This is a genomic window from Pseudarthrobacter sp. 05T312, assembly GCF_056396685.1.
In genome coordinates this window covers 1-55,568 of the sequence record NZ_JBFTLY010000008.1, presented here as the reverse complement: position 1 = coordinate 55,568, position 55,568 = coordinate 1, and the positions used below count along the sequence as shown (strand labels likewise).

General features: G+C 66.2%; 54 protein-coding genes and 1 pseudogene (1 of these 55 running past the window's edge). 30 read left to right on the top strand and 25 right to left on the bottom strand.

The window, feature by feature from the left end:
- On the bottom strand, window positions 1-256 hold the 5' portion of the coding sequence (locus tag AC1DIP_RS12460; protein ID WP_477733916.1) for a very short patch repair endonuclease. Its footprint begins 212 nt before the window's first position; only the first 256 of its 468 coding nucleotides appear in the window; it begins with the start codon at window positions 254-256; its stop codon lies off the left edge, out of view.
- A gap of 19 nt (window positions 257-275) precedes the next feature.
- Entirely contained in the window at window positions 276-710 is a 435-nt protein-coding gene (locus tag AC1DIP_RS12455; protein ID WP_141157963.1) for a pyridoxamine 5'-phosphate oxidase family protein, read from the bottom strand.
- A 186-nt stretch (window positions 711-896) separates the two neighbouring features.
- Between AC1DIP_RS12455 and AC1DIP_RS12450 the strand changes: the two genes are divergently transcribed.
- From AC1DIP_RS12450 to AC1DIP_RS12435, 4 genes are all read left to right on the top strand, one after another.
- Entirely contained in the window at window positions 897-2,624 is a 1,728-nt protein-coding gene (locus AC1DIP_RS12450; RefSeq protein ID WP_477733915.1) for a purine-cytosine permease family protein, read from the top strand.
- Between the two features lie 343 nt (window positions 2,625-2,967).
- Window positions 2,968-3,492 carry a DUF6318 family protein gene (locus AC1DIP_RS12445; protein ID WP_477733914.1) on the top strand — a complete coding sequence of 175 codons (525 nt, stop codon included), beginning with the start codon at window positions 2,968-2,970 and terminating at the stop codon, window positions 3,490-3,492.
- 5 nt (window positions 3,493-3,497) lie between these two features.
- A complete protein-coding gene (locus tag AC1DIP_RS12440; protein ID WP_477733913.1) occupies window positions 3,498-4,406 on the top strand; it encodes a PKD domain-containing protein in 909 nt (302 codons plus the stop codon).
- 117 nt (window positions 4,407-4,523) lie between these two features.
- Window positions 4,524-5,594, top strand: a complete 1,071-nt coding sequence (locus tag AC1DIP_RS12435; protein WP_477733912.1) for an alkene reductase — start codon at window positions 4,524-4,526, stop codon at window positions 5,592-5,594.
- 231 nt (window positions 5,595-5,825) lie between these two features.
- Here the strand turns inward: AC1DIP_RS12435 and AC1DIP_RS12430 are convergent, their stop codons facing one another.
- A complete protein-coding gene (locus tag AC1DIP_RS12430) occupies window positions 5,826-6,143 on the bottom strand; it encodes a hypothetical protein (RefSeq protein WP_476211844.1) in 318 nt (105 codons plus the stop codon).
- Between the two features lie 139 nt (window positions 6,144-6,282).
- Between AC1DIP_RS12430 and AC1DIP_RS12425 the strand changes: the two genes are divergently transcribed.
- Window positions 6,283-8,727: a Tex family protein gene (locus tag AC1DIP_RS12425; RefSeq protein ID WP_477733983.1), complete on the top strand. Its 2,445-nt coding sequence runs from the start codon at window positions 6,283-6,285 to the stop codon at window positions 8,725-8,727.
- Window positions 8,728-8,757: 30 nt separating this feature from the next.
- Here the strand turns inward: AC1DIP_RS12425 and AC1DIP_RS12420 are convergent, their stop codons facing one another.
- The 7 genes and pseudogenes from AC1DIP_RS12420 to AC1DIP_RS12390 form a co-directional block, all read right to left on the bottom strand.
- Entirely contained in the window at window positions 8,758-9,564 is an 807-nt protein-coding gene (locus tag AC1DIP_RS12420) for a YqjF family protein (protein WP_477733911.1), read from the bottom strand.
- A gap of 61 nt (window positions 9,565-9,625) precedes the next feature.
- Window positions 9,626-10,406 (bottom strand): annotated as a pseudogene (locus AC1DIP_RS12415) (isocitrate lyase/PEP mutase family protein).
- A gap of 9 nt (window positions 10,407-10,415) precedes the next feature.
- On the bottom strand, window positions 10,416-11,429 hold the full coding sequence (locus tag AC1DIP_RS12410) for an HNH endonuclease signature motif containing protein (RefSeq protein ID WP_477733910.1): 1,014 nt from the start codon (window positions 11,427-11,429) through the stop codon (window positions 10,416-10,418).
- Window positions 11,430-11,802: 373 nt separating this feature from the next.
- Entirely contained in the window at window positions 11,803-12,174 is a 372-nt protein-coding gene (locus AC1DIP_RS12405; RefSeq protein WP_477733909.1) for a hypothetical protein, read from the bottom strand.
- Between the two features lie 75 nt (window positions 12,175-12,249).
- A complete protein-coding gene (locus AC1DIP_RS12400) occupies window positions 12,250-12,645 on the bottom strand; it encodes a DUF1622 domain-containing protein (protein WP_476209546.1) in 396 nt (131 codons plus the stop codon).
- 69 nt (window positions 12,646-12,714) lie between these two features.
- Window positions 12,715-13,575 carry an NAD-dependent epimerase/dehydratase family protein gene (locus tag AC1DIP_RS12395; RefSeq protein ID WP_476209547.1) on the bottom strand — a complete coding sequence of 287 codons (861 nt, stop codon included), beginning with the start codon at window positions 13,573-13,575 and terminating at the stop codon, window positions 12,715-12,717.
- Window positions 13,576-13,578: 3 nt separating this feature from the next.
- Window positions 13,579-14,499, bottom strand: coding sequence for an MSMEG_6728 family protein (locus tag AC1DIP_RS12390; RefSeq protein ID WP_476209548.1), 921 nt, complete (start codon window positions 14,497-14,499; stop codon window positions 13,579-13,581).
- Between the two features lie 156 nt (window positions 14,500-14,655).
- Between AC1DIP_RS12390 and AC1DIP_RS12385 the strand changes: the two genes are divergently transcribed.
- Window positions 14,656-15,243 (top strand): hypothetical protein, encoded by a 588-nt coding sequence (locus AC1DIP_RS12385; protein WP_476209550.1) that lies wholly within the window; start codon window positions 14,656-14,658, stop codon window positions 15,241-15,243.
- Window positions 15,244-15,424: 181 nt separating this feature from the next.
- Here the strand turns inward: AC1DIP_RS12385 and AC1DIP_RS12380 are convergent, their stop codons facing one another.
- Window positions 15,425-16,066 (bottom strand): transglycosylase family protein, encoded by a 642-nt coding sequence (locus tag AC1DIP_RS12380; protein WP_477733908.1) that lies wholly within the window; start codon window positions 16,064-16,066, stop codon window positions 15,425-15,427.
- Between the two features lie 310 nt (window positions 16,067-16,376).
- Here AC1DIP_RS12380 and AC1DIP_RS12375 point away from each other — a divergent pair, with 310 nt between their 5' ends.
- The 3 genes from AC1DIP_RS12375 to AC1DIP_RS12365 all read left to right on the top strand — a co-directional run bounded on the left by AC1DIP_RS12375 (window position 16,377) and on the right by AC1DIP_RS12365 (window position 19,047).
- Window positions 16,377-17,438: an adenosine deaminase gene (locus AC1DIP_RS12375; RefSeq protein WP_476209554.1), complete on the top strand. Its 1,062-nt coding sequence runs from the start codon at window positions 16,377-16,379 to the stop codon at window positions 17,436-17,438.
- Window positions 17,439-17,699: 261 nt separating this feature from the next.
- On the top strand, window positions 17,700-18,617 hold the full coding sequence (locus AC1DIP_RS12370) for a pullulanase X25 domain-containing protein (protein ID WP_476209556.1): 918 nt from the start codon (window positions 17,700-17,702) through the stop codon (window positions 18,615-18,617).
- 103 nt (window positions 18,618-18,720) lie between these two features.
- The gene (locus AC1DIP_RS12365) at window positions 18,721-19,047 is read left to right on the top strand and encodes an acylphosphatase (protein WP_477733907.1); all 327 of its coding nucleotides are present in this window, start codon (window positions 18,721-18,723) and stop codon (window positions 19,045-19,047) included.
- A 20-nt stretch (window positions 19,048-19,067) separates the two neighbouring features.
- Here AC1DIP_RS12365 and AC1DIP_RS12360 read toward each other — a convergent pair whose 3' ends face one another.
- Both AC1DIP_RS12360 and AC1DIP_RS12355 read right to left on the bottom strand, forming a co-directional pair.
- Entirely contained in the window at window positions 19,068-22,718 is a 3,651-nt protein-coding gene (locus AC1DIP_RS12360) for a TM0106 family RecB-like putative nuclease (RefSeq protein WP_477733906.1), read from the bottom strand.
- Window positions 22,719-22,858: 140 nt separating this feature from the next.
- The gene (locus tag AC1DIP_RS12355) at window positions 22,859-23,584 is read right to left on the bottom strand and encodes a GntR family transcriptional regulator (RefSeq protein WP_477733905.1); all 726 of its coding nucleotides are present in this window, start codon (window positions 23,582-23,584) and stop codon (window positions 22,859-22,861) included.
- Window positions 23,585-23,743: 159 nt separating this feature from the next.
- Between AC1DIP_RS12355 and AC1DIP_RS12350 the strand changes: the two genes are divergently transcribed.
- From AC1DIP_RS12350 to eda, 6 genes are read left to right on the top strand one after another with little or no spacing between them, the layout of a single operon-like run.
- A complete protein-coding gene (locus AC1DIP_RS12350; RefSeq protein WP_477733904.1) occupies window positions 23,744-25,138 on the top strand; it encodes an MFS transporter in 1,395 nt (464 codons plus the stop codon).
- Complete coding sequence (locus AC1DIP_RS12345; RefSeq protein ID WP_477733903.1) at window positions 25,135-26,163, top strand: L-idonate 5-dehydrogenase; 1,029 nt, start codon at window positions 25,135-25,137, stop codon at window positions 26,161-26,163. The genes AC1DIP_RS12350 and AC1DIP_RS12345 overlap by 4 nt, the downstream gene beginning before the upstream one ends.
- A gap of 49 nt (window positions 26,164-26,212) precedes the next feature.
- Window positions 26,213-27,424, top strand: coding sequence for a D-mannonate dehydratase ManD (gene manD / locus AC1DIP_RS12340; RefSeq protein ID WP_477733902.1), 1,212 nt, complete (start codon window positions 26,213-26,215; stop codon window positions 27,422-27,424).
- A 32-nt stretch (window positions 27,425-27,456) separates the two neighbouring features.
- Complete coding sequence (locus AC1DIP_RS12335) at window positions 27,457-28,386, top strand: PfkB family carbohydrate kinase (protein WP_477733982.1); 930 nt, start codon at window positions 27,457-27,459, stop codon at window positions 28,384-28,386.
- Window positions 28,374-29,837: a mannitol dehydrogenase family protein gene (locus AC1DIP_RS12330; protein WP_477733981.1), complete on the top strand. Its 1,464-nt coding sequence runs from the start codon at window positions 28,374-28,376 to the stop codon at window positions 29,835-29,837. The genes AC1DIP_RS12335 and AC1DIP_RS12330 overlap by 13 nt, the downstream gene beginning before the upstream one ends.
- Window positions 29,830-30,456: a bifunctional 4-hydroxy-2-oxoglutarate aldolase/2-dehydro-3-deoxy-phosphogluconate aldolase gene (gene eda / locus AC1DIP_RS12325; protein ID WP_476209568.1), complete on the top strand. Its 627-nt coding sequence runs from the start codon at window positions 29,830-29,832 to the stop codon at window positions 30,454-30,456. Before AC1DIP_RS12330 ends, eda begins: the two co-directional genes overlap by 8 nt.
- 2 nt (window positions 30,457-30,458) lie before the next feature.
- Here the strand turns inward: eda and AC1DIP_RS12320 are convergent, their stop codons facing one another.
- The 3 genes from AC1DIP_RS12320 to AC1DIP_RS12310 form a co-directional block, all read right to left on the bottom strand.
- Entirely contained in the window at window positions 30,459-31,661 is a 1,203-nt protein-coding gene (locus tag AC1DIP_RS12320) for a TerC family protein (protein ID WP_477733901.1), read from the bottom strand.
- Window positions 31,662-31,698: 37 nt separating this feature from the next.
- Entirely contained in the window at window positions 31,699-33,366 is a 1,668-nt protein-coding gene (locus AC1DIP_RS12315; RefSeq protein ID WP_477733900.1) for a RecQ family ATP-dependent DNA helicase, read from the bottom strand.
- 188 nt (window positions 33,367-33,554) lie between these two features.
- The gene (locus tag AC1DIP_RS12310; protein ID WP_477733899.1) at window positions 33,555-34,529 is read right to left on the bottom strand and encodes an aldo/keto reductase; all 975 of its coding nucleotides are present in this window, start codon (window positions 34,527-34,529) and stop codon (window positions 33,555-33,557) included.
- A 303-nt stretch (window positions 34,530-34,832) separates the two neighbouring features.
- On the opposite strand from AC1DIP_RS12310, the gene fdhA reads away from it, so the two are divergent.
- Both fdhA and AC1DIP_RS12300 read left to right on the top strand, forming a co-directional pair.
- Window positions 34,833-36,044 (top strand): formaldehyde dehydrogenase, glutathione-independent, encoded by a 1,212-nt coding sequence (fdhA, locus tag AC1DIP_RS12305; RefSeq protein ID WP_477733898.1) that lies wholly within the window; start codon window positions 34,833-34,835, stop codon window positions 36,042-36,044.
- A 111-nt stretch (window positions 36,045-36,155) separates the two neighbouring features.
- Window positions 36,156-36,509 carry a GNAT family N-acetyltransferase gene (locus AC1DIP_RS12300; RefSeq protein ID WP_477733897.1) on the top strand — a complete coding sequence of 118 codons (354 nt, stop codon included), beginning with the start codon at window positions 36,156-36,158 and terminating at the stop codon, window positions 36,507-36,509.
- 63 nt (window positions 36,510-36,572) lie between these two features.
- Here AC1DIP_RS12300 and AC1DIP_RS12295 read toward each other — a convergent pair whose 3' ends face one another.
- Window positions 36,573-37,031, bottom strand: coding sequence for a hypothetical protein (locus AC1DIP_RS12295; protein ID WP_477733896.1), 459 nt, complete (start codon window positions 37,029-37,031; stop codon window positions 36,573-36,575).
- A gap of 397 nt (window positions 37,032-37,428) precedes the next feature.
- Here AC1DIP_RS12295 and AC1DIP_RS12290 point away from each other — a divergent pair, with 397 nt between their 5' ends.
- Both AC1DIP_RS12290 and AC1DIP_RS12285 read left to right on the top strand, forming a co-directional pair.
- Entirely contained in the window at window positions 37,429-38,382 is a 954-nt protein-coding gene (locus tag AC1DIP_RS12290; RefSeq protein WP_477733895.1) for a serine hydrolase, read from the top strand.
- A 68-nt stretch (window positions 38,383-38,450) separates the two neighbouring features.
- Complete coding sequence (locus AC1DIP_RS12285; protein ID WP_477733894.1) at window positions 38,451-39,812, top strand: MFS transporter; 1,362 nt, start codon at window positions 38,451-38,453, stop codon at window positions 39,810-39,812.
- Between the two features lie 24 nt (window positions 39,813-39,836).
- On the opposite strand, the gene AC1DIP_RS12280 is transcribed toward AC1DIP_RS12285, so the two are convergent.
- The 3 genes from AC1DIP_RS12280 to AC1DIP_RS12270 form a co-directional block, all read right to left on the bottom strand.
- Complete coding sequence (locus tag AC1DIP_RS12280; protein WP_477733893.1) at window positions 39,837-40,589, bottom strand: ArsR/SmtB family transcription factor; 753 nt, start codon at window positions 40,587-40,589, stop codon at window positions 39,837-39,839.
- Window positions 40,590-40,631: 42 nt separating this feature from the next.
- Window positions 40,632-41,867 (bottom strand): mechanosensitive ion channel family protein, encoded by a 1,236-nt coding sequence (locus AC1DIP_RS12275; RefSeq protein WP_477733892.1) that lies wholly within the window; start codon window positions 41,865-41,867, stop codon window positions 40,632-40,634.
- A gap of 104 nt (window positions 41,868-41,971) precedes the next feature.
- Window positions 41,972-42,379 carry a DUF1304 family protein gene (locus AC1DIP_RS12270; protein ID WP_476209583.1) on the bottom strand — a complete coding sequence of 136 codons (408 nt, stop codon included), beginning with the start codon at window positions 42,377-42,379 and terminating at the stop codon, window positions 41,972-41,974.
- Window positions 42,380-42,497: 118 nt separating this feature from the next.
- On the opposite strand from AC1DIP_RS12270, the gene AC1DIP_RS12265 reads away from it, so the two are divergent.
- On the top strand, window positions 42,498-42,833 hold the full coding sequence (locus AC1DIP_RS12265; protein ID WP_476209585.1) for a cupin domain-containing protein: 336 nt from the start codon (window positions 42,498-42,500) through the stop codon (window positions 42,831-42,833).
- A gap of 99 nt (window positions 42,834-42,932) precedes the next feature.
- Here the strand turns inward: AC1DIP_RS12265 and AC1DIP_RS12260 are convergent, their stop codons facing one another.
- Window positions 42,933-44,009, bottom strand: coding sequence for a glycerophosphodiester phosphodiesterase family protein (locus AC1DIP_RS12260; protein WP_477733891.1), 1,077 nt, complete (start codon window positions 44,007-44,009; stop codon window positions 42,933-42,935).
- 198 nt (window positions 44,010-44,207) lie between these two features.
- Window positions 44,208-45,449, bottom strand: coding sequence for an MFS transporter (locus AC1DIP_RS12255; RefSeq protein WP_477733890.1), 1,242 nt, complete (start codon window positions 45,447-45,449; stop codon window positions 44,208-44,210).
- 271 nt (window positions 45,450-45,720) lie between these two features.
- Between AC1DIP_RS12255 and AC1DIP_RS12250 the strand changes: the two genes are divergently transcribed.
- From AC1DIP_RS12250 to AC1DIP_RS12225, 6 genes are all read left to right on the top strand, one after another.
- On the top strand, window positions 45,721-46,638 hold the full coding sequence (locus AC1DIP_RS12250; protein ID WP_477733889.1) for a 2-hydroxyacid dehydrogenase: 918 nt from the start codon (window positions 45,721-45,723) through the stop codon (window positions 46,636-46,638).
- A gap of 44 nt (window positions 46,639-46,682) precedes the next feature.
- Window positions 46,683-47,150 carry an SRPBCC family protein gene (locus AC1DIP_RS12245; RefSeq protein ID WP_476209591.1) on the top strand — a complete coding sequence of 156 codons (468 nt, stop codon included), beginning with the start codon at window positions 46,683-46,685 and terminating at the stop codon, window positions 47,148-47,150.
- Between the two features lie 7 nt (window positions 47,151-47,157).
- Window positions 47,158-47,502, top strand: coding sequence for a DUF1801 domain-containing protein (locus AC1DIP_RS12240; RefSeq protein ID WP_476209592.1), 345 nt, complete (start codon window positions 47,158-47,160; stop codon window positions 47,500-47,502).
- A gap of 136 nt (window positions 47,503-47,638) precedes the next feature.
- A complete protein-coding gene (locus AC1DIP_RS12235; RefSeq protein ID WP_477733888.1) occupies window positions 47,639-47,962 on the top strand; it encodes a hypothetical protein in 324 nt (107 codons plus the stop codon).
- Window positions 47,963-48,201: 239 nt separating this feature from the next.
- On the top strand, window positions 48,202-48,588 hold the full coding sequence (locus tag AC1DIP_RS12230; protein ID WP_387566872.1) for a VOC family protein: 387 nt from the start codon (window positions 48,202-48,204) through the stop codon (window positions 48,586-48,588).
- 158 nt (window positions 48,589-48,746) lie between these two features.
- The gene (locus tag AC1DIP_RS12225) at window positions 48,747-49,094 is read left to right on the top strand and encodes a cupin domain-containing protein (RefSeq protein WP_477733887.1); all 348 of its coding nucleotides are present in this window, start codon (window positions 48,747-48,749) and stop codon (window positions 49,092-49,094) included.
- Between the two features lie 3 nt (window positions 49,095-49,097).
- On the opposite strand, the gene AC1DIP_RS12220 is transcribed toward AC1DIP_RS12225, so the two are convergent.
- Both AC1DIP_RS12220 and AC1DIP_RS12215 read right to left on the bottom strand, forming a co-directional pair.
- Window positions 49,098-50,354, bottom strand: coding sequence for an MFS transporter (locus AC1DIP_RS12220; RefSeq protein WP_477733886.1), 1,257 nt, complete (start codon window positions 50,352-50,354; stop codon window positions 49,098-49,100).
- Window positions 50,351-50,812 (bottom strand): MarR family transcriptional regulator, encoded by a 462-nt coding sequence (locus AC1DIP_RS12215; RefSeq protein WP_476209600.1) that lies wholly within the window; start codon window positions 50,810-50,812, stop codon window positions 50,351-50,353. Before AC1DIP_RS12215 ends, AC1DIP_RS12220 begins: the two co-directional genes overlap by 4 nt.
- A 190-nt stretch (window positions 50,813-51,002) precedes the next feature.
- Between AC1DIP_RS12215 and AC1DIP_RS12210 the strand changes: the two genes are divergently transcribed.
- Complete coding sequence (locus AC1DIP_RS12210; protein ID WP_477733885.1) at window positions 51,003-51,452, top strand: DUF3592 domain-containing protein; 450 nt, start codon at window positions 51,003-51,005, stop codon at window positions 51,450-51,452.
- Window positions 51,453-51,529: 77 nt separating this feature from the next.
- Entirely contained in the window at window positions 51,530-52,135 is a 606-nt protein-coding gene (locus tag AC1DIP_RS12205; protein WP_477733884.1) for an SOUL family heme-binding protein, read from the top strand.
- A 45-nt stretch (window positions 52,136-52,180) separates the two neighbouring features.
- On the opposite strand, the gene AC1DIP_RS12200 is transcribed toward AC1DIP_RS12205, so the two are convergent.
- Entirely contained in the window at window positions 52,181-52,573 is a 393-nt protein-coding gene (locus AC1DIP_RS12200) for a VOC family protein (protein ID WP_476209606.1), read from the bottom strand.
- A 281-nt stretch (window positions 52,574-52,854) separates the two neighbouring features.
- On the opposite strand from AC1DIP_RS12200, the gene AC1DIP_RS12195 reads away from it, so the two are divergent.
- Together AC1DIP_RS12195 and AC1DIP_RS12190 are read left to right on the top strand one after the other, a co-directional pair.
- Window positions 52,855-54,228 carry a GmrSD restriction endonuclease domain-containing protein gene (locus AC1DIP_RS12195; protein WP_477733883.1) on the top strand — a complete coding sequence of 458 codons (1,374 nt, stop codon included), beginning with the start codon at window positions 52,855-52,857 and terminating at the stop codon, window positions 54,226-54,228.
- Window positions 54,229-54,295: 67 nt separating this feature from the next.
- On the top strand, window positions 54,296-55,009 hold the full coding sequence (locus AC1DIP_RS12190) for a PASTA domain-containing protein (RefSeq protein ID WP_477733882.1): 714 nt from the start codon (window positions 54,296-54,298) through the stop codon (window positions 55,007-55,009).
- Window positions 55,010-55,568 lie beyond the last annotated feature (559 nt).

Below are 55,568 nucleotides of genomic sequence, written 5' to 3'. Positions count from 1 at the left end.
CGTGGAAATGCCAGAAGCAACCGTTGACGAAGATCACCTTGTGCCTGGCGGCAAAGACGAGGTCGGGATTCCCCGGCAGCCTGGTGCCGCCGGACCTGCCGTGCAAGCGGTACCGGTAGCCCCTGGCGTGCAGCAGCCGGCGCACCAGCAGCTCAGGCTTGGTGTTCTTGCCGCGGATCCGGGACATGTTCCAGCTGCGCTGCTCGGGCGTGAGCTTGTCAGCAGAGGCCTTTTCAGCGCTGGAAGTGTCCGGCATCCTTCCAGTCTAGGAGTGCCTAGATCTCCCGTTCCGGCTGTTCGCCGAACACGAAGTGGCGGCCGCTGACGGACTTGGGGTCGATCTCCACGTAGAAGTCCTTGAGGGTGGGAACCCAGGTTTTCAGGCCGAGTTCCTCGATGGCGGCGAGTTCGTCGGAATTACTGAGCACCCGCGCCGTCCCCCGGAGGACAACGGACCAGGCCTCCTGCGAGAGGATGCCGTCGGTTTCGAATAGTACCTTGGCGTTGATAGTCAGCTGCGCCAGTTTGTTTCCAGGCGCAGTGCGCAGGTAAAGCTTCCGGTTGGAAGTTACATAATTGACCGGGAATATGTCCGGCTCCCCGGCGACCGAGACCACCAGCCGGCCGTGCTGCGTTGCCGCCAAGAGCCGCCACGACTGCTCGTCATCAAGTTCAAGGACAGGATTGCCGTCCGCGTGTTCAAACATCATGCGGCCATTCTTCTACGTGAGGTAGAAATGCGCCAGAGGCTTTGTGCCCTCATTTCCCTGCCTTTTTGACAACACCGTCAAGGCTTAACAGTCCGGAAACAGGGCTGTGACCGGACTGTATTTCCGGCTGGATAGCGTCGAACGCAGGGCCATGACGGCTGACTGCAAACGAAAGCGACGCACCCAATGGGCAACGACACAGACACAACCCAACTGTTGGAACCCGCGGCACCTGCCGGTGCCGCCGTCGTCGGACGCTCTCCGGCGACCCCCACGGCAGGCAACACTGCCGCCCTCAATGCCACCAAGGAAAGCCTGGAAGACTACACGCTGCGGTTCGCGCCGCGGTCCTACCGAAAGTGGAGCGCGGGAGTGGTGGCAACCAGCGCGCTGGGCGGCATCGCCTACCTGGCGGACTTCTCGATCGGGGCGAACATCGGCATCTCCTATGGGACCGTCAATGCGATCCTGGGAATCCTGGTGGCGGCCGTGGTCATCTTCGCCACGGGCTTCCCCCTGGCCTACTACGCGGCCCGCTACAACATCGACCTGGACCTGATCACCCGCGGCTCCGGCTTCGGCTACTACGGTTCAGTGGTCACCAACGTCATCTTTGCCACCTTTACCTTCATCTTCTTCGCGCTGGAGGGCTCCATCATGGCGCAGGGGCTGGAGCTGGGGCTCGGCATCCCGCAGTGGCTGGGATATGCCGCGTCCACTGTGCTCATCATTCCGCTGGTCATCTACGGCATGAACACGCTGGCCAAGCTCCAGGTGTGGACCACTCCGCTGTGGCTGCTCCTGATGGTCGTTCCTGTGGGTTACCTTCTGGTCTCGCACCCGGAGAGCATCGACAGCTTCTTCGCCTACACCGGTGCAACGGGCGACGGCGGGCCGAACCTTGCATCCGTGATGCTCGCCGCCGGCGTATGCCTGTCCCTGATGGCGCAGATTGCCGAGCAGATCGACTACCTCCGGTTCATGCCGCCGCGCACCGACGCCAACCGGGCCGCCTGGTGGCGGGCAGTGATCCTGGCCGGGCCGGGCTGGGTGATTTTCGGGGCGATCAAGCAGATCGTGGGCCTGTTCATCGCCATCTACCTGATTGCCACTCTGGATCCCGCCGCCTCCGCCACCGCGAATGAGCCCGTGCACCAGTTCCTTGGGGTGTACCAGGAGATGATGCCGGCATGGCTGGCCATGACGCTGGCCGTCGTGCTGGTGGTCATTTCGCAGATCAAGATCAACGTCACCAACGCGTACTCCGGTTCGCTGGCGTGGACCAATTCCTTTACGCGCATCACCAAGACCTACCCCGGCCGCATGGTGTTCGTGGTGGTCAACCTGCTGATTGCGCTGGTCCTGATGGAAGCGAACATGTTCGATTTCCTCAACACCATCCTCGGGTTCTACGCGAACTGCGCCATGGCCTGGGTTGTCACGGTGGCGTCCGATATTGCGATCAACAAGTACCTGCTCAAGATTTCCCCCAAGGTGCCTGAGTTCCGCCGCGGTATGCTGTACGCCGTGAACCCTGTTGGCTTCGTGTCCATGCTGGTGTCCGCCGGGGTTTCGATTGCCGTGTTCTTCGGGGCTTTTGGTGCGGCGATCCAGCCGTACTCACCTATTTTCGCTGTCGGCCTGGCGCTGGTCCTGCCGCCAGTACTGGCCGTTCTGACCCGTGGCAAGTTCTACCTGCGCCGGTTTGACGACGGGATCGAACTGCCCATGTTCGACGCCGACGGGAACCCCAGCGACGCCAAGCTCCTGTGCCACGTGACGGGGTTGGAGTTCGAACGGCCCGACATGGTGCGGTCCGCGCAGGATGCGTCCGACGGCGGCCCGCAGTACGTTTCATCGCTCGCCTTGTCCACGGACAAAACAGGGGAGTTGGTGCTGCCCGCGCAAAAGTAGGGTTGTTGATGAGGAAGTCGGTGCACATCGGTGCGCCGGCTTTCTTTGTGACTTCGTTTGTCGGATTCCGGGTGGTCGACAATGCAGGGGCTTCAGGCCTGTGGATAACTATGCCTTTGAATTGTGACGTGGGCTACCCTTAAGGCACTGTCCGGAGCAAGCCGTCTTGAAACTACTGGGGGATTAGCGGCCCATGACATCACAGAACTTCTTTGCGTCCCGCGCATTTGTTTCGTCACGTTCTGCACAATCCGGCGTGGCAGCACTTTTTGTCGGTTTGGCGCTGGTTTTGCCCGGCTGTAACTCCGGAGGTTCTCCTGGGCCGGGAGGTACCTCGTCCCAGATGGCTGACGAGACTCCAACAGCCAGCGCCACGGCCACCCCCACCCCAACGCCGACTGCTGTCTACAAACCGGCCGACGCCTCCGGACCTGCCCAGAACGTTCCCGTGCCCGTGCTGCCCGAGGTCGCCAAGACGGAGACGAAGGAAGGGGCAGAAGCCTTTGTTCGTTTCTGGTACGAGAACTTGAGCTTTGGATATGAGACAGGCAATACGGATGCGCTCGACAAGATAAGCGGTCCCGCTTGCGTCTTCTGCGCAGGTCTAAGGGACGGTATTGCCGAAGCCTGGAGTGAAGGGCGTTGGATATCGGGAGGCAAGATTGAGACACCGGTCGTAACAGCAACAGTTGAACCCGGTGCAGGGCCTTTCGTGGTGGTTCAGGTCATCCAATCAACTATTGAGATCCGAAACCCAGACGGGAGCCTGCTGCAGAAACCGACACCCGCTACTAACACAGGTAGTCGCGCTGGACTAACATTCGGCTCCTCGGGTTGGACCATGACAGACCTGGGCCTTATCCGGTAATCGAGATGAAGGCTCTCCGTCGCAAGATCCCTGCTGTCCTTCTCTTCCTGATGATTGCGCCCACGGCCGCCTATGCCGATGTTGCAGTTGGTTATGAAGACAGGGGCCTAGTCGTCGGCGCTGATCAGTGGGTGAAGGACTCGGTTACCGGGGATTTGATCCGTGCAGAACCCGGCACCGCGAGCACCGACCCGAACGAGTACAAATACGAACTGCAATGCCACCTCGGGGGAGGCGACTTTGACACTCCCTGCCTTGCCCGCCAACTCGATTGCAAGGACCGGGAGGACGGCGCCAAGGGCATTCCGGTCATGTGGCTGTCGCGGCCGCGGGGTGTGCCGGGAGCCGTGTGGGCGCACCACTCCGGCCCCACCTGCCTCTACGATCCGAAGCCCGAAGACCTTCTGCCCCGGATCGCTGCCGACATCCAGCGGCAGTTCCAGAACCTGCCGGTCAGCGCGGGCGCGGTCGTGGCCCAGCCAAGCCCCAACACGCTGCGCGGCGCCGAGACAAACTTCTACGCGGAATCCACTGAACAGCAGTTCGACATCACCATGTTCGGACAGAAGGTTCACGTGATCGCCACACCGGTCCAGTACACGTGGAACTACGGGGACGGCACGGTCTTCGGTCCGCAACCGTCCATGGGCGGCCCGTTGCCGCAGGACCGGTGGGGCGAAAAGACCCGGACCAGCCACGCATACGCGTCGACAGGTGATTTCCAGGTTGTCCTGACCACCTCCTTCCAGGGCACCTACTCGGTGAACTCTGGCCCGCCGCTGCCGATCCCCGGCCAGGGCCAGTTCAACGCGCCGCCGCAAACGATCAGCGTGTGGCGGTCCCTCACCCGCAACTATGCCGACGACTGCAACGCCAATCCGCATGGCCAAGGCTGCCCAGGCGTGGCGGGATAGCGCGGACACCGAGGTGAACCTGTGATCCCTGTCCCACCCACCAACGGCACGGAATAGTTGCATGCGCCCCACAGTTGGCAAGGACAGTACGTCTTCAGCCTTCGAAAGGAACTGCGCATGCTGTTTTCCCCGCTCACCCTCGGCGAACTGGAACTTCCCAACCGCTTGGTGATGGCGCCCCTGACCCGCCTTCGTGCGGGTGAGAAAGGCATACCCGGCCCGCTCCTCGCCGAGCACTACCGCCAGCGGGCCTCCCTGGGCCTGATCGTCAGCGAGGGCACGTACCCCGCGCCCGTCGGCCAGGCTTACCCGGGCCAGCCCGGCATCGTTACCGAGGAGCAGGTTGCCGGGTGGAAGAAGGTTACCGACGCCGTCCACGCCGAAGGCGGCCGGATGTTCGCCCAGATCATGCACGGCGGACGGGTCTCCCACTCAGATATCACCGGCGGACTCCCCATCGTCGCCCCCAGCGCAGTAGCCATTGACGGCGTGGTCCGGACACCGGCCGGCAAGCAGCCATATCCCGTGCCGCACGCCCTCACCACGGACGAACTCCCCATGGTCATCCAGGAATTCGTGAACGCATCGCTGAACGCGATCGAGGCAGGATTCGACGGCGTGGAACTGCACGCGGCCAACGGTTACCTCCTGCACGAGTTCCTCGCTCCGAACTCCAACGTCCGGACGGACAGCTACGGCGGATCACCCGAAAACAGGGCCCGCTTCGTCATCGAGACCATCAACGCCGTCGTGGCAGCCCTCGGCGCGAACCGGGTGGGCCTGCGGATTTCCCCGGAACACAACGTGCAGGGCATCGCCGAAACCGACGCAGCGGACGTGCGCGCCACCTACGAGGTCCTCGTGGACAGCATTGCACCGCTCAACCTGGCATACCTGAGCATCCTGCACCACGAACCCACCGGCGAACTGGTCCAGGACCTTCGTGCACGCTTCGGCGGCACGTTCCTGGTCAACACCGGTTTCGGTGTCATCACCACCCGGGAAGAAGCCGTAACCCTGGTGGCCGAAGGACACGCCGACGCAGTGGTGGTGGGACGCCCGGCAATCGCCAACCCGGACTTGGCCCGACGCTGGAAGGAAAGCCTCCCGCTCAACGAACCTGACGCCTCCACTTTCTACGCAGACGGCGCCACCGGATACACCGACTACCCGATGTACCAGGGGTAAGCGGCTCACCGGCCCATCCGAATAAGACGACGACGGCGGCACCCAACGTGGGTGCCGCCGTCGTTGGCTGTCAGGGGTGCTGGCCCCGGGCAGCGGTGCCGGAGGCCATCCGACGACCTCCGGCAGAAGACTTGTGTGGCCCGCCGGACTCCAGCGGAAGCCGGCGGTGATCAGATGCTACTCCAACGAATGGACTCTTACCAGAGCCAGTTTCGCCGCCCCGCAAAGTGGCTACAGAACAGCCTCCCGGCCCGTGCCCTCCTTCATCCTGAGGCGCCCGTCCTCGATGGAGACCAGCACGCTTTTTGGTTTCCCGCTGACCTTGGTGATGGCCTTCAGCCCCCGATTAGTGACTTCGACTCCCACCTGCGCACCCTTCGCCGGCAGTTCCACAGAAACCTCTGACGCGATGCCCAGCAAAGGATTGGTGGAGACCCCAACGTCCCGGCGCACCTCCTTGCCGTTGACGGTCACGGTGATGTTGGCCTCGTCGAACCCGTCCTGAAACACCACAAGCAGTTCCCGCATGATGGCCTCTTCCTCGAGCATCGGTGCCAGTAACGGCATGTCCACTACAGCACTTTGCCGGGCCCAGCGGAATACCCTCACGTTCCCTACTGCATCCCCCTGACCGCAACGAACGGTGGAGCCGGGCAGGCCGGTAAGGCAAGATGTTGGGGTGACTCAACTGCCTGCACCCACCACCACGTCCGCCCCTTCCCGCGTTTCGGAGGAGGACGCGATCTTCGCCCAGATCGCCGCCGAACTGGGGGTCAAGGACTGGCAGGTCAAGGCCGCTGTTGGACTGCTCGACGGCGGTGCTACGGTTCCGTTCGTCGCCCGGTACCGCAAGGAAGCCACCGGCACGCTGGACGATACCCAGCTCCGCGACCTCGACGAACGGCTCCGCTACCTCCGCGAGCTCGAGGACCGCCGTCGCGCCGTCCTCGAAGCGATAGAGGCGCAGGGCCAGCTGACACCGGAGTTGCGCAAAGCGGTCCTGGCAGCGGACACCAAGTCGCGGCTCGAAGACATCTACCTGCCGTTCAAGTCCAAGCGCCGGACCAAGGCCCAGATTGCCCGGGAGGCTGGCCTGGAGCCCCTCGCGGACACGCTGCTGAAGAGGCCGGAAATGGACCCGGAGCGTGAGGCCGCTAAGTACCTCAACGGCGACCACGCCATCGGTGAACCTGCCGCCGCGCTCGCAGGTGCACGGGCCATCCTGGTGGAGCGGGTGGCCCAGGATCCTGACCTCGCCGCCACCCTGCGGGACAGGATGTGGACCCAGGGCCGGATGGTTTCCCGCGTGAAGAAAGGCAAGGAAACCGAAGGCCAGAAGTTCGCGGATTACTTCGAGTTCGCGCAGGCACCGGACCGGATGCCGTCCCACCGGGTGCTCGCACTGTTCCGCGGCGAGAAGGACGGCATCCTTGAGCTGGACCTCGCCGAAGCAGACCCGAACGACGACGCCGCCTTCACCGCCGCACGCGCCCGCTACGAGTCTGCGGTGGCCAGGTTCCTCGGGGTGGCCGACCGTGGCCGTCCCGCCGACGCATGGCTGATGCAGACTGCCCAGGTGGCCTGGCGTTCACGTGTGCTGGGCCGCCTCACCTCCGACCTCCGCGCCAGGTTGTTCGCCACAGCCGAGGACGAGGCAGTCCGGGTCTTCGCCGCCAACCTCAGGGACGTCCTGCTGGCCGCCCCGGCCGGCAACCGTGCCACGCTGGGCCTCGACCCGGGGCTTCGGACCGGGGTGAAGGTCGCCGTGGTGGACGGCACCGGAAAAGTGGTTGCCACTGACACGGTCTACCCGCACGCCCCGGCGCGGAAATGGGACGAAGCGTTGGCCACCTTGGTGCGTTTGGCGCGGCAGCACGCCGTCGAACTCGTGGCCATCGGCAACGGGACCGCGTCGCGGGAGACGGACAAACTGGCTGCTGAACTGATCAAGCTGCTTCCGGAGGTGGACCGGAAACCCCAGAAAATTGTGGTGTCCGAGGCAGGCGCATCGGTCTACTCCGCCTCGGCGCTCGCCGCCGCTGAGCTCCCCGGGATGGACGTATCGCTGCGCGGCGCAGTTTCCATCGCCCGCCGGCTGCAGGATCCGCTCGCTGAACTCGTCAAGATCGATCCCAAGTCCATCGGTGTTGGCCAGTATCAGCATGATGTGACGGCTTCGAAGCTCGACCGGAGCCTGGATGCCGTGGTGGAGGACTGCGTGAATGCGGTGGGTGTCGACGTCAACACTGCCTCGCCTGCGCTGCTGAGCCGGGTTGCCGGCGTCGGGCCCCTGCTGAGCGAAAACATCGTGGCGTACCGGAACGAACACGGCCCCTTCAACAAGCGGACCGACCTCAAGAAAGTGCCGCGGTTGGGCGCCAAGGCGTTCGAACAATGCGCAGGCTTCCTGAGGATCACCGGGGGAGCAGAGCCCCTGGACGCATCGAGTGTGCACCCCGAATCGTATGCGGTGGCGAGGAAGATCCTCGTGGCCGCCGGTTCCGCCCCGGCCTCCTCCCTCGACCCGCAGAAGTTCGTCGACGGTACGTTCGGCCTGCCCACCGTCAAGGACATCCTCGCGGAACTGGACAAACCCGGGCGCGACCCCCGGCCCGCCTTTGCCGCCGCCACGTTCTCGGAAGGCATCGAGAAGATCTCGGATCTGGTGCCGGGCATGATCCTCGAAGGAACAGTGACCAACGTTGCGGCATTTGGGGCGTTCGTGGACGTTGGAGTCCACCAGGACGGCCTTGTCCACGTATCCGCCTTGTCCAACCGCTTTGTGTCCGATCCACGCGAGGTGGTGAAGTCCGGCCAGGTGGTCCGGGTGAAGGTGCTGGAGGCTGACCCGGAGCGGAAGCGGATTTCGCTGACGTTGAGGCTCGACGACGAACCCGCCGGCGGCGGCGCAGGTTCCGGCCGGCGCGATTCTGGTTCCGGTCGGCGCGATTCTGGTTCCGGTCGGCGCGATTCTGGGAACCGAAAGACCGAGCGGCCCGGACGTCCGGACCGCCAACAGCAGGGGAAGCAGGGATCAGGCACGTCCGGTGGGAGCGTCCGGTCCAGCCCCAAGCCACAGCCTGCCAACACGGCCATGGCCGAGGCACTTCGGAAGGCCGGCCTGGGTAAGTAGTCCGCGGGGGCTTTGGCGGTACCGAGGTCTCTAGCCGGTAGTTTCCAGCACGCGTGGCCGGCCGAACCTTGTCCGGACGCCGGGGGAGTAAAGCGCGGACTCTGGCGGGCCACTGACGCTGATGCCGGCAGCTCCCACCAACCCGTCACTGAGCCGATGGACCGTGGCGCTGAAGAGCGGCCATTCGTGATGGGTGTTCGGGACGTAGATGCTCCTGCCGTGGAAGCGCCCGTGCATGCCGTACCTGGCGGTCAGGAAGATGGATAAGGGGTCGGCGGCCGCGGTGTGCAGGTTAGGGATGACCCCGAAGTGGCTGCGTGCGCCCGTGGCGCCGAGTCGGCGCACCGAGTAGCCGACCGTGGATTGATTCGCACCTCCAGGTGTACCGGCCGCCCTGATGGCGTGCTGCCGTGCGTCGCCGCCGGGAAAGGGCGGCCATTGCCGGATCCGCGACCACACATAGGGGATTCCGGCAGCCCGCGTGGCCATAACCACCGGCAGCCTGTTGGCGTCCAGGCTCAGGAACACCACTCCGCGGGTGCCGTCCGGCTCGCGTGAGTAAAGCCGGACGTTCACCTCGTTGAAGCTCCCCAGATACGGGATGCCGGGGCCTCGCCCAAGCGCTGCCTGCTCCATGCGGAAGCCGATCAGGCCCACCCAGGAACTGCCATCGAACACATCCGGCTCAACGCCTTCGGGCATGAAAGGGGCCGCTGTTGCCGCCGGAATGCGCCAGTGCAGGAAGACGGCATCAAGCCACCGCTGGTCGGAAAACACCGGTCCGGGAAGCTCCGGTGGCAGCGGCCACAACGCTGGGGCACTGGGGTTTCCGGTCAAAGTCTTCCAATCCTTCGTTTGGTTCACGTGGCGGGGCTTCCGGTTACCAGCGCGCCGGAAACTAGTTCAGCGGGCGTGTGTCTTCGGGAAGCTGGCCACCGGCAAGAAGTCTGGCCGCTGTGTCAGCCAGGGCAGTCAACGCCACCCTCTGGGTCCAGGGACCGTAAGAGATGCGGGCCACGCCCAGCTCCTGCAGTCTCGCCGGCGCCAGGGACCCGGGAACGTTGATGACCGAGACTTTGTTCCAGCCGATGCCTTCCACCAGGGCAGTAACCGTGGGCTCGTCCAAAAGGCCGGGGACGAAGACCGTGGTGGCACCGACGTCCAGGAAGGCCTTGCCGCGGGCGATGGCATCCGCAAGAACGTCTTCGGGGTCCCGGTCCTTGCCCTTGAGGAAGGCGTCGGTCCGCGCGTTCAGGACGAAGTCGATTCCCTCAGCAGCGCCGGCATGCACAACGGCTGCCATCTGGTTCACCGCGTCCTCGAGCGGGCGCATCTGGTCCTCGATATTGGCGCCGACGATGCCGACTCCGATGGCCTTGCGGGTTGTCTCCCCGGGGTTCCCGTAGCCGGACTCAAGGTCAGCGCTGACCGGCAGGTGGGTGGCAGCCGCGATGCGGCCCACAAAGCTGACCATCTCGTCGATGGGAATGTTCTCTCCGTCCTCGTAGCCAAGCGTCGCGGCGATCGAGTGGCTTGCCCGTTGCCAGGGCAGTGGTTCCCGGGATGTCCGAGATGACTTTGGCCGTGATGGCATCCCAGACGTTGACCACCTGGAGGATCTCAGGGACCTGGTGGAGGCGGAGAAATTCGGAGGCTTTTGCGCTGCTGTTTTCGGTCATGGGTGAAGCCTAACGGACTGTCTTTGGACACTCTTCGCGTGGTGGGTGGGGTGGCGGGGGTGGTTTGAAGTAGTGGTTTTGTTGGGGTGTTTGGGTGGGGTCGACGTGGGGTGGGGGGATGAAGGCTGGTGTGCCGGGGGCGGTGGTGATGGTCCATTGTTCTTTGTGGACGAGGTGGTGGTGGTGGCTGCAGAGCAGGACTCCGTTGTCGGTGGTGGTGGGGCCGCCGCGTGACCAGTAGGTGATGTGGTGGGCTTCGCACCAGGGTGCGGGGATGGTGCAGTTGGGGAAGGCGCAGCCTTGGTCGCGGGTGGTCAGGGCGGTGCTTTGGGCGGGGGTGAAGAGACGGGTTTTGCGGCCGAGGTCGAGGATTTCGCCGGTGGTGCCCAGGAGGGCGGGGATAATGTCGGCGTCGCAGGCGATTTTGCGGAGAGTGGCCGCGGGAACGGGTCCGGTGAAGGCGAAGGTCCCGGTTCCTGTTTCCGCGCAGTGGCCTTTTCCTGTAAGTGTGGCGGGGCCGGTGGGGAAGAGGTCTTGGTAGTTGATGGTGGCGATGATTTGGGGTCGGTTGCCGCAGGTTATGGGCAGGGTGTTGGTGGCGAGGGCTGTTTTGGCGGCGGTGATGAGTCCGTCGAGTTGTTTTTGGGCGCGGGTGCGCCGGTCCAGGTCGATACCGCCGGGTGGGCATCCTGCTGCCTTGTCCCCGGTGGTGCGGGGGTTGGTGGCGGTATTCATGACAGTGAGGAGGTGTTCGTATTGGTCGGTGGTGGCAAAGATCTCGAGGTGGTGGAGGCCGTGGCGGGGCTTGCGGATGAAGGCGCCCTGGGTGTGGCGGAGGGCTTCTTCGGTGGGTTCGCTCCCGTCGGCGTCGATGGTGTCGGTCCAGCGTTGGGCGACGCGGGTCAGGAAGTCAGGGTCGGTGGCGGTGGCGGTTTTGGTGAGGTGATGTTCGATCGTTTCCAGGGTCTCGGCGGTGGTGTGGTGCTGGAGCCGGTCGAGGGTTGCCGTGATGATGGTCAGCATGCGAGGACACGGCAGGTCCGTACCCGGCCGGGGACGTGATCCCGGCGTCGGAGTCGGTGGTGGGGGTTAGCGCGGCGGCGAGGTGGGGCCGGGCTGGTGGGAGTGGTTCGCCGGTGAGGCTGGTGGCCGGGATGACTTGGTGGGTGAGGGTGAGGCGGCGGCGGGCTTCGCGAATGGGGATGTGCAGGCGCAGGCGGAGGAACTCTGCAGTGTTCCGGCACCCGTCATCGGCCGGTGACAGCACCGGGCGGCCGGGACCGGCGGGCAGGCCGGGCCAGTTCGCGTCGGTCTCAACCACGGCGGCGGGCCGGTCCGCAGCATTCGTGGGGGAGGTGTTCAGAGTTTCGACACCCTTGGCGTCCCACCGGTTGGTTCAATCTCCGGACCGGGCGGCACGGGTCATGGCTGCGGCGTCGGTGATGGCTTGGGTGCGGGCCCGGTCCACCGACCCGGCTCCCAGGAGCTGCAGGTACTCCACGCTCCGGGCGAGCTCCTCGGCGCGGGCGGCGAACTCGGTGGCTTCGCGATGGGAGGCAGACGCCAGCACGTCCGGGGCGGCCACGGCAACGGCCGCGATCCGGGCCGCCAGGCCAGCCATGGGGTCCTGGTGGGCAGGAACTGTGGCACGCTGCTGTGAAGCCTCCCCGGGGACCGCATGAAGGTGGGCCGGGCGCGGCAGAAAGCTGCCGGCGTCGTATGCCTTCCCGCCGTACGCCGCACCTAGATGCTCCCCAATAGCCTCCATAACCACACTCTGCCAGCCACCACTGACAATGAAGAGACCCAAAGACCCCTATGTGGAAAACGTGGGCAGCGGCCCTCAGCCCGCCGCGGCGGTTGACCCGGCACGGGCAGCCGAGGGTTCCTTCTGCCACGGCCAGCGCCCGGTGATTTCCAGCTCCAGGGAAAAGCTAAGGAACGTCCTGATCAGCACGATGATGGCCAGCACCCCGACGCTGGCGAACGTGGGCGTGACGGCCACAGTACGGATGATGTCGGCAGCTACGAGCAGTTCCAGCCCCAGCAGAATGGATCTGCCCAGCAGTTGCCGGTAGGAGCGGTAGAAACTCAGCTTTTCAGCACCTGGCGGAAGCCGCCGGGGCTGATGACCGCGGATCGCCAGCGGGAGGGAGGCCACCGCGCCAATCACCATCACAGCAACTCCGGCGAAGTCGACCAGCTGCCCAACCGTCTCAATGATCTGCCGAAATTCCATGCCCTGCCTCAACTCAGGCCAAGGCCCGCTCAGCGAGCCGTGGCAGTGGTTAGGGGACGGCGGACGCACTCACGGATGGCGGGCGCCGTTCCCGGCTATAACGTCCTTGTACCCTTCCCGGAATGTCGGAAACGTGAAGGTGAATCCGGTGCCGCGGAGCAGCTCGTTCCGGCACCGTTTGTTGCCCCCACGGGCTGGCCCGGCATCGCCAACGCGGGGTGAAGGAAGGCCCAGTTCAGCTGACAGGAAATGCAGCACGCTTCCCAGGTCGGCCGGCTCGTTGTCAACGCCGACGTATGCCGGCGCGGGCGCGGCATCCATTGTGGCGAGGTGCACGATAGCGGCTGCGGCGTCGTCGCGGTGGATCCGGTTGGTGTAGCGCACGTCCTCAGGGACCACGGCAGAGCCCGTCTTCACCTGGTCGATCAGGCGTGTCCGGCCCGGCCCGTATATGCCTCCCAGCCTGAGCGAAATGCCGGCCGTGCGGGTCCCCGACAACCTGGCGCGCAGGAGCGCCTCGGCTTCCAACAAGACCCTCCCGGAAAACCCACCGGGCTCCGGTGCGGTGTTTTCGTCCACCCAGCCGCCACCCGCATCCCCGTAGACGGCAGTGGAGGAGACAAAGATGATCCGCTCCGGCGTCACCTTGTCCCGGTCCAGCGCATCGAGGACGTTTGCCACCCCGCGTACATACGCAGACCGGTATGCCTCCTCCGTCGGGGCGTCTGCAGCAACAGCGATGACGACGGCGGTGGTGCCTGCGGGGACGGGCGGCAGGTCCGTCGATCCCAGGTCGGCCGCGGCGCCTTCAATGGCTGCCGGCAGTTTCGCGGGGGAGCGGCGCCAGCCCACCACCCGGTGGCCCAGGGCAGCAAACCGCAGCCCTGCCTCGGTGCCCAGGTCCCCGCACCCAGCCAAAAGAACCGTCATCGCCTAGGGTGCCTCCACCGGGAAGAACACGCGGGGATCCTGCAGCAGCGCAGGATAGGCGAATGCCGAGCGGTCGATGATTTCGGTGACTTCGAAGTTCCTGCCAAAACGGCCGTCGCCCAGGGTAATGGGACGCCCCACTACCTGTCCCACGGCGAACCTGGCCCCGTTCTCGAAGGGAACAGCAACAGGAGTCTTGCCCGGAAGGGTGCGGAACGCCTCCTCCTGCGCCTGGCGCTTGCGGGTGGGCTTCTTCACCTGGGGCTTCGGCGGCGCTTTCCTGGGCGCGCGCGACGGCCGCCGGGAGCCGTCCTCGACGTAGACGGGCGTGTAGCCGTCGTCCCCGGCGGACATCGCCGCGGCGGCAGCAGCGCTCCGGTTCACGGGCGGGAGCGCCACCGTGGAAAGGGACTGGGGGTCGACGTCGTCATGCGGTTCGCGAAGGATCCACAACAGGTCCCCTTCCGGCTCCTGCGGCAGGAATTCGTGCCGGGGTTCGGGCCAAAGGTAGTCCATTTCGGGAATCGCATCCGGGAAGATGGGGGCATAGAACTTGGGTTCCTTGTGCACCAGCTTCGAGCGGTGGCTCAGGTGGAAGTCCGGGTCCCCGAGCCAGGGCGGCATCACGATTTTGGCGGCGTAGTCGGGGTGCCCCGCCTGCGGCGCGAATTCTGCAATGTTTGCTCGCGTGTTGTCCGGGTGGCCGCGTTCGAGCCATTCGTCCACCATGGCCAGTCCGTACATGGTGAGCGCGGGAACGTGGCCCATCCACATCCGGATGGCGGGGTGGGTCTGCCAGCCGTACTCAGGAATCACCAGGGCGCGGAGGGTTTGCAGGGCTTCGACCCGCTGCTTGCCCAGCCGTGCGGTGTCCAGGGCTTTGGCGCTTTCGCGGAAGTCAGGGTACGGGAGGAAGGTTTGCATCTATTCAGTCTGACGGCATGCGGCGGATGTTCCAATTACAGTGCGCAGGACCACTTGGGGCATGGCGGCATGTCCAAATAATGGACACCTGCATACGGCTTCCAGTTTGACCCACTAAGATCACCGCAACCACCCCCGCGTTTTGGAAGCTCTCTCATGACATCTACACCTGACAAAGCCGTCGACCACGCCCGCGCCGCACTGCCCCGCTACGGGCAGATGCTGGGCCCGGAAGCCCAGGGAATCCTGGTTCTCGACGAGTTCATTATCGATCCCGCCACGGCGCGCAAGGATCAGCACCGGTTCCGCGACGGCATGGCCGCCGTTGCCAGGACGGTCCGCCGCATTGCTGCCCTCCGGGTGGTCATCGCCCTCGTGGCCATCGGGAACCTGCCCCTCTTCCTGCTCTCCAGTGGCTGGTGGATCTATGGCGTCTCGCTGACCCTTGTGGTTGCCGTGCACGCCGCGGTGACGCTGCTCAACCGGCACGAGCCGCGGCTCAAGCAGCGGTCCGCCCTGGAACTGCATATGCACCGCGAACGCAGCGCCAACTACCGCCAGCTGCGCGACGCCGTGAAGTACATGATCGACACCCCCAGCCGCATGAACGAGCACCTTTACCTGGAGCTGCTGGCGGTGAAGCGGGTGGCACTGAACCTTGCGCATGGCACCGTCGCCTTGCTGGACACCAGCGACGAATCCGCCTGGAAGGTTCGGATCGTCCGCGAGCTCCCCGCCAGCTGACCATCCTGCCCCTGCCGCCCGCGGCGGCAGGGGCTGACCCGTTAAAGTACGACGCCGGCACATCCCTCGTGGGGGTGTGCCGGCGTCGTTCTTTGGTCAACGGAATTTGTCTATCGCCGACCTGCCTGTGTCGCCTTGGAAGGCGGTGCGGCCACAGCCGCGGGTGAAGCGTCCGCTGGTGCTACGCGGGGAGCTGGATGACCTGTCCCTCGAACACGAGGTTCGGATCCGGGATGGTGTCCAGGTTGGCGTCGGCCAGGTGCTGCCAGCCGCCCCGGATGCCCAGCTTCTGGGCAACGATGCTCAGGGTGTCGCCGGCCTGGAGGGTGTAGGTCTCGCCGCTGAGCGGGACCGAGGTTGCGTGCCGCGGCGCGGGGGCCTGCTTGACCGGAGCGCTTTGGACCGGCGCGCTCTGAACCTGGGTGCTCTGCACCGGTGCGCTCTGGACGGGGGCACTCTGGACCGGTGCTCCGCCGCCGCCGCTGAGTCCCAGTTGCGACGAGCAGGACGGCCAGGCACCCCAGCCCTGGGAAGCCTGGACCCTCTCGGCTACGGCGATCTGCTGTTCACGGCTGGCGTTTTCAGGGGAGCCGGTGCCGCCGTACGCGGACCAGGTGCTGGAGGTGAACTGCAGCCCACCGGAGAAGCCGTTGCCCGTGTTGGTGGACCAGTTGCCGCCGCTCTCGCACTGCGCGAGGGCGTCCCACGTGGACGTGGGGGCACCTGCGTTGGCCGCCGTGGCGGAAAGGGCCAAACCTGCCGCGGAGACGGCGGCCAGGGTGACTCCGCGGCGCGCGGCAGTACGGAATTTGGTGTTTTTCATGATGGTGATGCTCCTGAAGGCCACCAGCGCTGGTTCCGTCCCCGGAGATCGTCGCGCCACTGCCCACCCCTGACGAATAGAGGTCACTGTCGGTGGCTGCCGCTGGGCAGTTCTGGTGAAGGCAGCACCGGGCAATCAAGTCGCCCGCCGAACGGGCATGTATTTCACGCTAAGACATCGTTTGGGTGTTATCAAATCGAGATTCCGCCGGCGCGATGGGGATGGGCCCTGGCATAGATAACGGCCTTGGCGCCGCTGCCTCCGAAAGCGCGGGCAGGCGCGAAACCCGTAGGGGCATTATTCTGTCCCGATGGACAACTTTTCCGGCGGCAGCGCCATGCCCGAAACCGAGACGGACTCCGCGGAACCCGCGGTGCCTGCCAAGCCCCTTCCAGTGGCTGAACTGCACCTGCACATCGAAGGCACGCTGCAGCCCGAACTCATCTTTGCCCTGGCTGAACGCAACGGCATTGAACTGCCCTATTCGGGCCTGGACGAGCTCCGCGAGAAGTATGAGTTCACCGACCTGCAGTCATTCCTGGACCTCTACTACGCCAACATGGCCGTGCTGCGCACCGAGCAGGACTTCGCGGACATGACCCGGGCATACCTTGAGCGGGCTGCGGCCGCGGGCGTCCGGCATGCGGAGATCATGATGGACCCGCAGGCACACCTCTCCCGCGGGATCCCCCTGGAGGCGTGCGTCACCGGGGTCGCCTCGGTGCTGGCAACCTCGGAGGAGGAGTTCGGCATCTCCACCATCCTGATTGCAGCATTCCTGCGCGACCTGCCGGAGGACTCGGCGCTGGAAGTCCTGGACCAGCTGCTGGTCATGGATGCCCCCATCGGTGCCATCGGGCTGGACTCGGCCGAGGTGGGAAACCCGCCCTCCAAGTTCGAGCGGCTGTACGCGAAAGCGCGTGAAGCAGGCCTGCGGCTGACGGCCCACGCCGGCGAGGAGGGCCCGGCGTCGTACATTTACGAGGCCCTGGACATCCTAGGTGTGGAGCGGATCGACCATGGCATCCGCTGCATGGATGATCCGGACCTGGTGGAACGCCTCGTGGACGCGCGCATTCCGCTGACGGTGTGCCCACTGTCCAACGTCAGGCTCCGTGCCGTTGACACCCTCGCTGACCATCCGTTGCCCGCGATGCTGGCTGCGGGACTGAATGTCTCAGTTAACTCGGACGATCCCGCCTACTTTGGGGGCTACGTGGATGACAACTTTGCCCAGCTCGCCGCGGTGTTCGAGCTGTCTGATTTTGACAAGGCACGGCTGGCGGCAAACTCCATCCATTCCTCCTTCGCGACGGAGGAGCGGAAGGCGGAGCTGGTAGCGGAATTGAACGGCAGGGAAGTAGCCGACTGACCGCTGACATGCCGGGCGCAACAGGTGGTCTTTCCGCCCGGTAAACTGGGTGCCGCAGGCGTGTCTGGGGAGTGCAGTGCAGCACCCATGTCAGCGCTTGAGGGTTATGCAAACAGCCCTTACCCGAGACCTCCGCCTCACTTGCGGCACCATCCGCTTCATAGTCGGTCACGACACGCAGAGTTAACCAATTAAAGTCGCGCGATTTAATGGGCAGTTGGCAAGATGCCTAAGACCGATCGCTTTTATATAAGGGGAATCATGGCCAAGTCCACCGCAGAAAACACTTACCTTCGACTCAAGACCGTCCTGGATGTCCTGACCGAAGGCGTGTGGTCCGGCGATGCACTGAATGCGGGCCAGGTCCTGGCGGAAGCAACCGCCCGGGTGCCGTTCAACGACCATGAGGCCGAGCTCCTCAGCGGCGGGATCCCGCGCGGCCACAAGACCCTCACCTCGGCCACCGCCAAGCTGGTCAAGGCCGGCTGGCTGATCAAGGGCCGTTCGGGCTGGACCATCACCGAGGACGGCATGCGTGCCACCGTCGCCTTCCCGGATGCGGATTCCTTCGCGGCCGCGCTCGACGCCGGCACTCCCGTCCCTGCCGACACCCCGGTTCCCACGGCTCCCGCAGGCTTCGTCCGGCCGGTCTCCGCCGCTGCGGCAACACTGGAGGTTCCGGCCAAGGCTGAGGCTCCGAAGAAGGCCACCCGCAAGGCCCCCGCCAAGAAGGCGGCCTCCGTTGTGGGCAAGGCAGCCAAGGCACTTGAGGACGCCGTTGAGCCCGTGGTGGCAGCCGTCCGCAAGAAGGCCCCCGCCAAGGACAAGGCCGGAACGGCCGCCGCCGAGCCGCTCGAGGGCCCCGATGTCGAAACGCTGCCGCAGCCCGAGGCCGTGGCACTGGCCGGTGACTTCAACACCATCCTGGGTGCACCGGAAAACTGGGCACCGCAGTACGACGAAGCACAGATGGAATTCGACTTCCTGGACCAGCTGTGGAAGAAGAGTGCCGAACTGCCGGCCGGCTACTACACGTTCAAGATCGCCCTGAACCGCTCCTGGACCGAGAACTACGGCGCTTTCGGCGCGTTCGACGGACCCAACCACGAGCTTCACCACGCCGGTGGCACCGTAACCATCCGTTACAACCACGCCACCCGCGACATCACCATCAACTAACCGGCCCGCAACCCTTCATCGGGTCGCAGGGACCGTCCCATGGGCAGCACGGCGGCGGCCACTGCGACCCGATGGGGGCAGCAAGGTTTAGGGGAGGAGCACCATGGGCAGGCATGCAGGCCCGGCGCACGATCCAGCGCAGGGCAGTTCTGCCCAGGACGCCGTCAGGCTGGACGCCCGGGTGTTCGGGATGGTCCAGGGTGTGGGCTTTCGCTACTGGACCATGGGCACAGCGGAGGAGCTCGGATTGTCCGGCGAGGTGGGCAACCTCGACGACGGTTCGGTCTCGGTGACTGCCGAAGGCGCCGAACCGCAGGTCCGGAAACTGCTGGACTGGCTCAAATCGGACCGGACTCCGGGCCGGGTGGAGCGGGTCGAGTCCGAATTTTCCGCTGCCCAGGGGACTTTCCGCGGATTCCGGGCCCACTGACCAGCGCTTGCGGGGTGCGGCTACTCCCGCGGGCTGAGCCCGATGAAGGCACCGAGTTCCTCCAGCGCCGCTGGCTTATGCGGCATGTAGCTGGTGAGCTCGGGGGAGCGGACAATCACGGCACGCCATTGTCCGCGCGACACGGCCACATTGATGCGGTTCCGGTTCAGCAGGAACTCCGCTCCGCGCGGAGCCTCAGCCACTGCCGAACACGCCATGGACACCAGCACCACCGGAGCTTCCTGGCCCTGGAACTTGTCCACCGTGCCCACGCGGACCTCCGGCAGCCCGGCCTCTGCCAAATGTTTGCGGATCAGATGGACCTGGGCGTTGTAGGCAGCAACCACCAGCAGGTCCTGCTGCTCAAGCGGCCGTGACTCAGAGTCCGGGGCCGGCGTCCACTTCAGGCCGAGATGGCGGCGCGCCTGCCGGACCACTTCCTCTGCTTCTTCCCTCGAGGCAGTGGCATTGCCGCTGTGATCCACGAAGACCGTTTCCACTCCGGGCGGCAGCCCCTCGAGCTCGCGAAGCGATGCGGCAGGGGCAGAGTGCAGCTTTCCCTCGTAGCTGAGGTCGGATACCGCCCGGCACAGGTCCGGATGCATCCGCCATGTGTCTGCCAGGAAATACCCCAGGCTTGAAGGCAGGGTGGCGTGGCCGGCGGCCAGCCAGCCCAGCGCTGACTCATCCACCGGTTCGGGATGCGTGCCCTGGGTTACCTGCGGAAGCTGTTGCGGGTCGCCCAGCAGGAGCAGCCGCCTGGCTGCCAGAGAGACCGCCAGGGTGTTGGCGAGGGAGAACTGGCCGGCCTCGTCAATGACCAGCAGATCCAGTGACCCGGCCGGGACTTCCTTGCCCGTCATGGTCCAGGCGGTGCCGCCGATCAGGCAGCCGCCAGGCGAGGCAAGCAGGCGGCCCACGTCGCCTTCCGAAGTGAGGCGCCAGGGAACGTGGTGTGGCGCGGCCAATTTCTTGGCCACAGCCCGGGGATCCACTCCGCCGGTGTCGATGGCCCGGCAGAGCAGGTTTTCCACCACGTTGTGCGACTGCGCCACCACGCCAATCTTCCATCCCCGGGCCACGAGCCTGGCGATAACGTGGGCGCCGACGAAGGTCTTGCCGGTCCCCGGCGGGCCCTGGACGGCCAGGTAGGAGTGGTCCAGGTCCTGCAAGGAATCGGTAATGGCCCCGGCGTAGTCGGCAGCGCCGTCCCCGCCGTGCAGGACTTCGGCGGGACCCGGCCTGGAACGGAAACGCGGTGGCAGCTTGCGCAGGATGTCCAGGCCCGGTTGGGCTGGAAGGAAGGGGGCAGAGGCCCCAACCGTCCGGGCTATCTCCGCAATGGCTGCTTCGATACTGGCGGTGGCCAAGGGCTGGTCCTCGGTCAGGGCCACGGGCAGGTGCGGGTAGGCGCCCACCTTTCCGGTCTCCCGCTCGGCAATGGTGACCAGGTGTTCCGGGCCGTCCGGCGCCTCCTCCAGCTCACTGATCCTGGTCCCGAAGGTGAAGGCCCTTGTTCCCGGCGCCGCCTGCGGATCAGCCATCCCATCAGGCCCGGGGGCGTCATACAGCCGGCACCAGCCGGAGCCGGGGCGGAAGTCGGAGCCCTCCGCCATGGTGCCCCGGAGCTTGAGGACGCGTGTGCGCATCCGTTCCCGGGGCTTGGCCAGCGCCCAGTCTGAGACCACTTCAGCGGAGGACACTACGAACACGTTCCGTTGGTCGGCCCAGGTGTCCAGTGGCGCTTCGACCCGGTCGAAGTGTTGCCACCAAAACTGCTTGCGCTCCCGCCGGTGGTATCCAGTGGCGGCTGCCACCATGGCGAGGGCCCTCTCATCATCGGTCCAGGGCCGGTCATCCGGAAGACCGGCCAAGTACTCGCGCAACCGCGTCTCTTCCGGGGTTTCGTCGGAGTCCCGCGTACCGCCGTCGCTGTCCTCCCGCCCAGCGGGCGCCATTGCCATGGGCGACCCGTTGGAGTCAGCCGCTCCGCCAACGGTTTCGTTATCCTGCGCCTGCGGTGCGATCTCCAGCAGCCAGTCCCGGAGCCGGAGGGTGGACAGGCAATCGTACTGGTTGTAGTCGGAGATGGACGCCAGGATTGTGGCGGCTTCGTCCTGCCGTCCGGCGTCGCGAGCTGCGCAGTAGGCTGCGTACGCCACCACGGAGGCGCCGGCATCCTTGACGTCCCCGGACCGCAGGTTGTCTCCCATGTACAGCGGTTCAAGCTTCTTGATGGAATACGAGGCCTCGGAGATGCGGATGGAGTGCCGGACGGTGGCATACAGGTCCACCAGCAGCCCCTGCCTCAGCCAGTCGTCCACCGTGTCCTCGCCGGCTTGGTGGGCCAGGGACAGATTCCGCAGCGCAGTCTTTTCGTACGCGGCGTAGTGGTAAACATGCATGTCCGGGTACACGGCACGGCGTTGCTCGACGTAATCCAGGAAATCGAGGAAGGCACGGCGTTCCCCGGACCGGGAGTGCGCCCAGAACGGCCGGAACACCGGATCACCGGCGGCACCCGGTACCGGTGCCTCGACGACGCCAAAGAGGTACTCGATGCCCCACGCGCCGGTGGCCGGATCCTGCCACAGCGGGTCGCCCTCGAAGTCGAAGAAGATGTCACCGGCGCTGGGGGAAGGAAGCGAGCCGATGGCATTGTCCGGCAGCACGCTGAACGACACTGTATGCGGCTGTCCATCCTTCGTGAACGTCCGGGAACCTGCAGTTCGATCCAGGCCAAGCTGCATCCGCGCCTGGGCGCGGAGCCTGGCCACCGAGTTCCTTGCCTCGCCGGCGGGCATCGCTGCCAGCTCGTCGATGGTGGTGATGCCTGCCCCGTGCAGCTTCCGCCGCTGGACCACGGACATGCCCGCCACCATCAGGAGATCCCGGTGGAGCTGCACCTGCTCCGCGCAGTAGTCGCAGCGCCCGCAGTGGACGACGCCGGGCTGTTGCCACTCCACTGCGCCGTCACCGGCGCGGTGGCTGGCCGTGAGGTGGCGGAAGCGCCGGCGTCGTTCCCGGAAAACGGGCAGCAGGTCCGGCAGCGAATGGCTGCTCCGCAGCCAGTCCTCTCCCACCCGCGTTCCCAGTACCAGCGTGACGACGGGGGAGGGATCAAACCCCATCCCCAGGAGCTGGTCACCGTAGGCGGCCAGCTGCAGTAGCGCCCCAACTTTGGCGTGACGGGCAAGTTTGGTGTCCCAGACCTCGTAGCGGCCCGGGTTGCCGGTGCCGGCAGCCTCATTGACCAGGAAGTCGGCGTAGCCCAGGAACTCGCCGTCGAAGAACGTCGCCTGGAAGACCACATCTGCCCCTGAACGGAGGGCGAGTTCGGTTTCGGCGTGCTTTGCCTGCAGCTCACCGCGCAGGTTCTGGCCACGTTCGAGGGAGTAGACCCCGGCGCCGCGGCTCGCGTCCCACTCACCGTACCTGGCAACCAGGCTGGCGAGCACGGTCTGCTCATGCTGGTCGCCCAACTCGCCGGCGCGCCTCTGCATTTCGTCGGCGGGGAACTCTGCCTTGGCGGTGCGGCCCAGTTTTTCGTCCAGGATGCGGAGGGTGCGGTACTCGCATTCGCTGGCGGCCACCAGGTCGCTGGCCGAGAAAACCAGGTCCTGGGGCGTGCTGTCTCCGGCGTGCACACCGGCAGCATCGAGCAAAAACACGGGGCCTCCCCAACTGTTCGTGGCCCGGAGGAGCGTTCCCCCGGCCTTGAATCAAACGTAGCAAGAGGGGCTGACAATAGGAGTTTCTTAGGTGCGCCCTCTCCCGCGAGGCGGGAAGCTGTGTCAGGCCGGGGGCCTTGCTACACGAGGCGCGCCACGCTCCGCCGGGACGGACGCCGGGCAGTGCCGTCGGAGAACAGTTCCGGCGTTGCCTCCTGGATTCGCTGGACATCCTCGAAGACGGCGCGCAAGTGCAGGCGCAGGCAGCTGTCAGCGCCGGAGAGGTTGTTGGCTTCAAGCGCGTCCACCACGGCAGTGTGCTGCTCGATCAGGGTGGACACCGGCCGGGTATCCAAAAGACTCATCCGGCGGGCCCGGTCCAGGTGCGCCTTCGCTGAATTGACGGCGGTCCACGCGGACTCGTGGCCTGCCAGCCGCAGCAGCTCCCGGTGGAAATCCTCATCCAGCCGGAAAAATTCCTCCACGTCGCCGTGTGCGTCCGCATCTGACTGCGCCTTGAGGATCTCCCGCAGTCCGGCGATGCCCGAGCCGTCCACCGCCAGATCCCGCAGGGAGGCACACTCAATGGCCTCGCGGACAAACTGCGCTTCGGAAACCCGCCCCAGGTCCACCAGCGACACGAACGAGCCGATCTGCGGGAAGACCTGCACCAGGCCCTCCTCGCGGAGCAGGATCAGGCTCTCGCGCACCGGCGTCCGGCTGACGCCCAACTCCTGGGCCAGTTCATTCTCGGACAGCGGTTCACCCGGGGGCAGCTGCAGGGAGATGATCCGGCGGCGAAGCGTTTCAAGGGTTTGGTCCCGCACCGAGAGCCGGGGGGCAGTCCCTCTTTTGTCCGTTGGCATGGCCTTATTCTAGCCTGTTGACACACTAGAATGGTAGTGCTTGTATGGTAGTGGAAATCGACGTGCTGCCCGTCACTGTTGCCCACCAATGGCGCCCCCGGACAGCCAGCAGCTGTAACCCATCCCCTTCGAAACGCATCACCTGCAAAGGAGCAACTGATGACCGAAAGCATTGCGCCGCCCACCACCGGGCAGGCCGAGGCCCGAAGCACCCGCGACCTCGCCAAGGTTGCCGTCTCCGGCTGGCTCGGCACCGCCATGGAATTCATGGACTTCCAGCTGTATTCGCTGGCCGCGGCCATCGTCTTCAACAAAATCTTCTTTCCGGACGTCAGCCCCGTTATCGGCCTGATCGCTGCGATGGCCACCTACGGCGTGGGCTACGTTGCCCGCCTATTCGGTGCCGTCTACTTCGGCCGCATGGGTGACCGGATCGGCCGCAAGAAGGTCCTCTACATCACCATCGCCCTGATGGGAGCCTCCACTACCCTGATCGGTGTCCTCCCCACCTACGCCATGGTGGGGATCTGGGCACCCATCCTGCTGGTGGCCCTGCGCCTCATCCAGGGGTTCGGGGCCGGTGCTGAAATCGCCGGCGCCACCGTGATGCTGGCGGAATTTGCATCGGCCCGCCGCCGCGGCATCATCTCGTCCCTGGTCTGCCTGGGCACCAACTCCGGAACCCTGGGTGCCTCCGCGCTGTGGGCCATCCTGGTGGCTTCGCTCTCCCAGGACCAGCTTCTGAGCTGGGGCTGGCGGATCCCCTTCCTGGCCAGCTTCGTGATCATGCTGTTCGCCATCTGGATCCGGCGCTCCATCAGGGAAAGCCCCGTCTTCGAACAGCGCGCGGATGTTGTGGACGGTGTCGCCCTGACCAAGGCAAAGATCAAGACCGCCGCCCATGCCCCGGAGCCCGCCGGAACCAGCACCATCGAAGCTGCACTGCACCAGAAAAAGGGCAAGTCATTCCTCATTGCCCTTGGCCTTCGCTTCGGGCAGGCCGGCAACTCCGGGCTCGTCCAGACCTTCCTGGTCGGCTACCTTGCCACGGTCCTGCTCACAGACAAGACGGTAGGCACCAACGCCATCATGTACGGCTCACTGCTGGGCTTCGTCACCATCCCGGTGATCGGCCTCCTCGGTGACCGCTTCGGCCGCCGCCCGCTGTACCTGGCCCTCAGCGCCCTGACTGCCGTCTTCGCCGTACCGATGATGCTGATGATCACCAGTGGCAACTCCGCCATCATCACCATCGCCATGGTCATCGGCCTGAACCTCGGTGTCCTGAGCCTGTTCGCCATGGAAAGTGTCACCATGGCCGAGTTCTTCGGAGCCCGCACCCGCTTCACCCAGCTCGCCCTCGCCAAGGAAATCGGCGGGATCCTGGCCACCGCGATCGGCCCACTGCTGGCAGCCACCCTCACCGCCGTTACCGGGCACTGGTGGCCGCTCGCCGCAATGCTCATTGGCTACTCGCTGATCACCCTGGTCTCAGCCGCCGTCGGCCCCGAGGTCCGTGGCCGCGACCTGGTCCGGCTCGAGGACGCCGTATGAAAGCCGTTGTAGTCCACGGCCCCAATGATCTCCGCATTGATGACAGGCCTGAGCCAGTTGCGGGGCCGGGGGAAGTAGTGCTCGACTTCGAATGGGGCGGCATCTGCGGAAGTGACCTTTCGTACTGGCGCCACGGAGCGTCGGGAACGGCGGCGCTGAAGTCGCCGCTCGTCCTGGGGCATGAAGTGGCTGGCCGGATCGCCAAACTGGGTGCCGGCGTCGAACACCTCGAGGTGGGCCAGCCCGTGACCGTTCACCCGGCCGAACTTGTGGGCGACGGAACCATGCCGGAACGCCTGCGGGGCCGGACCAATCTCTACCCGCAGATCCGGTACTTCGGCTCTGCGGCGTTCGATCCGCACACGGACGGTGGCTTCAGCGAACGGAAGCTTGCCAAGGCATTCCAAGTCCGTCCCCTTCCCGACGGCGTGGACACCCTGCGCGGGGCGCTCGCCGAACCACTCGCCGTCGCCATGCACGCGGTGGCCCGCGCTGGAAGCCTTGAGGGCCGGGACGTTCTGGTCAACGGTGCCGGACCTATCGGGTCGCTGGTCACCGCGGCCGCTAAATATGCAGGTGCCCGAACCGTGACCGCCACCGATATCAGCGACGCGTCCCTGCGGATCGCCCGTGCGATGGGTGCCGATGAGGTGCTCAACGTTTCCAACAGCCCGCTTCCGGCAGACGTGGAGCTGGTGTTCGAGGCCGCTGGCATCCCTGCGGTGCTCGGAGGCGTCCTGCGGGCCACGGCCCGCGGGGGGACCATCGTGCAGGTGGGCAACCTGCCCGGAGCGCCCGCGGCTTCGGCGCTGGGGGACCTCGTCACCCGGGAAATCACCTGGATCGGGTCCTACCGGTTCGTCGATGAGATCACGGACGCGCTCCGCGCAATGGCCAACGGCCTGGACGTCTCACCTGTCATCACCCACAAATTCGGCATCGACGACGCCGAGGAAGCGATGCGGACCGCCGTGGATCCCGCCTCCAACAGCAGCAAGGTCATGCTCCGCCTCAGCGGAAACTGACAGCTCATCCCAGACCTACATTGCACATCCACCATCTGAAGGACTCCCAGTGAAGATCACCGACGCACGGGTTGTGGTTTCGTCGCCCGGACGGAACTACGTGACGCTCGTTATTGAAACCGAGGACGGCATCACCGGAATCGGCGACGCCACCCTGAACGGCCGCGAGCTGGCCGTGGCGTCGTACCTCTCGGAGCACCTCTGCCCGCTGCTGATCGGCCGCGATGCCCGCCGTATCGAGGACGCCTGGCAGTACTTTTACAAGGGCGCCTACTGGCGCCGCGGCCCGGTGACCATGACCGCGATCGCGGCGATCGACGTCGCGCTCTGGGACATCAAGGGCAAGGCCGCCGGCATGCCCGTCTACGAACTCCTGGGCGGCGCCGCACGTGAAGGAGTCATGGTCTACGGCCACGCCAGCGGTACCACGCTGGAGGACCTGAGTGCCGATTTCCAGCACCACCTGGATCTGGGCTACAAGGCCATCCGGGCCCAGGCAGCGGTGCCGGGGCTGGACAAGACCTACGGCATCGCGCCCGTGGATGGGAAGCTCTATGAGCCGGCCAGCAGCAACGTGCCGCAGGAAGACACCTGGGAAACCTCTGCGTACCTGGACTTCGCGCCGAAGATGCTGGCCCACGTTCGTGAAGAGTTCGGTTATGGCGTGCACGTCCTGCACGACGTGCACCACCGCCTGACGCCCATCGAGGCAGGACGGCTCGGGGCCTCGCTGGAGCAGTACCGGCCGTTCTGGATCGAGGACCCCACGCCGGCGGAAGACCAGTCCGCGTTCCGGCTGATCCGCCAGCACACCACCACGCCTATCGCCGTCGGCGAGGTTTTCAACTCGATCTGGGACTGCCAGCAGCTCATCACCGAACGCCTGATCGACTACATCCGCACGTCCGTTTCGCACGCCGGCGGCATCACGCACCTGCGCCGGATCTTCTCCCTCGCAGACCTCTATGGCGTCCGCTCCGGCTCGCACGGCGCCGGGGACCTCTCGCCGGTCTCCTTCGCCGCCGCGCTGCATGTGGACATGAGCATCCCCAACTTCGGGGTCCAGGAATACATGGGCCACCGCGACCCGGCCGGCGAGGTCTTCAAGACCTCCTACAGCTTCGCGGACGGCTACATGCACCCTGGGGACGCACCCGGCCTGGGCGTAGAGTTCGACGAGGAGGCCGCCGCGCGCTTCCCCTTCGACCCCAAATACCTGCCGGTGAACCGGCGCCTCGACGGATCGGTGCATGACTGGTGAATGACATCCACAATCCCTTCGACGTGGTGGTGATGGGGGAGATCCTCGTTGAAGTGGCCACGGACCAGCCCTTCGGCCACGGCGTTCCGGCGCGGCTTGGCATTTCCGGCGATGCGCTCAACGTGGCCGCCGCAGCCGCCGCCGCCGGCGCCGCGGTGGGCCTGCTGTCCGTCCTGACCGACGACGACCTGGGCCAGGCCATCGCCGCCCGGATCGCCGAGCTTGGCATTTCCACCGCCCTCCTGACGTTCCGCAAGGGACAGCAGGGCGTCTACCTGGTCCACAGTGATCCCGACGGCGAACGCGAGTTCTCCTACGCCCGCAGCGGCAGCGTCGGGTCCACACTTGGCCCGGACGACGTCGACCCGGCAGTTTTCGCCGCAGCGGGCGCCGTGGTGGCGGGCGGCATTGCCTGCGCCATTTCGACGACGTCCCACGCCGCCGTCGCGAAGGCCGCCTCGGTGGCCAAGCGCTTCGTGTACGACCCCAACTTTCGCCCGCGCCTCACCTCGGTGGAGGATGCGACGGCGGCCCTCACCGAACTGGCGCCGCACGCGTTCCTGGTCACGCCGTCCTACCCCGGTGAGACGAGGACGCTGCTGGGCGCCGCGACCGCTGAGGAAGCGGCCGCCAAGCTCCGCGCGCTGGGCACGGAGAATATGGCCGTCACCTGCGGCGCAAGAGGCGTCCAGCTCGCGGCCGGCGCGGTCTCGGCCTGGGTTCCCGCCATCCCGGCGCCCGCCGTGGTGGACCAGACCGGTGCCGGCGACGCGTTCGTGGGTACCCTCACCGCCCGCCTTGTGCTGGGCGATGACTTCCCGACGGCGGCCCGCTACGGTGCTGCCGCATCCTCCCTCGTGGTGGGCGGCAAGGGCGGCACCGGCTTCATCCCCACGTTCGGGCAGACCCGTGCACATGCCGCCGGGGAAACGGTGAAGGGAACAGTGCCATCGAACGCCTGAGTAACTCCACCCTGGCGGCGAACGGCCATAAGGCTGCGCTGCAGCGGGACGGCCTGCAGCCAGGGATCGTCCACCTTGGACTGGGTGCGTTCGCCCGTGCCCACACGGCTGTCTTCACGGAAGACGCCATGCTTGCGGCAGGCGATCCGCAATGGGGCATCGTCGGCGTCACCCAGCGTTCGGATGCCGTGGCCCGGCAGCTGGCCCCGCAGGACGGACTCTTCGCCGTGGCCGAACGGGGCGGGGGCGCCGCTCCGGCACGCGTCGTGTCCAGCATCGTTGAGGCAATTTCAGGACGGGATAAACCGGAGTCAGTAGTGGAACGAATCGGCGCCGCGGCAACGAAGATCGTCACCCTCACCATTACCGAGAAGGGCTACCGGTTCAACCCGCAAACCCGCACCCTCGACCTGGACGACGCCGAGACCAGCGCAGACCTCGGCGGCAGGTCGCCGCGCACCGCCGTCGGCCAGATTGCGCGCGGCCTCCAGCGCCGCGCCCGCACCGGCGCCGGACCCGTCACGGTGGTGTCCTGCGACAACCTGCCCGGAAACGGTGAACTGACCGGCACCGTGGTCCGCAACTTCGCCGCGGCCCTTCCGGCCGGGGAAAGCGACGAACTCCTGGCATGGATCGACCGCAACGCCACGTTCCCGTCCACCATGGTGGACCGCATGGTGCCGGCCACCACCGACGCCGACCTGGCCGCCGTCGAACGTGAACTCGGCCTCCGCGACGAGGCCGCCGTGGTCGCCGAGCCGTTCAAGCAATGGGTCATCGAGGACAACTTCGCTGCCGCGAGGCCGCGCTGGGAAGACGCCGGTGCGCTGTTCAGCACCGACGTCGCCGCCTGGGAATCCGCGAAGCTGCGGCTGCTCAACGCCAGCCACTCAATGCTGGCCTACCTCGGCCTCGCCGCCGGCAAGGCGACCATCGCCGATGCCGTGGGCGTAGACGCATTCCGCATCGCCTGCCACCGCATGATGCTCGAGGAAGCCCTGCCCAGCATCATTCTGCCGGCCAAACTGGACGGCGAACGGTACTGCGCAGAGGTGCTCCGCCGGTTCGCCAACCCCGCACTGGGCCACACCACCGCGAAAGTGGGCAGCGACGGGTCGCAGAAAATCGGACTCCGCCTGCTTGCCACCGTCCGGGGAACGTTCGACGCCGGCCGCGCACCCAAGTGGGCCGCGCTCGCCGTCGCGGCGTGGATGCGCCACGTGGCCACCACGCCGGAAAGGGACCTGAACGATCCCCTGGCGAAGGAACTCGAGGCCGTCCTGCCCGAACGCCGCACCGCGGACACCGTGGTGCCTGCCCTCCTCGGGTTCCGGCCTGTCGTCGACCCCTACCTGGCTGGGCACGAAGAATTCCGGAACCTGCTCCTGCACTGGTACCGCAGCATCGACAACGGGCCCTTGAGCCTGGGAAATGAGATCAACCATGGCTGACGCATCCGGCGTCCTCAGCGTTTCACCGGTCATCCCGGTGGTCACCATCGACGACCCCCAGGATGCGGTGCCCCTTGCCCGTGCCCTGGTGGCCGGCGGCGTGGAGATCATCGAGCTCACGCTCCGGACCGACTCCGCGCTGACCTCGCTCAAGCTCATCGCCGAGGAAGTGCCGGAGATCCTGGTGGGCGCCGGCACCATCCTCACCCCTGCGCAGGCCGGTGCTGCCGTGGCAGCCGGAGCCAAATTCCTGGTCAGCCCGGGGGTCACCCCGGCGCTGCTCACCGCCATGCTGTCCCTCGACGTTCCGGTGCTTCCCGGTGTCGCTACCGTGGGGGAGGTGCTCGCCGTCCTGGAACAAGGGTTGGACGCCATGAAGTTCTTCCCGGCCGGCCCCGCCGGCGGTCCAAAGTACCTGGCCGCCATCGGAGCGCCGATTCCGGACGTGCGGTTCTGCCCTACGGGCGGCATCAGCCTGGCCACGGCGCCGGACTACCTGAAACTGCCCAACGTGGCCTGCGTAGGCGGCAGCTGGCTCACCCCGGCAGACGCCGTCGCCGCCAAGGACTGGGCCCGCATCACCGCCCTGGCCGGCGGGGCAGCGGCCCTGGCCAGGTAGCCTCAGCCCTCGCTGGCGGCAGCCCGCACCTGGGCCTTGTCGTGCTCGTCATGGGCTTTCCGGATCAGGTCCAGGAACTCGGTTTCGTTGCGGACCAGCCGCTTGTACTTCTCGGGAAGCTTCCGGATCTGGTCCTCCTCGCGGACCATCTTGGCGAAGATCTTGTCCCGCTCCGCCATGTCTGTTTCGTAGTTGAGGTCCACGTACTCGGTGGCGTGGCGCCTCGCCCCCGAGACCGCGTTCTTGGCCTTGCCCTTGGGGCTGAAGACCGAAGCGAGGATGGTCAGCACCAGCACCCCGAGGATCACGCTGAGTGAGAGGCCGGTGCTGACCTCCACGACGTTGACGTGCCCGCCGTCGTTAATGAAGGGCAGTGTGTTTTCGTGCAGGGCGTGCAGGATGAGCTTCACGCCGATGAAACCCAGGATGACGGCAAGGCCGTAGGAGAGGAAGATCAGCCGGTCCAGCAGGCCGTCAATCAGGAAGAACAGCTGCCGCAGGCCCATCAGCGAGAACGCCGTGGCAGTGAAGACAACGAAGACGTTCTGGGTCAGCCCAAAAATTGCCGGGATGGAGTCCAGGGCAAACAGGAGGTCCGTACCGCCGATGGCCGCCATGACCAGCAGCATGGGCGTCAGGACCCGCTTGCCGTTCTCCACCGTGAACAGCTTGTCGCCATCGTAATGTTCCGAGGCCGGCAGCAGTTTCTTGGCGAGCCGGACCACCAGCCCGTCGGAGTCGTCGTCGTGGTCGTCCGGTTTGAGCAGGTTTCCCGCCGTAACCAGCAGGATGAGCCCGAAGATGTAGAACACCCAGGCGAAGCTGTTGATCAGCGCCGCCCCCAGGAAAATGAAGGCCGTGCGGGCGATCAGGGAGAACACAATGCCGAACAGCAGCACCTTCTGCTGGTCCGCCCGCGGCACCTTGAAGCTGGCCATGATGATCAGGAACACGAAGAGGTTGTCCACGGAAAGCGCCTTCTCCGTGACGTAGCCGGCGAAGTACTCCGTGCCCATGTCCGGTCCGCCGAACAGCAGCACAACCAGCCCAAAGAGCACCGCGATGCTCACGTAGATGGCAGACCAGGCGGCCGATTCCTTGAGGGAGGGAGTGTGGGCTTTGCGGACGTGGAAGAAAAAGTCGAAGGCCAGCAGTCCGACGATCGCCGCAATGGTCAGGGTCCAGGCATAAGCAGGTACTTCCACGCGGCGGCCCTTTCGTTGGAGTGTCCCCCCAGCCTACCTAAGCGGGTTTCAGCAGCTGGTGCTCCACGACGGCTGCCCGGGACAGCGTTTTGTACCCTTCCTGTTCGAAAAGCACCGTAATGACATCGTCCTCGTGCCGCATCACCAGGCCGGGACCCCAGTCCTTGTGGACCACCGTGGACTGCAGCGGAAAAGGCTCGCCGTCAGCGGACGCCGCCGCGCCGCCGTCGGACTTCTTCACCTCCGCCCGGTTGGCGGCTTCGGCACACCCATCACAATTCCCGCAGGGCTCCGGCAGGTCCTCGCCAAAGTAGCCGAGCAGGAACTGCCGGCGGCAGCCGTCCGTCTCGGCGTAGGCTCGCATCATGGTCAGCCGGGACTGGTCCACCCGCTGCCGGGCTTCGGCCAGCTCGACGGCGTCGGCCACCAACACGGGCAGCTTGGCTTTGGACGTGAGCCGGACCCCGCGCTTGCCGGTGCTGACGGCACCGATTTCCTCCAGCTGGTTCACAAGGGTAGTGATGCGCCGGGCCTTGAACCCCGTCAACTCGGCAAGGGAGGACTTCGGGGTGGAGGCATGGGCCGCCTTGAGGACCTTCAGGACCGCAAGGAGAGAGCCGGGATCGGGGGAGTGGGTGCCGAAGAACTTCCGCAGGCCAAGGTCCTCCGACCTGTAGTGCAGCACGGCGGAGGCCGGTTCGCCGTCCCTGCCTGCCCGTCCGATCTCCTGGTAGTAGGAGTCCAGCGATTCCGGGATGTCAGCGTGCACCACGAAGCGCACGTTGGGCTTGTCGATGCCCATACCGAACGCGGTGGTGGCCACCACCACGTCCAGCTCGTCGTCCAGGAACAGCTCGTGGATGCGTTCCCGGTCTCCGGCGGACCGGCCCGCATGGTACGCCTCGGCGCGCAGGCCCTCCGCACCCAGTTTGGCGGCGTATTTCTCGGTGTCCTTCCGGGTGGCGGCGTAGAGGAGCCCGTGCCCTCTGCGTGCCAGGCCGGCAACCTGCACCAGCACGGCTTTCCGCTTGTCCTTGTCTTCGTGGTGCCGGACCACGTCGAGGCTGATATTGGGCCGGTCGAACCCATGCACCAGCACCAGGGGCTTCTTCATGCCAAGGCGCGCCACGATCTCGTCCCGGACCGGAGGGGAAGCCGTAGCTGTCAGGGCAGCCACGGGCGGGTTCCCCAGTTGCCCTCGGACATGTCCCAGCGCCAGGTAGTCCGGCCGGAAGTCGTGTCCCCAGGAGGAGACGCAGTGTGCCTCGTCCACGACGAACAGCGTGATGTCCAGTGCCTTGATCCGGTCAACGGTCGCCTGCTTGGCCAGCTGTTCCGGGGCGAGGAACAGGAACACGGCCGAGCCGTCCTCGGCGGCACGCCAGGCTTGCTCGATTTCGGCATCGCTGTGCGAGGAGTTGATGGCTACGGCGGCGTCCGGTCCGAGGAGCCTGGACAGTCCGTCCAGCTGGTCCTCCTGCAGGGCAATCAGGGGTGAAACCACGACGGAGGGACGTCCCGTTGCCTGGTGCAGGGCCAGGGCCGCGACCTGGTATATGGCTGATTTGCCGTAGCCGGTGGGCATAACGGCCAGAACATCGTGGCCCCCGGCGAGCGCGGCCATGCCGGCCAGCTGCCCGTCCCGAAGGTCCGGCAGGTTGAAGGATGAAGCAGCAAGGGCCCGAAGGGCAGGTTCGTCGGACATGGAACTGGGCTCCGCACAGAAGAAAACAGCAGCCGCTTGCTTCAGCCGTAGGACCACCCTACGCCAGCCCCGCCCCGCCGTCGTAAACCGTTGCCCTGGCCGGGGCATGGACGGCCCGGGCCCGCATAAGCGGCGCTGGCCGGCAACGCTTATGCGGGGAAGGGCCGTGGGTGCGTGGTTCCCGGGGGCTAGGTGTCGATGGTGGACATGTTGGGGTAGCGGGCGCCGGCAGTGGACCCCGCCGGTGCCAGCTCGTCCAGCAGCTGAAGCTCGTCCTGGGCCAGCTCCACGTCCACGGCGCCAAGGTTCTCGCGCAGGCGTTCGCGTTTCTTGGTGCCAGGGATCGGAACGATATGCTCACCCTGTGCCAGCAGCCACGCGAGCGCCAGCTGCCCGGGAGTGCACTGTTTCCGGTCCGCCAGCTCCTTGACCCGGTCCACCAGTTCCAGGTTCCGTGTGAAGTTCTCGCCCTGGAACCGGGGGGAGTGCCTGCGGAAATCGTCCTCCGCGAAGTCGTCCGCGCTGCGGATCTGCCCGGTGAGGAAGCCGCGGCCCAATGGGCTGTACGGCACGAAACCGATGCCCAGCTCCGCGAGCACGGGGAATACCTTGGTCTCGGGCTCGCGCTCCCACAGCGAATATTCAGTCTGCAGCGCGGTGATGGGGTGCACGGCGTGGGCCCGCCGGATGGTTTCCGCCGACGCCTCGGAGAGGCCCAGGTAGCGGACCTTGCCGGCCTGGACCAGTTCCGCCATGGCGCCCACTGTGTCCTCGATGGGAACCGTTTTGTCCACCCGGTGCTGGTAGTAGAGGTCGATGTGGTCCACCCCCAGCCGCTGCAGGCTGGCGTCGCAGGCGGACCGGACGTAGTCGGGCCGGCCGTTGATGCCCACCCAGGAACCGTCCTCGCGGCGTTCATTGCCGAACTTAGTAGCGAGCACAACGTCTCCGCGGCGTCCTGATATGGCGCTGCCTACAAGCTTCTCGTTCGTGAAGGGGCCGTACATGTCGGCGGTGTCCAGCAGCGATCCGCCGGCGTCCAGGAACTCCTGGATCGTTGCCACCGACTCCTGTTCGTCGCCGCTGCCGTAGAACTCGCTCATGCCCATGCAGCCAAGGCCAAGGGCGGAGACTGTCAGTTGTCCAATTGTGCGCGTTTTCATGCCGTTCTCCTCAACGGTAGAACTTGCCTGGGGGCCGGCCATCCTTCATGCGGAGCCGGTCGGTACAGCGTACGCCGCGGATATCAGTTCCCCACGGGACGCCCCCGCTAAACAAGGGGCGCTTACCCCTAGACCGCTCTGGGGGCCGTGCCTAGACTGGGCGGATCCCCACCCCGGGAACCGGTACCTGACCACGCCAAACATCAGGACGTACCAACCGGCCAGGACTGTTCCCCCATGCGGGATGTCTCACCTACCCAGATCACGGCCGTCCCACCGGACGCCTGACTACAGGAGCGATAGATGACAGGGAACAAAGCCGTTGCCTACAAAGAAGCCGGCAAGGTGGAAGTAATTGACATTGACTACCCAACGTTCGAGCTCAAGGATGGGCCAGGGGTCAACCCGGCCAACGTAGGGCGCCCGGTCAACCATGGGGTGATCCTCAAGACCGTGGCCACCAACATTTGCGGATCTGACCAGCACATGGTCCGCGGCCGCACCACCGCGCCGCCCAATCTGGTCCTGGGCCACGAAATCACCGGCGAAGTGGTGGAAGTGGGCCGTGACGTCGAGTTCATCAAGGTGGGCGACCTCTGCTCAGTGCCGTTCAACATCGCCTGCGGCCGCTGCCGGAACTGCAAGGAGCGCAAGACCGGCATCTGCCTGAACGTGAACCCGGACCGTCCCGGCAGCGCCTACGGATACGTGGACATGGGCGGCTGGGTGGGCGGCCAGGCCAACTACGTGCTGGTCCCGTACGCGGACTGGAACCTGCTGAAGTTCCCGGACAAGGACAAAGCCATGGAGAAGATCCTGGACCTGGCCATGCTCTCGGACATCTTCCCCACAGGGTTCCATGGTGCGGTCACAGCCGGTGTGGGTGTCGGCTCAACCGTCTATGTGGCAGGGGCCGGTCCTGTTGGCCTCGCAGCGGCCACCAGCGCGCACCTGCTGGGTGCCGCCGTCGTGATTGTGGGCGACATGAACGAGGGCCGGTTGGCGCAGGCACGCAGCTTTGGCTGCGAGACCGTGGACTTGTCCAAGGGCGATCCGAAGGATCAGATCGAGCAGATCCTCGGTGTCCCCGAGGTGGACTGCGGCGTCGACGCCGTAGGGTTCGAGGCGAAGGGCCACGGGCACGACGCCAAGGAGGCGCCCGCGACGGTCCTGAATTCCCTCATGGAGCTCACGACAGCCGGCGGTGCCCTGGGCATTCCCGGCCTGTATGTCACGGGCGACCCGGGCGGCATCGACGAGGCCGCCAAGGAGGGTGCGCTGTCGCTGAGCCTTGGCACCGGCTGGGCCAAGTCGCTGAGCTTCACCACGGGCCAGTGCCCGGTGATGAAGTACAACCGGCAGCTGATGATGGCGATCCTGAATGACCGGGTCAACATCGCCAAGAACGTCAACGCCAAGGCGATTTCGCTGGAGGAGGCACCACAGGGCTACGCGGAGTTCGACGCCGGCGCAGCCACCAAGTACGTCCTCAACCCGAACGGTTACCTGAGCTGACGCGGCGGCGGGCGGGGATGCCGCCAGGGACCGCGGGTTGCGGAAATAAGTGCTGCCCCGTGCAGGTTAGGCTTTGCACGGTCAGCACCATCCGCAACTGAAGGAGTTCCCTTGAGCGACATCACCGTCCGCCACAACCCCGGGCGCGAACGCTTCGAGATTCTTGATGCCGGCAATGTGATCGGCAAGGCGGCGTACAAGGAGTACGACGGCGGGGAGTCGCCGCAGCGGATTTTCTACCACACCGTGATCAACGAGGAATACGGCGGCCAGGGCCTGGCCGGCCGCCTGGCCACGGCTGCCCTGGACAGCACGGTGGAGGACGGCATCGGCATCGTCCCGGTGTGCCCCTTCATCAAGAAGTTCCTGGCCAAGCATCCCGAATACCTGGGCAGCGCGGTGGCCGTGGCCCCGGCCCACCTGGAGTTCCTGGAGACCGCGATCGCGGCCCGCACCCGGGGCTAGGTTTCGGCAGGCAAAGGCCTGCCACTGGCCTTCCCCTGGGCAGCAACTTTCCGGCCCGCAGCCCTAGCGCCGGAACCGCTCCCGGGCCGTCCGTGGGGAAGTGCCGAGCGCGGCACCGATGACCTCCCAGGAATCTCCGTTCGCGCGGGCAGCCCGGACGGCCCCGGCCAGCTCGGCCTCCGCCTTCTCGGCAACCGTCCGGGCAACGGTGATCCGGCGGAAGTCTGCTGCGCTTTTATCACTATGCGGCGTCGGGCCCAGGCGAAGAAGCGTACCGTCAATCCGCAGCGGTGCCGCCAAATGCTCCACATGCAGGACGTAGCCTCCTTCGGCATCGCGCTGGATGAAGAGGGTGAGGACGGTCTTTCCGTCCCCATCGTCAAAGTCGACTTTTCCGTAACCCTCACGCGGTCCAACCGGCCATGGGCGTGGCCTCAGCCGCCCTGTAGCTTCGTACTTTGTCGGCTCGTGGACATCGTTCGCGATGCGGGAGCCGGGAGCCTGCGCTTCACGCGGGTTCATGCCGACCGTCCACTTTCAAGTCGTCCTGCTGGTCCACCTTTGGTTCCCCCATCCACGTGATCACTTTGGTTCCCGCAGCGGCATGCGGGTACCGCCCTGGTACACGTACCAGTAGACGTCACGCCGATTTGAAGCGCACGAGTACCCTGTACTCGAAAATTTCGACCCGGAAATTACTCCCCGCTGCGGAGGCTCCCTGGCGCTGCCGGCATTCGGGCCGCGCCACGGAAATTGCGCGTCGGCGACGGTTTGGCGGGTCGCTAAGAGGCCCCGGCGGAACGTTCGGCAAGTCTTCAGGAAGCTCCCAAATTCCGGTGATTTAATCAGCATCTGTCAGCGCGGCACACCCCCGCGCTGACGTTGTTTGAGATTGCCGAAGCGGACCAGGAGCCCTTGTATGTCCATGCACCCCATGGTGCCCAAACCCGGCCGCGGTGCTCCGCCGCCGGTGCCGGGCAACCCGCCGGCTCCGGGCAAGCCGTCGGCCGGCAGGCGGCAGGGCCACAAGAGGCTGCTCATCCTGGCTATTGCCGTGGTGCTGGTGATCATCGGGACCGTGACACTGGCCGTGGCCCGGTCCGAGCCGCCGTCGGGTGCCGTGGCTCCCACCCAGCCCGCGGTTCCCGCCTCACCAGTGGCGGCCGCCCCGCCGTCGCTGCAGGACAGCGTGGACAACATCCTTAGCGAAGCGGACCAATACCGGATCGGGCTGGCGCTCGCCGACGTGTCCGGCGGGGCTGAACGGACCTTTGGCGACGCGGACACGTTCACGGCGGCCAGTACGGCCAAAATCCTGACCGCCGCCGCCTACTACCACCTGGTGGAAAACGGCCAGGCCAGCCTGGACGATCCCATGGGCGACTACGACGCGGCGTTCCAGCTCAAGGCCATGGTCAACGACAGCAACAACGATTCCTGGCTGCTCCTGATGGATGCCGTCGGCTACCCGCAGCTCACTGCCTACGCGGCGTCCATCGGGGTCACGTACGACCCCGAACAAAACATGCTGACCGCGGCGGACATGGCCCTGATCCTCAAGAAGCTGTATGCGGGGGAGCTCCTGGACAAGGACAACACGGAGCAGCTGCTCGGCTACATGCAGGACACCAACAACGAGGACCTCATTCCCGCGGGATCACGTTCCGGAGTGGACGTCTACCACAAGTACGGGGAGGTGGGCGGGGAACTGCACGATGCAGCCCTGCTGAGCTACCGCGGCTCCACCTTTGCGCTGGTCATCTACACCGAGAACCCGGAGGGCGTGCCCGATGACGGGCAGGCCGAGGTGATCCGGGACCTCACCAGGGCAGTGGAGGACGCGTTGTTCCCGGTGGGATTGACGGCCAAGTAGCCAACGCCACACCACGCTGGGTGTCCGCCAAGTCGTCCCCGGCCCCCGCGGTGGGCCAAACTGTTACCGTGAGCAACAACCCCCGGACTGCCCTGGCCGTCGCCGGCCTCAGCCTGGGCACGGCATTGAACCCGCTGAACTCCTCCATGATCGCCGTGGCCCTGGTGGTGCTGCGCGCCGACTTTGGGCTGGACGTCGCGGCCGTCACCTGGGTGGTCACATCCTTCTATCTGGCCTCTGCCGCCGGCCAGCCCGTCATGGGCAGGCTGGCCGACCGGTTCGGCCCGCGCCGGATGTTCCTGCTGGGCATGGGCCTGGTGGCCATCACGTGTGCGCTGGCTCCGCTGGCCCCCAACTTCGCGCTCCTCTGCGTCGCGCGCGCGGTCATGGCCCTCGGTACGGCTACCGCGTATCCGAGTGCGGTGGTGATGGTCGGTGCGCTGGCACACCAGGCCAACGTGGATGCGGCGCGCCCCCTCGGGCGGCTGCAGATGGCCAACACGTCGGCGGCCGCGGTGGGTCCCGTGGTGGGCGGTTTGCTGGTGGGTTTTGTGGGCTGGGAGTCGCTGTTCCTGGTCAACGCGCCGTTGTCCCTGGCGGCGCTGCTGATCGTCGCGAAGGCGGCCCCGCCGGACAAGGCCAGGGAACGCGGCAGCGTGGCCCAACTGGTGCGCGACTCGGATCTCCCCGGCATCGCAGGGTTCATCGGCGCGCTGTTGCTGGTCATGATGGCGGCGCTGAACGTGGCGCCGGACTACCGCTGGCTGATGCTGGCCGGCGGAACCGTACTCGCGGCGCTGTTTGCCTGGCGCGAGCTGCGCTTCGCCAGGCCCTTCCTGGACCTGCGGCTGCTGGGCCGGAACCGGCCTCTGATGCTGGTGTACCTGGCCTTCGCCGTGTTCAGCAGCGTTTACTACTTCGTCTTCTTCGGCCTCCCACAGCTGCTCCAGGAGGCCGGGGGCTACGATCCCGGCGTGGTTGGCCTGCTGATGCTGCCCCTCGCCGGGATGTCCGTCGTAGCCACCCCATGGGCAGTTGCGGCGATGGGACGGTTCGGTGTCCGGCGGGTGCTGCTGGCCGGCGTCGTCCTCTTGACGGTGGTGGCGGCCCTCATGTGGGTACTGACCGGCACCCTGGCCATTCCCTTCGTGGTGGTCCTCACAGCCCTGATGGGCATTCCCTACGGGACCGTGGGCATCGCCTCCAACCAAGGCATGTTCGTCTCCACCCGGCCGCAGGACCGGGGCGTCGCGGCCGGCATCTACCAGACCTGCCGCTACGTGGGTGCCATCACCGCCACCGTGATGATCGGGGTTTTCGCGTCCGGCGGCGTGCACCAGGACAGCTGGATGCGGATGGTCCTGGCCATGCTGGTGCTGTGCGTGGTGACGTTCGGGATTTCCGTATTCTGGCGGCAGCAAAAGGCCTAGCCCACCCGGCCCGGGCGGCGGCACTCAGGTGTACATCAGGGAGCCGGGCGTAGTGAGCTTCTCACCGGTTTCCAGCCAGGTCTTCAGGCCGGAGAGGATCATGGGCCAGCCACCGTAGAGCTGTTCGTTGGCGCCCTCCCGCAGGTCGCTGTGCGTGACGGTGAGGTGGCAGGAATCGCCCACCGGCTCGATCTCCCAGGTGATCTTCGATGTGCCCTCGGCCTTGACGTCCTCGCCCCAGAGGGCCCGCATGGTCTGCACCAGCCTCCGCGGCGGGTCGACTTCCAGGTTTTCGCCGTCGCCGAGGATCTGCCCTGCCTTGGGATTGCCCATTTCGAAGCGGCCGCCGGGCGTCCAGTCAGACTGCAGCGTGTTGCCGAACTGGTACTTGCTGCGGATGTCACTGTCCGTGATGGCTTCCCAGAGCCGTTCGGGGGTGGTCTTGATATAAATCTCGAAGATCTTTTCCATGGGACTTTCCAATCTGGATTTGAGGTCGCTGAGGGCAGCGGCCCATGGTTCTGCGTATTTGCTGACCCAGCGGTCGTGGACCAGGCGGATGGGGACGGGATTGAGGAAATGAAGCTTTTCCCGGCCCCGACGGCGGGCCACCACCAGGCCTGCGTCCTCCAGGATGCGGAGGTGCTTGGCGATCCCGAACCGGCTCATGCTGAACCGTGCCTCAAGCGCACTCAGGGTCTGGCCGTCCTCGCGGAACAGCTCGTCAAGCAGGTCCCGGCGGGTGGGGTCGGAGAGTGCTTTGAACACGTCGTCCATGGCTCCAATGATAGGTGACCATATGGTCACCTATCAAGGGTTTTAGTTGTGGGATGCCAGGTTGCGGTCGCGTTCCTCGAACACCTCGTCGCCGGGGCCGGTAAACGCCCTCGACCGCTCCACCGCTTCCACCGATCCGGTGAACAGCTGCGATTCGTGCGGGTCCGCCGGCGCGTGCGCCCCTGCTGCCCCGGACCCACCCAGCCCGCGCAGGGGTGCCTTGCGCCGGGCGGCCGTGCCGCCGTCGTCCGCTGCCTGCTCCCAGCGCTGGTGCGGCAGCGCCTGCGGGTGGTTCTGCTGCAGGAACGTGACCATGGTTTCGCGGACCAGGCAGCGCAGGTCGAACAGCGCGGCACTGTCCGCGGCGCTGACCAGGATGCGGACGCGGACAAAGCCTCCGGTGGCATCGGTGATCTGCAGGACGCCCACGCGCTCGTCCCACAGTTCGGTGCCGGCCAGGACCCGGCGCAGTTCGGTCCGCATGTCCTCCACGGGGGCGCGCCAGTCGAGGTCGAACTCCACGGTGCCCATCACCTCGGACTGGCGGCGGGTCCAGTTCTCGAACGGGGTGGTGGTGAAGTAGGTGGAGGGCAGGATCAGCCGGCGGTCGTCCCAGAGATGGACCACCACATACGTGAGGGTGATCTCCTCGATCCGGCCCCACTCCTTCTGGACCACCACCACGTCGTCAACGCGGATGGCGTCGGTGAACGCCAGCTGCATCCCGGCGAAGACGTTCACCAGCGAGGTCTGCGCGGCGAGGCCGGCCACGATCGAGATCACGCCCGCGGACGCCAGCAACCCGGCCCCGAGCGCCTGGATCGCGGGGAATGTCAGCATGGCCGTACCGACGGCGAGTACCACCACCAGCGCCACGGCGATCCTCCGGGCCAGGATCATCTGGGTGCGAAGCCGCCGGGCGCGCCGGTTGTCCGCCACGTCCACGCTGTGCCGGTTCAGCACCACAGCTTCCACGATCAGCAGGACCGCGATGGCAAGCCACGCGAACGCGCCGATCAAGGCAAGAAGCAAGAGATGGTCGACGCCGGCGTGCCAGCTTTCGCCGGCAGCCGTCAGCCCCAGCGCGGCGCGGACGCCCACCAGGCACAGTGCCAGCCGCAGCGGCTGGCGGGCCACCCGGGAGGTGGCCTGCAGCTCCGGCCGTTTCCGGTTCAGCTTCAGGACGATCTTGCGGAGCAGCCAGGACAGGGTGAGTCCGGCCACCACCGCCAGGGCCATGGCGATGAAGGGCAGGGCGGGATTCAGGACATCGAGCATCCTTTAACGTCTATCAAGCCTTTGCCGGGCTCCGAAATCGGGTACCCCCGGGGTGTGCCCGCTGTAAGGCTGCAGCGGCCGCTGTGGACCGTGCCCCGCAGAAGCTACGGACCGAAGGGCAGCAGGAGCAGGGCCACCAGGGCAGGCACCGTTGCCGCGAGGGTCCCCGGCACACTGTCCCATTTCATGGGATAGTGCCCCTGGAGGTCTGCGAGCAGCATGGTGGGCGCAGTGAGGACCATGTTGGCGCAGCAGTAGACCACCAGCGTGTAGCCCACCACCAACTGGCCGGAGTTGGCCGCGACCACGCCCGCGAGTACCCCCAGCGCAACCAGCAGGTTCCGGTACCCGGTGGGGATGGCCCACATCATCACGGCGGGGACATTCTCCGGCGGCGTGCTCAGGAAGTTCTGCGCCCACCTGTTGCGGCGGAGGAGGAAGCTCTCCACCGGAAAGACGAAGATATAGATGACCGCGGCCATCACCGCGAAGATCTGCGACACGGTGTTCATGCTCGAAGGGTAGGCCCGGCCCCACCCGTGCTCCATCCCCTCCCAAGGGGATTTCCAGCCTGCGCCGACTGGAAGAAACCGGTCCCGAGGGGCCGTGAACGCGGGTAGCCTAGGGCGCATGCAGAAGATATCGATCGACGCGCTGGCCCGGCAGCAGCTCGAGGCGGCGGTCAATTCCAGCAATGGGCGCGCTGCTGACACGGTCTATGGCGGCCACGAGAAGGTCCTCCGGCAGACGGTCATGGCCATGAAGGCCGGAACCCAGTTGAGTGAGCACCAGAACCCTGGGGACGCCACGGTCTTCGTGATCCAGGGCTGCGTCATCCTCAAGGCCGGCGGCGAGTCGTGGCAGGGCAAAGCCGGCGACCTGCTGATCGTCCCGGCCGGCCTGCACAGCCTGCACGCCGAGGAGGACTCAACGTTCCTGTTTACCGTGGCCAAATACCGGGATTGAGCCCTGTGGCCTGGACGGACGACGGCGGCTGCCGGGCTTCCCCCAGCGGAAGTCCGGCAGCCGCCGTCGTGCCTTGATGGATGGCCCTGATCCTCGGAACTATGCCTGCGGGGCGTAGGCCGTGGGCAGCTTCAGGCCGCGCTCATCCATGAGGGTGCGCAGGCGGGTGGGGTAGTCGGTGATGATGCCGTCCACGCCCTGGTTCATCAGCCGCTCCATGTCCGCGGGCTTGTTGACGGTCCAGGGGATGACGCCGAGGCCCAGCTGGTGTGCCTCGGCGATCATCTGCGGGGTGACGGAGCTGAATGTGGGGGAGATGACGTTGTACCCCTGGGCGGCTGCGGCCTTGGCCAGGGAGCCGCCGTAGGTGTCGATGTCGATGCCGCCCAGCTCGGGCGCGGCACCGGGTTGGCCCACCTGCATCCACTTATCCCCGCTGGAAAGCGCAACGAGCGTCAGTTCCGGTGCCAGCTTCTTGGTGAGGTTCAGCGAGGACCAGTCGAAGGACTGAATGGTGGTGCGGTCCGCAGCCCCGGACGCCTGCACTTCTGCCACCACGGCCTTGGTCAGCGCCACCATGCCGTCGCCGCCGGCTTTGCCGTCCTCCACCTTGGTCTCCACGTTGAAGCGGACCTTTTTGGCGTTGTGCTGCTCCGCCAGCTGGTAGACGTCCTTGAGCTCGGCGATGCGGTTCCCTTCGATCACGTCCTGCTCCGGGAAGCCGGGCAGCTGGGTGAAGCCGCAGTTGAGGGTCTTGACCTGGGCCAGGGACAGCTCGGCCACGCGGCGGCCGACGTACGGGAACTCGGGGTCGCCGGCAGTGGCCGGGGCGGTGTCGATGCACTTGTTGGCCTGGATGGTGTCGTCATGCCAGACGATGATCTTTCCGTCCTCGGTGAGGTGGGTGTCCAGTTCCAGGGTGCTGACGCCGAGCTTCAGGGAGTTGCCGAACGCCGCCAGCGACTCCTCGGTCCACTCGCCGCGGCCGCCGCGGTGCGCCTGCAGATCGAAGGAACCGTTGCGCTCGTTCGCCTTGATGGCTGAGGTGGCGGTGCCGGCAGCGTTCGACGACGGCGTGCCGGCCCCGGAGGTTTCGGCGGCGAAGGCGGCGCCCGGCGAAGCGATGGCGGCGGCGAGCAGTGCGGCGGTAGCCGCAGCGGTCAGGACTGTGCGCATGGGGATGGTTCCTCCTGGGTGACGGGTTCCGGCGGTGCCGGGTGACCCGCCAACGCTAGGCCAGCCAGGTTGCGCCCGAGGTTCACGCAGTTGGAGGGGAGGTTAACGCCAGGTTCTGCCCTGTACGCTGCATCGATTGCTCCGTACCGGCCGTTTTGGCGGCTCAAAACGGCGCTTACGGAGCAATCGATGCGGGGATCAGGCGGGGTCCTTGACCTTGTCGGTGACCGGCCGGGGTTCCAGCCAGATGCGTTCGCGCGGGCCCGGCGGGTAGGCGTACCTCTTGCCGGCGAGCGTGATCACGAACGCGGCAACCACCGGGACCGCCGCCGCGGCCGGGACCAGCAGCGGGCCGCCGACCACCAGGGCCGCCGAGCCGTAGAGTGCGCCGATGGTGATGCCCAGCTGGATGGTCAGGACTGTCAGCCCGTTCGCGGCCTCGCTGTACTCCCCGCCGGCCCGGAGGATCGCCGACTGGTTGTAGATGCCGATGGCGCCCAGGCCCGCACCCCAGATGGTCATCAGCACCAGGGCCACGGGCAGGTTCCCCACGGCGAGCGGCAGGAGGAACATCGATGCGGCGATGGCCGCCGTCGTGATCAGCAGCGAACGGCGGGGCCGCGAATCCACGGTGAGGCCCGCGATCCAAATGCCCAGCAGGCCGGACCCACCCAGCACCGTCAGCGAGAGGCTCGTGGCGTAGTCCGGGAGGTTCGCCTCGCGGATGAAGGGTGCAATGTAGGTGAACAGGGCGAAGTGCGCCAGGACCAGCAGCGGCCAGGCGATGGCCACGGACTTCACGCCCGGCTGGCCGATCGCCTTGCGCAGGGACGGCCGGGCAGCGTCGGAAATCCGCTGGACGCGGGGCAGCAGCCAGAACGCAAGGACCGTCAGGACCACGCCGAAGCCCGCGAGTACCAGGAATGCGGCGCGCCAGCCCAGGAATCCGCCCAGGGCCGTGCCCACCGGTGCGCCGATGGCCAGGCCCAGGCTGTTGCCGCTGAACACAATTGCCAGGGCTTTGCCCACCTTGTCTGCCGGCACCACGCGGGATACGAACGGCGCCATGGTGGTCCAGAGCAGCCCGTGCGCCAGGCCGCCCACCAGGCGGGCGATCATCGCTGAGGTGAAGTCCGGTGCCAGTCCCACCAATGCATTGCTGAGCGCGAAGGTCAGCACCAACGCAACCAGCAAGGCATGCCGCGGGATCTTCCCCAACAGCCGTGCCGCCGGGACCACCGTGACAACAATGACGGCGGCGTAGGCGGCGGCAAGGTAACCAGCCACCGGCTCGGAGACGCCAAGGCCGGTGCTGATCTGCGGCAGCAGCCCGGACGGGAGGAGCTCGGTGGTAATGGCGGTGAACGCAATGGTTGCCAGGACCACCATTGCGGCGTAGGGAAAACGGGCAGGGGACGGCGCGGAAATCGCGGAAGACATGGGGGAGCGTCCATTCAAAGGGTGGGGTTGGAACGCGGCTCGCTGGCCGGACAATTCCTCCCTTAAATTTACAGGATTGGAGGGCCTGTCATGGACGTGACAGAGGTCCGGCGGCGCCGTGTTGCGGAGCTAGAAATCGGCGTGGGCGGTACCGGGGGATAGGTTGGTTGTGGAACTTCAACGCCCGCTGCAGCTGCGCCGGGCCCGGAACCCTGGAGACCCCCATGAGCACCCACTGTCCTGCCCAACTGCACAAGCTGATGGTGGCCGCGTGACGGCACCGCTGCGCGTCTGCCTGCCCGCCCAGAACCTGCTGGACGCACTCACGCCCATTGACGGCGTCGAGTTTGTCCTGTGGGACCTCACCGGACCCGCACCGGAGGGCCGGCTGGACCTTCTGGTGCCGCCGTATATGGGCAAACCGACCGCGCTCGCAGCCCTGGAGGGTGTCGACGTCGGCCTGGTGCAGAGCCAGTCCATCGGGTACGACGGCGTCTCCGCAGTTCTGCCGTCAGGCGTCCCCTTCGCGAACGCGGCCGGAGTCCATGAGACGTCGACGGCGGAGCTCGCCGTGGGCATGATGGTGGCCTCCCAGCGCGGTATCCCGGACTTTGTCCGCAACCAGGACACCGGAACGTGGGACAACAGCCCGCGGCCCAGCCTGGCCGACCGGCGGGTGCTGCTGGTGGGCTACGGGGGAGTGGGCAAGGCCATCGAGGCCAGGCTCCTGCCGTTCGAAACCGAAGTCACCCGGATGGCCAGCCGCGCCCGCGAGGACGAGCGCGGGACCATCCACGGAATCGACTCGCTCTATGAGCAGCTGCCGCTGCACGAGATCGTGGTGGTCAGTGTTCCGCTGGGTGAACAGACGCAGCAGCTGGTGGACGCCAAGTTCCTGGCAGCCATGCCCGACGGAGCCCTGCTGGTCAATGTGGCCCGCGGACCCGTGGCGGACACCAACGCCGTGCTCGCCGAGGCGTCAAGCGGCCGTCTCCGTGCAGCCCTGGACGTGACCGACCCGGAGCCGCTGCCCGCGGACCACCCGCTGTGGACCACGCCGGGGGTGCTCATCACCCCGCACGTCGGCGGCGCCAGCTCGGCCATGTTCCCCCGGATGGTCCGGCTGCTCCGGAAGCAGATCGGGCTCTTGCTGGAGGGCAACGACCCGGTCAACGTTGTCCTTCCTTAGCCCCAGCCCTTAACCCGCGTCGGCCCCGCCCCTATGCTGGGGCCATGTCCACTTTCGAAGTCCGCCGCAGCGCCGTCATACCCGCTTCCGCAGAAGAGATCTTTCCGCTGGTCGACAACTTTCATGAGTGGACCGCATGGTCCCCATGGGAGACGATCGATCCCGGCATGAGCCGACGCTACTTCGGCAGCCCGTCCGGCACAGGGGCGGGCTACGAATGGAGCGGTAACCGGAAGGCCGGCAGCGGCACCATGGAAATCGTGGAGTCCGTGCCGTCCAGCCTCATCCGGATCCGGCTCCAGTTCACCAAGCCCTTCAAAGCGCTGAACCCCACGTCGTTTACGTTCATGCCGGCTCCGGGCGGCACCGAGGTGACGTGGTCCATGACCGGGGAGAACAAGGGCCTGGGCCGCGTGTTCGCGCTGTTCATGGACATGGACAAGATGGTGGGCGCCGACTACGAGCGTGGGCTCGCCGCGCTCGCCTCCACTGTCCTGGCCAGGAAGAGCTGAGCACGGGGTGGGCGCCGTGGATGATGCGCTGGCCGCGCTGGATGAACCGGACCGCACCTGCCTGCAGCATGTGGTGGAGCTCGCCCGGTCCATCGCCCCGGACACCACGGAGGGCATGAGCTACGGCATGCCTGCCCTGAAGCTTGACGGCAAACCGCTGTTCGCCGCCGTCCAGGCAGCCAAACACCTCTCGATCTTCCCCTTCTCCGGCGCGGTCGTCGCGGCAGTCGCGGACCGGCTGGAAGGGTACTCGCTGTCCAAGGGGACCATCCGCTTCACCGCGGGCCACCCCGTGCCGGACGACGTCGTGCAGGACATTGTCCGGCTGCGCATGGCGGAGATCCGGGGATAGCACAACGGACGACGATGGCACGCACCACCCGCTGTCACGCCACCGGAACGGACGGCCGCCTGGCCATCAGGGCCCTGCCGTCCCGCAGGACTTATGGTCCTTCCGGATGCACTCCAGGGGTGCCTAATTTAGTGCCATGGCTGACACTCTTGCGTTGCTCGCGGACTCGTTCAAGAACATGGGCGTTGCCCGCGCGTACGGCGCCCCCGTAAACCTCAACGGGGAGGAGATGGTGCCCGTGGCGCTGGTGTCCTTCGGCTTCGGCGGCGGCACGGAATCCGGGGACGGCGCCTCCGGCGGGGGAGGCGGCGGCGTCGTGGTGCCGCTCGGTGTCTACCGCACGGTCAACGGCAGGACCGTCTTCCGCCCTAATGCCATCGCCGCCCTGGTTTGCCTGGTGCCTTTGGTGACGGCAACGGGGGCTGCAGTCCGCAAGGCTGTCAGGGCGGCCCGCAAATAATTCCAGAGGCAAGGTACCCCTTAAAAATCCCCTATTTCCCCGCGGGAATTTCAGTTCCATAATGGCCTCGTAGACTTCGGGGACCCCGCGGCGCTGGCTGCTGCCACCGCTCCGTTGGGGTCTCGGTTGGCCGCCCCGGCATTCGGCGGGAAGGACGGCCACGAGGGCCCGGTGGGGGACGGCCGGACCATTTTCGGGGGAGAGCGACGCCATCACAACAGCAAGGGAAGTTGTTTGTCATGCTCAAAGATATGGAAGTCATGGCTGTCCTGCCTGCGAAGGATATCGACCGGGCCAAGGAATTTTATCGGGACAAGCTGGGGTTTGAACCAGAGCGGACCATGGCCGATGGCGGCCTTGTCTACCGGTGCGGGAAGGGGACCTCGTTCCTGATCTACCAGACGGACAACGCGGGTTCCGCTAAGAACACGCAAATCGGCTGGGCCACTGATGACGTCCAGCGCGACGTGGACGAACTCCGTGCCCGCGGCGTCGTTTTCGAAGACTACGACATGCCCGGACTCAAGACCGAGAACGGCATCGCATCGATGGAGGGCTACGGCCAGGCGGCCTGGTTCCTGGACAGCGAGGGCAACATCCTCAACATCTCCTCGATTCCTTCCTGACGGCCAGGGCCCGCAGACGCAGGCTCCGCAATAGAAAGAAAGTACGACGCCGGCACGTGCCGCCCGAAGCACCCGCACCCGGGTGCGTGGCAGCGGCGGGCCGGCGCCGCCGTCGTCAGCGCTACGGATCGTCAGCGATACGGAAGGAAGGATGGGCAATGGGCGCGGAACAGGTGCCGGAGACGCGGGGCGTCTCGGTGCAATTGCTGGCCACGGTTGACCTTGCCGGGGAGATTGACGGACTGGAGGGCCGGCAGCTGCGGACGAGGATGGTGACCATCGATCCCGGCGGTGTTTTCGGCCCGCTCCATGACCATGTAGGCCGGCCCGGCACGGTCTACATCCTGCAGGGGACCATCACAGACCACCGGGACGGCGTGGCCACTGACTACGGACCGGGCGTGGGTTGGCCGGAGGACCGGAACACGCTGCATTGGCTGGAAAACCGCGGAACGGTCCCGGCCGTGGAAATCTCCGTGGACATCGTGGCCGCCCCGCCACAGTGAAGCTCAGACTGCGGGCTCACGCCGGCCGAGGGCCATCCTGACCGCGCCGCGCAGGGTGAGCCGGTTCCGCCTGGTGACGGCGACGACGGCGGCGACGCCGGCGAGCAGGACCACAATGCCGCCCACCGCCACGGACCAGCGCGCGCCGAACTCGCTGCCGATCCAGCCCACCAGCGGCGACCCTATTGCTGTTCCGCCTTGGAGTATGGCCAGGTAGAGGGCCAGTACGCGGCCCCGGAACTGTGGCTCCACGGAGAGCTGGATGCTGGTGTTGCAGCTGTTAAGGAAAGTGATGGACGCCAGGCCCACGGGAATCAGGATTGCCGCGTAGACCCAGAACGTCGGGGCGATGCTGCCCAGTATGGTGAAGACCCCCAGTCCCAGTGCCCCGCCCAGCAGGAACCGCAGCCGCGGCCCCGAGCGTCGCGCCGCGAGGAGGGCGCCGGCCAGCGTCCCCACAGCCATGATGGAGCCGAGAAGCCCGAATTCACTGGGCCCCATGCTGAACTCGGTGGTGGCCATCAGCGAGTTGATCACCGGGAAGTTCATTCCGAACGCACCCAGGATGCCCACCAGGACCATGATCAGCATCAGGTCAGGCCGGCGCCGCACGTAACGGATGCCCTCGGCCACCTGGTGCTTGTTCCGCTCGCCCCTGGCCATCGGGGCAGGCTGGGTGGTGCGGATTCGGAACAGCGAGACCAGGACGGCGGCGAAGCTTGCGGCGTTGAGCAGGAACACCGGCCCGGTACCCACCCAGGCGATGAGCACGCCGGCGATGGCAGGGCCGGTGAGCCGTGCGGTGTTGAAGCTCGCGGAGTTCAGTGCCACCGCATTGGAAATGTTCTCCTGGCCTACCAGCTCCGAGACGAAGGCCTGGCGCGCCGGCGCGTCCACCGCGCTGGCCACGCCCAAGCAGAAGGCAGCCACGTAGGCGTGCCAGAGTTGCGCGGTGCCGGTGACCACCAGCAGGCCGATGGCCAGTCCGGTGAAGCCCATGGCCAGCTGCGTCCACATGAGGATGATGCGCTTGCGGTATCGGTCCGCCAGGACCCCGCCGTAGGGGCCGAAGAGCAGCATCGGCAGGAACTGCAGGCCCGTGGTGAGTCCGACGGCTGCACCCGAATGGTCGGTGAGGACGGTCAGGACCAGCCAGTCCTGGGCCACGCGCTGCATCCAGGTGCCAATGTTGGAGACGATCGCGCCGCTGGCCCAAATGCGGTAATTGGGGTTTTCGAGGGCCCGGAACATCGCACTCATTTGCCGCTCATTTCCTGCATGATGCGGGCCGCACGGCTGAGGATCAGCCGGTCTTCCTCGCTGAGTCCGGCCACGCGCTGCGCCAACCAGGCCGTCCGCTGGCTCCGGGCTTCCGCCAACACTGTCCTTCCGGCGTCGGTGATGTCCACGCGGACCTGCCGGCCGTCGTCGGGATCGGCGCTCCTGGTGACGAACGCCTGGTCCGCAAGGGCGTTGACGATCCTGGTCATGGACGGTGCCTGGACATGCTCACTCCTGGCCAGATCCCGCAGGGTGCTGGGGCCGCTGCCGTTCAGCAGGGCCAGGACGGTGTACTGGCCCGGGGTGATGGCGTCGCCGGTGGCCTCAACGCGGAGCCGGCGCGAGGTGCGCATCACGGCGGTGCGGAGATCGATGGCGAGAGTGTCGGGGGTCGTGGGGTCTGCGGTTGCCTGGTGCGTCGTCTGGGTGGGGGTCATGTAAAGGTAAGCGCCTCCTGCTGGCGTTTGTTAGCACTGCTAATTAGTTCTGCTAACTATTATGCCCGCATTGGTTGCTGCAGGCAATGGATCGAGGTGTGGTTTTGCTGACAGCTCCGGCACAATGGGAGCCGTGATTGGGCGCAGAACAGACGGAAACCCTAGACCCCCGCTGTCGTGGAAGGGGAGATTGAACCTGGCGGTGACGGTGCTGGTGCTCTTCCTGGGGCCCATCATGATCGGCGTGGGCAGCTTTATGATCAACGCCGACGAGGAGCTCGCCCGTTCAGGTGTCCAGGCGACCGGAACGATTGTCCACTTCGACGATGTCACCAAGGCGTCCGAACGCAGGATGCAGGTGGAATTCCCTGCCGCGGACGGGGCGGTCCACCGGACCTTCGCCGCCGTGGACCACGATCAGTATCCCGAGGTGGGCAGCAGCGTGACGGTCGTTTATGCGGAAAATGATCCCGGGCGGGCCATTGTGCCCGGCTATGAGAGCGACGGCGTCTGGCTGCGCGGCGCCGGGGTTGTCCTCACGGTCATCTTCGGCGTTCTGGGCCTCCTGTTCGTCATTCTGGTGGGCAGCGCTGTTCTGCGGGCCAAGTTGCGGCGGCGCCGAACGCAGCAGGTGGTCTAGCCGGGGCTGGCGCGGTGCTATCACACCGGAGCCCTGGCCTGTCCGCTCCAGCCTGACGGGCGTAGGCTGTGCGCACCATGACTGAACAGCAGCCCTTTAAGTTGGTCCGGCGCTATCCTCACTTCGAGCTGCGCCGGTATCCCGACTATGTGGTCGCCGAGGTAAAGGTGACGGCCGATTTTGACCGCGCAGGCAACGCCGCCTTCCGGTACCTCTTCAACTACATCAGCGGCAACAACACTGCCCGGCAGAAACTTGCGATGACCGCCCCCGTGATCCAGGAAGCGGGAGGCCAGAAGCTCGCCATGACCGCACCGGTACTCCAGAGCGGACTGCTGCCTGGGTCCGGGGAACAGGCGGAATTCGCAGTGGCCTTTGTCCTGCCGGCCGGCGTGAGTGCCGACACCGCTCCCGTGCCCACCGATCCCAGGGTCACAGTGCGGGCGGTGCCCGGTTCCCTCGCCGCGGTGCTGGGCTTCTCGGGCAGCGGTTCGGCATCGGCCTTTGAGCGGCGCAACAACGGGCTGCAGGCTGCGCTCACCCTGGCCGGCCTGTCGCCTGTGGGAGCGCCGAGGTTCGCCCGCTTTGATCCACCCTTCAAACCCTGGTTCCTGCGGCACAACGAAGTGGTCCAGGATGTGCTGGAGCTCCCTCCGGGTGATACGGCGCCCACGTCCGGGTAGCGGCTTTCCCGCTGCGGACACCCGTTCGCGTCGGGCCAGCCCTTCCTACGCTTTGTGTGCGTCCCGGACGTGGGCCTGGGTCTGGCCCTGCATGACCCAGCGGTTGCCGTCGGGGTCGCTGAAGTAGGCGAACAGGACACCGCCCAGGTCCTGGATCTCGCTTATATCCGCGCCGCGGTCCACCAGCTCGCTACGGACCCCGGCGATGTCCGGGACAACCAGCTGCAGGCCCTCGAGGCTGCCTGGGGTCATGGAGGTCATACCTGTGCCGATGACCACCGACGCGGCAGAGCCAGGAGGCGTTAGCTGTACGACGCGCATGCCCGGAATATGTTCCACATCGTGGTCAAGGACGAATCCCAGCTTGTCCGTGTAAAACGCTTTTGATCTGTCGACGTCGGAAACCGGGACCTGTACCACCTCAAGGCGCATTTGCATGGAGGCCACTCTAGCCTTGGGCACGACGCCAGGGAACGGCATTTGCAGATCGATTTACTGCTTTCGAGTGCCCTGCATTTGTTAAGCCGGGCAGGCGTATTGCGACGGGGTTTCCTCAAGGTTCCCTCAAGACTGCCTGAATGTTGGCTGAGGATCGCTAAAGGTCGCGTAAACGGCTCTGCAGGGCAAATAAGCTCGGCGGTGACGAGTTTATCGGGCTATGCAGCAGGCCCGGGATTGCGGGGGCATCCTTCTCTGGCCCCCTGTATATGGGGAAATGAATGTCCGACTACGACACCCTTTTGGGGTTTGTTCCTTCCGCGCCAGCGCCGAAGCCGCCACGGAAACCGCGCTTTTCCACTTTCATTGTGGCCGTAATTACCGGGCTTTTCATGCTGTTGGGAGCGCTGAGCGGGGGCATTGGGGGAGCACTTATTATCCTGGGCATTTCAACTGCCCTTACAGGTCTCTACGTTCTTCTCACCGGACGGCGCTCCTGGGCCTGGCTGCCCGCGAAACGCAAGGCCGGCGCCGTCGCAATCGCCGCCGCTCTGGCGCTGTTCATCGGTGGCGCTGTCGCGCTGCCGCGCGTTGCCGGCGCGGACCTGGAGGCAGCCTCCTCGGAAAGCACTGCCAAAGCGACGACGGCGAAAGCGAGCCCGACGGCGACAGCCGAGGCATCGCCGTCGGCCACCCCAACTGCCACGCCGACGGACACCGGGGAGCCGCTGGACCCAGAGAATCCAAGCGTTCTTGCCGCCGGTGCCACCGCGGCTGCGCCCAATGCGCAGCCAGCGTACGCAAGCAAGGCGCTGGACGTATTGGCAACCCTGCCGATCAAGGGCCGGGCGCCGAAGACGGGGTACGACCGCGCACAGTTCGGCCAGGCGTGGGCAGACGTGGACCGGAACGGGTGCGATACGCGCAACGACATCCTCAAACGCGACCTCACCGGCGTGTCGTACACGAACAGTGTGCCGTGCAAGGTGCAGTCGGGAACGCTGGCCGATCCCTACACGGGCAAGACCATCAGCTTTGTCAGGGGTTCGGCCACCAGCAGTGCCGTCCAGATCGACCACGTGGTGGCCTTGAGCGATGCCTGGCAGAAGGGCGCGCAGCAGCTGACCGCCGAGCAGCGGTCGGCGTTCGCCAACGATCCGCTGAACCTGCAGGCCACGGACGGGCCCACCAACCAGCAAAAGGGCGACGGCGATGCGGCCACCTGGTTGCCGCCGAACAAGGGCTTCCGCTGTGACTACGTTGCCCGGCAGGTTTCCGTGAAGGCGACATACGGGCTGTGGGTTACCCAGGCGGAGCACGATGCAATTGCCCGGATCCTGGGCGACTGCGCCGGGCAGCTGGCACCGACCAACCAGCGGGCGCCGGCTCCCGTGGCGGTTGCCCCGGCACCGGCCGCCGTTGCGCCCGCACCTGCGCCGGCTCCGGCAGCACCCGCGCCGGCACCTGCTGCCGTCGCCCCTGCTCCTGCTGCACCCGCGCCCGTGGCACCTGCGCCTGCCGCTCCGGCACCTGCTGCTGCCTACTACGCCAACTGCGCGGCGGCGAGGGCTGCAGGAGCCGCGCCGCTTTACGCCGGGCAAGCCGGTTACCGGCCCGCACTGGACCGTGATTCCGACGGCGTCGCCTGCGAGTAGCCGCCGGGTCTTTCCTCGGGCCTCGGCCCAACTGCATCACCACCACATCGCATTCCTAGGGGGAATCATGAACAACAACCTGTACGCCGACCACCCGGGCACCGGACGGCTGAAAAAATCGTTGGCGCTGGCCGTCCTGGCCGGCCTGTTGTTGACCGGCTGCGGTGGCAAACAGGCATCCGTCGAACCGGCATCCGCCGCCACGTCCACCGCCACCGCCACCGCCACCGCTGAGGCGTCTGTCTCCGTTCCAGGTGTGGTGGGCCTGACCCTGGACAAGGCCACGGAGAAGCTCAAAGGTCTCGGCTTCAAGGTTGAGGCCAAGGACATCGTGGACGGCAAGAGCATCATGATGGAGAAGAACTGGCAGGTGATGACGCAGGATCCTGCCGGCGGCGCCACAGCGGCCAAGGGTTCCACCGTTCGCCTCGGCGTGAAGTCGCTCGACAAAATTGCTGCGGAGAAGGCGGCTGCCGAGAAGGCCGCGGCTGACAAGGCTGCCGCCGAACAGGCTGCAGCCGCGAAGCCAGCTGCTGAAAAAGCCGCGGCTGACAAGGCCGCCGCCGACCAGGCTGCTGCAGCAAAAGCTGCAGCAGACCAGGCCGCGCGGGACGCAGCTGCCAAGGCCGCCGCAGAGCAGCAAGCAGCGCAGCAGGCAGCCAAGGCTCCGGCCGTCACTGTGCCCAATGTCGGGGGCGCGATCATCTGCAGTGACGGCTACGTGTGGCCGTCCACGACGAGGCAGGGCGCCTGCAGCAGGCATGGCGGTATCGCCAAGTAGCTGGTAGCCACCAGGTCGAGCTGTGGACGCTTCCCGTTTGCGGAGGCGTCCACAGCTCGTTTGGTTAGTGGGTACGGCGACAGTCGTGGCCGCGGTGGCGCAGTGTGCGGCAGCACACACAGCGGAATTACGGCGCCGGCAGGCCGCCTGGGTGACCGAAACGCCGGTTTCGCCCCGGAATTCCGCGGGTTCCCCACCTCCTTCCACCCGATTTGCGGTGGGGGTTGTGTGCGGGTATTGTTTTCTGAGTCGCCGCCGCTGAAGCGGAAAAATAGCGACCAACCCCCTTTTGAACGGCCTGGAAAATGGTTCGCTTTTTGTGCGTGCTGTTGGTGGGTGGGGGCTGATCCTGGAGGTTTTGAGACACGGAAACGTGGTTTGCAAAGCCGGGCGGGATCGGGTAAGTTTGGAAAGTTGCTCCGGAGCGATCCTGAACGTGAGTGTTTGGGTGGTGCCGGGTGTGTCTGTTGTTTGAGAACTCAATAGTGTGCCAAGTTTGTTGATACCGATTATGTATGTAATTGGTTGATTGTGCCGAATCGTGCCGCCCCTGTGGTGT

Excerpts from the sequence above, each read along its gene's own strand:
- AC1DIP_RS12455 (WP_141157963.1), bottom strand. The coding sequence starts at position 710 with ATGATGTTTGAACACGCGGACGGCAATCCTGTCCTTGAACTTGATGAC.
- AC1DIP_RS12450 (WP_477733915.1), top strand. The coding sequence starts at position 897 with ATGGGCAACGACACAGACACAACCCAACTGTTGGAACCCGCGGCACCT.
- AC1DIP_RS12445 (WP_477733914.1), top strand. The coding sequence starts at position 2,968 with ATGGCTGACGAGACTCCAACAGCCAGCGCCACGGCCACCCCCACCCCA.
- AC1DIP_RS12440 (WP_477733913.1), top strand. The coding sequence starts at position 3,498 with ATGAAGGCTCTCCGTCGCAAGATCCCTGCTGTCCTTCTCTTCCTGATG.
- AC1DIP_RS12435 (WP_477733912.1), top strand. The coding sequence starts at position 4,524 with ATGCTGTTTTCCCCGCTCACCCTCGGCGAACTGGAACTTCCCAACCGC.
- AC1DIP_RS12430 (WP_476211844.1), bottom strand. The coding sequence starts at position 6,143 with ATGCTCGAGGAAGAGGCCATCATGCGGGAACTGCTTGTGGTGTTTCAG.
- AC1DIP_RS12410 (WP_477733910.1), bottom strand. The coding sequence starts at position 11,429 with ATGCTGACCATCATCACGGCAACCCTCGACCGGCTCCAGCACCACACC.
- AC1DIP_RS12405 (WP_477733909.1), bottom strand. The coding sequence starts at position 12,174 with ATGGAGGCTATTGGGGAGCATCTAGGTGCGGCGTACGGCGGGAAGGCA.
- AC1DIP_RS12400 (WP_476209546.1), bottom strand. The coding sequence starts at position 12,645 with ATGGAATTTCGGCAGATCATTGAGACGGTTGGGCAGCTGGTCGACTTC.
- AC1DIP_RS12395 (WP_476209547.1), bottom strand. The coding sequence starts at position 13,575 with ATGACGGTTCTTTTGGCTGGGTGCGGGGACCTGGGCACCGAGGCAGGG.
- AC1DIP_RS12390 (WP_476209548.1), bottom strand. The coding sequence starts at position 14,499 with ATGCAAACCTTCCTCCCGTACCCTGACTTCCGCGAAAGCGCCAAAGCC.
- AC1DIP_RS12385 (WP_476209550.1), top strand. The coding sequence starts at position 14,656 with ATGACATCTACACCTGACAAAGCCGTCGACCACGCCCGCGCCGCACTG.
- AC1DIP_RS12380 (WP_477733908.1), bottom strand. The coding sequence starts at position 16,066 with ATGAAAAACACCAAATTCCGTACTGCCGCGCGCCGCGGAGTCACCCTG.
- AC1DIP_RS12375 (WP_476209554.1), top strand. The coding sequence starts at position 16,377 with ATGGACAACTTTTCCGGCGGCAGCGCCATGCCCGAAACCGAGACGGAC.
- AC1DIP_RS12370 (WP_476209556.1), top strand. The coding sequence starts at position 17,700 with ATGGCCAAGTCCACCGCAGAAAACACTTACCTTCGACTCAAGACCGTC.
- AC1DIP_RS12365 (WP_477733907.1), top strand. The coding sequence starts at position 18,721 with ATGGGCAGGCATGCAGGCCCGGCGCACGATCCAGCGCAGGGCAGTTCT.
- AC1DIP_RS12355 (WP_477733905.1), bottom strand. The coding sequence starts at position 23,584 with ATGCCAACGGACAAAAGAGGGACTGCCCCCCGGCTCTCGGTGCGGGAC.
- AC1DIP_RS12350 (WP_477733904.1), top strand. The coding sequence starts at position 23,744 with ATGACCGAAAGCATTGCGCCGCCCACCACCGGGCAGGCCGAGGCCCGA.
- AC1DIP_RS12345 (WP_477733903.1), top strand. The coding sequence starts at position 25,135 with ATGAAAGCCGTTGTAGTCCACGGCCCCAATGATCTCCGCATTGATGAC.
- AC1DIP_RS12335 (WP_477733982.1), top strand. The coding sequence starts at position 27,457 with ATGGGGGAGATCCTCGTTGAAGTGGCCACGGACCAGCCCTTCGGCCAC.
- eda (WP_476209568.1), top strand. The coding sequence starts at position 29,830 with ATGGCTGACGCATCCGGCGTCCTCAGCGTTTCACCGGTCATCCCGGTG.
- AC1DIP_RS12315 (WP_477733900.1), bottom strand. The coding sequence starts at position 33,366 with ATGTCCGACGAACCTGCCCTTCGGGCCCTTGCTGCTTCATCCTTCAAC.
- AC1DIP_RS12310 (WP_477733899.1), bottom strand. The coding sequence starts at position 34,529 with ATGAAAACGCGCACAATTGGACAACTGACAGTCTCCGCCCTTGGCCTT.
- fdhA (WP_477733898.1), top strand. The coding sequence starts at position 34,833 with ATGACAGGGAACAAAGCCGTTGCCTACAAAGAAGCCGGCAAGGTGGAA.
- AC1DIP_RS12295 (WP_477733896.1), bottom strand. The coding sequence starts at position 37,031 with ATGAACCCGCGTGAAGCGCAGGCTCCCGGCTCCCGCATCGCGAACGAT.
- AC1DIP_RS12290 (WP_477733895.1), top strand. The coding sequence starts at position 37,429 with ATGTCCATGCACCCCATGGTGCCCAAACCCGGCCGCGGTGCTCCGCCG.
- AC1DIP_RS12280 (WP_477733893.1), bottom strand. The coding sequence starts at position 40,589 with ATGGACGACGTGTTCAAAGCACTCTCCGACCCCACCCGCCGGGACCTG.
- AC1DIP_RS12275 (WP_477733892.1), bottom strand. The coding sequence starts at position 41,867 with ATGCTCGATGTCCTGAATCCCGCCCTGCCCTTCATCGCCATGGCCCTG.
- AC1DIP_RS12270 (WP_476209583.1), bottom strand. The coding sequence starts at position 42,379 with ATGAACACCGTGTCGCAGATCTTCGCGGTGATGGCCGCGGTCATCTAT.
- AC1DIP_RS12265 (WP_476209585.1), top strand. The coding sequence starts at position 42,498 with ATGCAGAAGATATCGATCGACGCGCTGGCCCGGCAGCAGCTCGAGGCG.
- AC1DIP_RS12260 (WP_477733891.1), bottom strand. The coding sequence starts at position 44,009 with ATGCGCACAGTCCTGACCGCTGCGGCTACCGCCGCACTGCTCGCCGCC.
- AC1DIP_RS12255 (WP_477733890.1), bottom strand. The coding sequence starts at position 45,449 with ATGTCTTCCGCGATTTCCGCGCCGTCCCCTGCCCGTTTTCCCTACGCC.
- AC1DIP_RS12245 (WP_476209591.1), top strand. The coding sequence starts at position 46,683 with ATGTCCACTTTCGAAGTCCGCCGCAGCGCCGTCATACCCGCTTCCGCA.
- AC1DIP_RS12235 (WP_477733888.1), top strand. The coding sequence starts at position 47,639 with ATGGCTGACACTCTTGCGTTGCTCGCGGACTCGTTCAAGAACATGGGC.
- AC1DIP_RS12230 (WP_387566872.1), top strand. The coding sequence starts at position 48,202 with ATGCTCAAAGATATGGAAGTCATGGCTGTCCTGCCTGCGAAGGATATC.
- AC1DIP_RS12225 (WP_477733887.1), top strand. The coding sequence starts at position 48,747 with ATGGGCGCGGAACAGGTGCCGGAGACGCGGGGCGTCTCGGTGCAATTG.
- AC1DIP_RS12220 (WP_477733886.1), bottom strand. The coding sequence starts at position 50,354 with ATGAGTGCGATGTTCCGGGCCCTCGAAAACCCCAATTACCGCATTTGG.
- AC1DIP_RS12215 (WP_476209600.1), bottom strand. The coding sequence starts at position 50,812 with ATGACCCCCACCCAGACGACGCACCAGGCAACCGCAGACCCCACGACC.
- AC1DIP_RS12205 (WP_477733884.1), top strand. The coding sequence starts at position 51,530 with ATGACTGAACAGCAGCCCTTTAAGTTGGTCCGGCGCTATCCTCACTTC.
- AC1DIP_RS12200 (WP_476209606.1), bottom strand. The coding sequence starts at position 52,573 with ATGCAAATGCGCCTTGAGGTGGTACAGGTCCCGGTTTCCGACGTCGAC.
- AC1DIP_RS12195 (WP_477733883.1), top strand. The coding sequence starts at position 52,855 with ATGTCCGACTACGACACCCTTTTGGGGTTTGTTCCTTCCGCGCCAGCG.
- AC1DIP_RS12190 (WP_477733882.1), top strand. The coding sequence starts at position 54,296 with ATGAACAACAACCTGTACGCCGACCACCCGGGCACCGGACGGCTGAAA.